Source organism: Bacillus sp. SJZ110 (genome assembly GCF_006715455.1).
Lineage (GTDB): Bacteria > Bacillota > Bacilli > Bacillales > Bacillaceae > Bacillus > Bacillus subtilis.
This window is the reverse complement of record NZ_VFNF01000002.1, coordinates 688,289-745,959: the sequence shown is the minus strand read 5'-3', so window position 1 is coordinate 745,959 and position 57,671 is coordinate 688,289. Positions and strand designations below refer to the sequence as shown.

Genomic DNA, 57,671 nt, shown 5'->3' with positions numbered 1-57,671 from the left:
TCTTTTCCCATCCAATCAACATACGTTGTAAACGGATCTTGGTTTTCAACGAATTGAGTCATTGTCGTATTCAGATTCATCATTTGCTCCAAGCTTGAAAAAGTCGCCATCTGGCTGATAAATTCTTTATCGTCAACCGGGTTAAGCGGATCTTGGTTTTGAACTTGAGTCATTAATATTTTTAAAAACTCGTCTTTCCCCAAGCTGCTGTTGTTCGTCGACACAGTGTTCGTTTTTTCAGGCAGTTTATATTCTGAACTTATAGAAGTCATTCTTCTTCCTCCATTTCAACCATCGACACTTCATCGAGCAGATCGCCAAAATCATTTGATTGCTTTTTCTGTCTTTGCTGTCTCTGCCCCTCTTGCTGCTGTTTCTGTTCATCAGCAAACTGGCCGTATACCGGCTGATCCCCGCTTTGGACCGGAAGAGTAAAACGGTCAATTTGGACGGCCATATTCGGCAATGATTGCTTCAGCTGAGGAAGATGCTGTTCAAGCAATTCTTTTGCTGATTGGCTAGATGCTATGATTTTACTCTGAAACATTCCATTTTCATTTGTCAGCTTGATTGTGACAAATCCTAAATGTTCAGGGTTCAGCCGAATAGTGAAACTTCCCGTCGATCTGCCGAAAGGCGTATATTTCATCTGCTTCCACGCATTAATCACTTGATCAGCCACCGTTTTTGTTTCGGCATTTGGTATATCAGATGACATCTGCTGCAGATCAAGTGTTTGAACTCCTCCTATGCCCCGATACCCCGAAAACAGCATTTGGAGTCCTGATTTACTATCTACAGGCTGAATACTTCCAGAAACATCCGATGCATTTTTGCTGGATGAACTCTGCGAGAGCGGTGTGAGAACACGCTTCCCAAAGTCTTGTGATGATTCGGATGATTTCGATAACAAGAAGGCTTTCAGCTGGCTTTCAGCTAAACTCCATTCTTTGGTCCCTTTTTGAGGAAGCATAGACATTTGATCCATTAAGCTTTGAAAACTTTTCAGCTCTGACGCTGTCATCGAGTAAAGTTTTGAACTTGACTCAGCTTTAGTGAATATTTGCTGTTTAAGATCCTGAATTAGTTGTTGAGATACACCCTTCTTTTCTAATGCAGAAAGGAATTGATCTCCATTTTGGTAAATGGCATGAGCTTCATTGCCATTCCCGCGATCAGTCAGCTTATTCCCTTCTACGAGCTGGCTAATGAACATCTGGATATAGATAAGCTCTTTAGCAGGCTCGGATACTTCATTTTCCTGATTTGATTGCTCTGTATCAGACTTCAGTGCTCCATTAATGTCAGAAGCAGAATCATTGGCACTCAGAGCCGTTTTAGCTTCTGAAAAGATTTTCTCCGTTTCTGTGAGCAATTGATCCGTCCCGCCTGACATTTTTGATTCAACTGCTTGCAAAAGATTTTGCAACATTTGCAGAGCATTCGCATGCAATTGCTTCCCTGTCAGTTTGCTTAATGTTTGCAAAAGATCCGCATTTTGTTTGTCTTGGTCTTCAGGATTTGCATTTAGCCATTCACCGATCTTTTTAAGCGCATCTGCTAAAAGCTGATCTTCAGAATTAGGAGTTCCCTTTCCTTGTTCTGAAAGTTCCTTCAATCCAGCCTCAGACATAAGCCAGTTTTGAAAAACTCCTTGGCTACTTTTCATGTTTTTAGCGGCAGAACCCGTTGTGGTTTGCAGCAAAGGTCCGGCTAATTCAAGCAGCTTCACCTTTCATTCCCCCTATTCTTGGCTGGCAGCAATTTTTTCTGTATAGGTTGCTGCTTGCTCAGGAGTCATTTTCGCCAATATGTCAGCAAGCTGCTTTTTGCTTAGGCCATTCAATATTTTCAGTGCTTCTTGCTCCTTTAATTGGGCAATAATTTTAGCAGCCTTTCCGCTGTCCATGCTTTTGTACACACTGATCACTTTGTCATTTTCAGAAGAAGCTTTCGAGTCTGCTGATCCTTCAGTATGATCTTCTGATGACTTTTTTTGATCCTCAGCCGTCTTTTCAAGTGAACGGATCTTTTGATTGAGCCTATCGATTTCTGATTTACTTGTTTCTAAATCTTTATTCAATATACTGATTTCACTTTTTTGATCCTTAATGGTCTTTTCCAGAGCTGCCGTATTACTGCTATCCTTACTTGATGCTGCGCCTTTTTTATTTTCGGTTTCAGGGACCAATTCTTTAAGAACCGGCGTTTTTGCCGCAGCATCCTGTATCGGCTTTATGACATTGATACCAGCAGCCCAAAGAACAATCCCCCCTGCGATTAATAGAAACATCAGCGGGAGGATAATGATAAGCAAAACCGAACGGAACTTACCTGATTCTTTCTTTTTGCCGGACATTACATTCGCTCCTAATGGCCTTGAATCATAAACTGCTTAATCGAAATATCGTCCATTTCTTTCATTTCTGCAGCTTTATCTTCAAGAGCAAACATTTTAAACTGTTTTTCACGCATTTTTTCAAACTTTTTCACTTCAATGTTTTTCTCTGTCAAAATTTCTTGTTTTTGATTCATTTGATTTCTTTTCATAATGACAAGCTTTTGATAGTGATAGATCGTATTATCAAGATTTGAGACAAATTGTTGGTAGTGCCTCATTTCTTGTACACTCATGCCGCTTTTTAATTTCTTTTCCTTATCTTGTTCTAGCAATTCTTTTTTGCTCATATTCTCATATAATTTTTCAGCAACGTTTTCAAATTCAGAAACTGATTGCTGATACTCGGATAAGGATTGGTCTTTTTCATTTTCTTTTAGTTCCAGCAGCTTTTGGAATCTAAATTGATAAGCCACGTTTATTCCTCATTTCCTGTCAAACTAGTTAATGCAGCAATGCTTTCTTCCAATAAAGCCGGTTCGTCTGTTCCCTGCTTTAAAAATTGAATAAGCTGCGGATAAAATTGTATCGCTTCATCAATTTCTCTGGATGATCCTCTTTTGTAAGCTCCGATATTAATGAGATCTTCCGAATTTTGATATGTCGATAAAAGTTCACGGAATTTATTTGCCGCATCCAGGTGCTGTCTTGTCGATATGTTTGACATCACCCTGCTGATGCTTTTTAGTACGTTAACTGCAGGAAACTGGCCTTTATTGGCAAGCGCCCTGTCCAACACAATATGTCCGTCTAAAATTCCGCGTACGGTATCGGCAATCGGCTCATTCATGTCATCCCCGTCTACCAACACTGTATAAAATGCCGTAATGGTTCCATGCTCGTTTGCACCCGTTCGTTCTAGTAAACGAGGTAAAATAGCGAACACTGAAGGTGTATAACCTTTTGTCGTCGGAGGCTCTCCTGCAGCCAGTCCAATCTCTCGCTGCGCCATTGCCACCCTTGTAACAGAATCCATCATAAACATGACATTTTGGCCTTTATCTCGGAAATACTCGGCAATGGCAGTCGCTGTATATGCCGCTTTCAATCTCATTAATGCTGGCTGGTCTGAGGTGGCAACGACTACAATCGATCGTTTCAGCCCCTCTTTCCCCAGATCTTTTTCAATAAACTCCCGAACCTCTCGTCCGCGTTCTCCGACAAGTGCAATGACGTTTAAGTCAGCCTCTGTCTGCTTGGCGATCATTCCCATTAAGGTGCTTTTTCCGACACCGCTTCCTGCAAAAATTCCAATCCGCTGGCCTTTACCGACTGTCAGCAAGCTGTCAATTGATCTGACTCCAACACCCATCTTTTCACGGATAGGCGGCCGTTTCATCGGGTTGGGCGGTGATTGCTCCGTTGATACAGGCGAAAGCCCTTTCGGCAGAAGTTTTCCGTCAAGCGGTTCTCCAAAAGCATCGATGACTTGTCCAATCAGTCCCGTTCCAACTTTAACCCGAAGTGATTCCCCAGTAGCTTCTACAATGCTGCCAGGTGCAATGCTCGCAGCCTCTAAATAAGGCATAAGCAAAATATTTTCTTCCTGGAAGCCGACTACCTCAGCTTTAATGACTTTCCCAGATTGTCCTTTTGCATAAATCAGGCACACGTCGCCAATTGAGCTTGCTGGCCCTTTTGATTCAATCATCAGGCCGATTACCCGCTTGACTTTTCCGTACCGTTTATACGAGTCTGTCATTTCTATACAATCTATCAGACTCTGTGTCTTCATTCAGCTGCACCTGCTTCCAGCGCTGTCAGAAGTTTATCTTTCAATTGCATCAATTGTGTGTCAACACTCGCATCTACCCTGCCAAAAGGAGTTTCAATATAACAGGTTCCTTTTTGAGCTTTTTCATCAGCATATATGCCAAGCCGGCATTCTTTATAAAGAAGCTGCTGGATTTCATCTTTTTGCTGAAAGATTGTCTCATAGTAATATGGATCAACATAAATTGATATATCGTCATATTCCTTCACTTCGTTTATAACCTGTTGTACAAGCAGGAGGAAAGCCTCTTTATCATCAGACTTTTGCTGCCAAACTTTTTTTGCTAGGGCAACGGCAAGCTCAACGATTTCTTCATTAGCGTCTTCAAGCTTGTCCTCAACAGCTTTTCTGGACATTTCAGTTATACTGTTTGCTTGGCCGATCAGTTCGGCATACTGTTTCATTGCCTCAGCTTTGCCCAGCGCTACTCCTTGTTCAAAGCCCTCGGCTTTTGCTTCTTCAATAAGCTTCTGTTTTTCAGCCGCCCAATTGTTTTTCTCCTGTTCAATTTGACGGCGAATATTTTCTATATGACTGTTTGCCTGCTCAGAAATCCGGTCAGCTTCCTCTTTCACTCGGACCATAAGCGCCTCCGGGTTCTCTTCAGCCTGCAAAAGGTGAGAATGATTAATACGCACCTCTTGTATAGAAAGTTTTCTTTTTTCCTTTTGTGGAGAAATAGATGATTCTTGTTTAATGATATTAGACAATAATATCATCCCCTCCGCCTCTTGCTATCACAATTTCACCGGCTTCTTCAAGCTTTCTGACGATGCTTACAATTCTCGATTGAGCTTCTTCTACATCTTTCAAGCGTACAGGGCCCATAAATTCCATTTCTTCTTTGAAGGTTTCAACCATACGCTGTGACATATTGTTGAATACAATTTCTTTGACTTCCTCGCTTGCAACCTTTAATGAAAGGAGCAAATCGTCGTTCTCAACATCGCGAATGACTCTCTGAATGGCACGGTTATCAAGTGTGACAATATCTTCGAAGACAAACATCCGCTTTTTAATTTCTTCAGCAAGATCGGGATCCTGAATTTCCAATGAATCCAAGATCGTCTTCTCTGTCCCTCTGTCTACCCCGTTTAACACTTCCACAACAGCTTCAATTCCGCCTGTTTGTGTATAATCCTGAGTAAATGCAGAAGATAATTTTTGTTCCAGAATCCGTTCTACCTCATTAATTATTTCTGGAGATGTTCTATCCATAACCGCGATTCTTCTCGCAACCTCAGCCTGTACTTCAGGATTCAGCTCGGATAAAATTTGCCCGGCCTGCACAGGATCTAAATAAGACAAGATTAACGCCATCGTCTGCGGATGCTCTTGCTGGATAAAATTCAAAATTTGTTCTGGCTCCGCTTTTCTGGCAAAATCAAATGGTTTAACCTGCAAAGAAGAAGTCAGCCTGTTTAGAATGTTCTCCGCCTTATCCTCTCCAAGCGCCTTTTCCAGAACTTGTCTTGCATAGCTTAAACCGCCTTGAGAAATATAATCTTGCGCAATGGCTATATTATGAAATTCTTCTATGATTTCATCCTTTTTTTGATGATCGACGCTTCGAACACCTGATATTTCCAGAGTAAGCCTTTCAATTTCTTCATCGGTTAAGTGCTTATAGACAGAAGCTGACACATCTAACCCCAAGGAAATCATGAGAATGGCTGCTTTTTGTTTTCCTGTAAGCTTATCTTGATCACGTCTCGCCATTTCTAATTCCTCCTAATCCTCGGCCAGCCAGCTTCTCAGCAGTTTTGCAAAATCTTCCGGCTTGTCTTTCGCCATCTTTTCAAGCTGTTTTCGTCTGACTGATTCCGCTGTTTCATTTTCCTCTTCGTTGATATCAGGCAAATTGATTGGTTCTTGAGGAACCTCATACTCATATTCCTCAAATTCATCCTCTTGCGCCCGTTTCTTTCTGATAAGCATAATGATCAGAACAATGATCGCTGCGATTAAAACACCGCCTACAATATATGCCCACAGCGGGATACCTGAGGATTTTTCCGTATTTGTATCCAAATTGACTTTTCCGTCGAATGGCTGAACGGAAACAACAATCTTATTATTGATATCAGCATCAGATAAATTCTGATTTTGCGTTTCATCTTTATCCAAAGATGTTCTGACTACAGTTGAAAGGATTTTTTGTATATCATCCTGTCTTTCAGTTGATAGCGACGCTGTGTTTTTGGCATCAGGCGGCTCTACCATTACTTGAATCCCTAAATCTCTGACCTTATAAGGACTTTCAGCGATTTCTTTATGAATTCGGTTAACCTCGTAATTGATTTTGTTGCTGTTTTTTTCGTAGTTCCCGCTTTCGGTATTTTCACCGTCAGCCTTATAATTTGTTACATCTTCCTCGCCGGTTCCGGCAGTTCCGCCGTTGGCTGCACCGTCGCCCTGATATGTTTCAGATACCTTTTCAGCGCTGACTGCAATGCCTTCCATGTTTTCTTTATCCACAGGTTCGACAATGTCTTCTGTCCGATTTTCTTTTGTGAAATCAATGTCTGCTGTAACGGAGACAACGACTTTATCTTGGCCCATCATCGTACCCAGCAGTGACTGTACATGTTTTTGAATGTCTTTTTCAACTTGAGACTTAATTCCTTGCTGAGAAGAATAACTATCCGCGTAGGACCCTGCATCGCTGTCTGATTTGTCGTAGTATGTAGAATTTTGGTCCATGATGACGATGTTATCTTCTTTTAGGTTTGGCACGCTTTTAGATACCAGATGATATAATCCGTTGATCTGGCTTTGATCAAGTGTATAACCCGGTTGAATCTGCAGAACGATTGATGCAGATGCTGCAGATTGCTCCTCACCGACAAACACAGCGTCTTTCGGGAGATTAATCATTACTTTTGAATTTTTAATACCGTCCATTTCATTGATCAAGTTTGACAGTTCTGTCTGTGTAGCTTTTACTTTCACCATATCAAACTCATTGTCTGTCAAACCAAAGCCGGCATTCTGTCCAAAAAATGAATAATCAATTGATCCGGTTTTAGGAAGTCCTTCTGCAGCCATCTGCACTTTCAAAGAATCAACCTGATCCTCCGGAACACTAATCACTGTACCGCCATTCGAAAGTTCGTTTGGCACTTTTTTTGCATCCAATTCTTCTTTGATTTGTCCTGCTTCTTCGGCAGACAAATCTTTGTACAGCGGCGCCATTTTAGAATTTGAAGCAAAAACACTAATAATAATTCCGATAATAATAATTGCCGCTAACACACTAACCATTAAAATCTTTTGTAATTTAGATCTATTTTTCCAAAACTCACTCGTTTTGTTTTTCATTTGCATTAGAGTACGATTCATGTTAACCCCCGGTCATTCCACTCTTTCTCTAAATCGTCAGACCCCCTACATTTGCATTCTCATAATCTCCTGATAAGCTTCCACAGCTTTATTGCGGAACTCTGTTGCTGCAGTTAGAGAGATGCTAGCTTTTTGAGCGGCGATCATGACCTCATCAAGATTTACATCTTTTCCTGCAGCCAAGGCATTAGTCATGTTGTCAGAAGCTACTTGGGACTCATTTAACGAACTAATAGAGTTTTTTAAAAGCTCCGAAAAGCTTGTTTGATTTGAAGAATCTGTTTTTTGGCTATTGTTTACTTGATTTGTTGCATTTTGAGTGTTTTGAGTATTTTGAACCTGAAAAGGAGAAATTGCATTAATCACATTCATTCACCTACTTTCCGATTTCTAACGCCTTCATCAGCATCCCCTTTGTGGCATTCATCGCCGTGACATTCGCCTCATATGATCTGGTGCTGCTGACAAGATCAACCATTTCCTTTAATGGATCAACATTAGGCTTTTGTACATATCCTTCAGCGTTTGCATCAGGGTCTGTCGGATCATAGACAAGATTAAAATCCGAATCATCCTCCGTAATTTTTGAAACCTTCACACCGTTTCCAGCACTACCGCTTCCGCTCATTTGAGAATTGAGAATGGAAGAGAACGATTCACCTTTTGACTGAAGGGAGACCATTTTCCTTCTGTAAGGCACCCACTCTCCATTCACCTGCTTAGCTCTTGTCGTATCCATATTTGCTAAGTTAGATGATACAACGTCCATTCTGACTCGCTGAGCAGTTAAAGCTGATGCTGAAACATTTAAGCTCTGAAAAGCTGTCATCATTTTCCTCCTGTTAATACGGTCTTCAGCGAATTAAATTTACCGTTCATTCTTTCAACCAATGCTTGATAGTTGATTTGATTTTGCGCCAATTCTGTCATCTCTTTGTCAACATCAACATTGTTTCCGTTTTGCTGATACGATGTATCTCCGCTCGCAACAATTGAATAATTCGAATCAGTATCAGAAAAATCAACATGACGATAGTCTGTTTTTATCGCATCAAGACGTGAGGATTCTTGATCTAATAAATTTTGGAAAGAGACTTTTTTCGCCTTATAGTTCGGTGTATCTATATTGGCGATATTATTAGTTATGACTTTTTGCTTAATATCCGCTCTGCTCAAGGCATTTTCAAGATTTTGTATCGTTCCAGAAAATAAGCTCAAATCCACTTACCTCCATTTCAGTTTTTTTCACCCTCAATATCCTTGTCGAGAATTGTAAAACTATATGCTTATTGTAAGAAATAACAGGCATAAAGTCTATGAAGTTCGTGTAAAAAAATGTCCTCACAATTATCTATTTTACAACTAGGTATAAAGTCCTAGATTGTTAGAACTACATTTCTCGCCTTGATATAAGCCTGAAAATAGCAGAATTTCTGTTTTTTCTCCTTTCTTTTCGGCATTTTTGAAACTTTTTGAAGAAAAATGCAAAATTTATTAAAATTATTACATAGAAAGACTTTCAACCCAGGAAATAAAGCTTATTGATTTCCTTTATTTGAAATAAAAAAAGAACCCTCAAAAAGGGTTCTTTTTGTGATTAATGAGATTTTAGATTTTCTAATTCAATTAGGAATTTGTTGTTTAGTACCTTGATATAAGTACCTTTCATTCCTAATGATCTAGACTCGATAACACCGGCGCTCTCCAGCTTTCTGAGTGCGTTCACAATAACAGAACGGGTAATGCCGACACGGTCAGCAATTTTACTTGCAACAAGAAGACCTTCGTTTCCGTCAAGCTCCTCAAAAATGTGCTCAATTGCTTCAAGTTCACTGTAAGAAAGCGAGCTGATAGCCATTTGTACGACAGCTTTGCTTCTTGCTTCCTCTTCAATTTCTTCTGCTTTTTCTCTTAGGATTTCCATTCCGACAACTGTTGCGCCGTATTCAGCTAGAATTAAGTCATCGTCATTGAATTGATCTTGTAAACGTGAAAGAATAAGTGTTCCTAATCTTTCCCCGCCTCCGATGATCGGCACAATTGTTGTTAAACCAGCTTGGAACAGATCTCTGTTCTCAACAGGGAAAGCAGTATATTCACTATTAATATCCAAGTTAGAAGATGTTTCAGGGACATTAAACAGATTTTTCGTATACTCTTCAGGGAATTGACGATCCTCAAGCATTTTTTTCATACGATCATTTTCAATTTGCTGGTTAATAGAATACCCAAGGAGTTTCCCTCTGCGGCTTACAACGAAAATATTGGAATCAATTACATCCCGCAGCGTCTCCGCCATTTCCTTGAAGTTTACCGGTTTCCCTGCCGCAGCTTGCAGCATGGAGTTAATAATTCTTGTTTTTTGTAATAAAGCCATGATAAATAATCCTCCTAAACATTCCTCATATTAAATTTTTCACAATATAAATTGACTTAAATCTTTGTTTTTGGCTATCGTTCCGAGCTTTTCTTCGACATACTGTGGTGTAATCGTTATTTTCTCCATCGTTACATCTGGAGCTTCAAACGACAAATCTTCTAATAGGCGTTCAAGTATTGTATGAAGGCGTCTCGCACCGATATTATCTGTGTCCTGGTTCACATGATAAGCAACTTCAGCAATCTTATGAATAGCTTCGTCAGAAAATTCAAGAGATATACCTTCTGTCTGCAATAATGCCTGATATTGTTTCAGCAGCGCATTATCCGGCTCAACCAAAATTCTCACGAAGTCGTCTACCGTGAGTTTGTTCAGTTCTACACGAATCGGGAAACGCCCCTGTAGCTCAGGAATCAAATCAGACGGTTTGGCCATATGAAACGCTCCTGCTGCAATAAATAATACATGGTCTGTTTTTACAGAACCATATTTTGTGACAACAGTAGAACCCTCAACAATCGGAAGGATATCCCGCTGAACGCCTTCTCTTGAAACATCGGCAGAAGAAGATGCACCGCCGTTCTTTGCGATTTTATCAATCTCATCGATAAAGATAATCCCGCTCTCTTCTGCTCTCTGAACAGCTTCCTGGCTGACTTCATCCATATCGATGAGTTTGCTTGCTTCTTCATTCGTCAGGACTTTTCTGGCTTCTCTGACTGTCATTTTGCGCCGTTTCTTTTTCTTTGGCATTAATCCGCTCAGCGCATCCTGCATGTTCATACCCATCTGCTCCATACCCGAGCCCTGCAGCATGTCAAACATGGAAGGCTGCTGCTCTTCGACTTCTACTGTTACATAGTAGTCTTCGAGCTCTCCTAAAGCCAGCTGATGCGCCATTCGTTTTCTTTTTTCTTCGATGTTTGCTTCTTCCTGGCTCTCCGCCTCATCTTCACCATTCGGCTGGCTGCCTCCAAAAAACATTTCAAACGGATTTTTAACGCCAGATTGTTTTTTCTTTCCAGGAACTAACAGACGAACAATGCGTTTGTTTGCATTTTCTTCTGCCTGTTCCTTTACTTCATTCATTTTCTCTTCTTTGATAAGCCGAACAGAAGTCTCCACAAGATCTCTGACCATTGATTCAACATCTCTGCCTACATAGCCGACTTCGGTAAATTTAGTAGCTTCAATTTTGATAAATGGCGCACCTGAAAGCTTGGCGATTCGTCTGGCAATTTCAGTTTTCCCGACGCCGGTAGGACCCATCATTAAAATGTTTTTCGGAACGACCTCGTCCTTCAGCTTTTCATCCAGAAGACTTCTTCTATAGCGGTTTCTTAATGCCACGGCGACAGCTTTTTTCGCATTTTGCTGACCGACAATATATTGGTCTAACCGATCTACAATCTGTCTAGGAGTTAACGGTTTTTTTTCCATGCGCCTCAAGTCCTTTCTATTCAAGCTCTTCCAGTATGATTTGATCGTTCGTGTAAACACAAATTTCGCCTGCTGTTTCTAACGCGGCTCTGGCAATCTCACTTGCAGACATGCTTTCACCGGCATGCTTTTTCAGTGCTCTTCCCGCTGCCAAAGCGTAATTGCCTCCTGATCCAATCGCGAGAATGCCGTCATCTGGTTCGATCACCTCGCCTGTTCCCGATACGAGAAGCAAAGTATCCTGATTCATAACAATCAGCATGGCTTCGAGCTTTCTTAGCACTTTATCACTGCGCCATTCCTTCGCAAGCTCAACAGCCGCCCGTTTTAAGTTGCCGTTATATTCTTCAAGCTTAGCTTCAAACTTTTCGAATAAAGTGAAAGCGTCTGCAACAGATCCCGCAAAACCAGCAAGAACTTTGCCGTTAAACAGTTTTCTCACTTTCCGTGCCGTGTGTTTCATGACAACAGCCTGACCAAATGTTACTTGGCCGTCTCCGGACATAGCGCTTCGTCCTTTATGCTGTACGGCAAATATTGTGGTCGCATGAAAAGATGACATAAAGGGCCTCCTTTAATTTTTCTTAAATGCTCTTGGATGGTGAGACATATATGTGTTTCTCAACATTTCCTTCGAAACATGCGTGTATATCTGTGTAGAAGACAGATTGGAATGCCCGAGCAGTTCTTGAACGCTTCTCAAATCCGCTCCTTCATTTAACAGATGCGTGGCGAACGTATGTCGAAGCATATGCGGATGGATATGTAAAGTGCTTGACGCTTTTTGAACAAGCCCGCTTAAAATATGTCTGATGCCACGGGCTGTAAGCGGTCCGCCTCTTTGATTTACGAATAATAGATCATGAGGTTCTTTTGCCTTCATCAGCAAGCACTGTCTTCCGCTATTCATGTATACCTTCAACGCTTCGCGGGCATAAGACCCAAAGGGGATATAGCGCTGCTTCTTGCCTTTGCCGTGAACAAGCACAGTGTCCATAAATAAATCAACGTCGTTAATAGTTATGGAACAGCATTCACTGACCCTCATTCCGGTGGCATAGAGCAGCTCTAACAGCGCTTGATCCCTCATTCCGGCCGGCTGGCTTATATCTGAAACTTCAAACAGCTCCTCAAGCTCTTTTTGATATAGAAACTTCGGTATCCGTTTCTCCTGTTTTGGCAGATGAACAAGCTGAAACGGATTTTCTTCAATAAGCTTTTCCCGCATCAGAAACTTATAAAAGCTTCTTAATGCAGATATCTTTTTGCTTATTGTTCTTCTCGATAAACCTTTTTCATAGGCTTTTGTCAAAAAAATCCTAGTATCTTGATATGCAGCTTCTTCAAATCCATTTATACCTTGAACGCGCAGGAAAGTCTCGAATTCTTCAATTGAATCCACATAATTCACAATAGTATATTGTGAATAATTTTTTTCAATTTGTAAATATTCAACGAATAACTTTACGAAATTCTTAACATTCTCCATGCCTAATACCTCCCCAGGAAGGGCTTTTAAATGGTATCACAAATCGCGCTCAGGTTGCAATCAATACCTATATTGTTTTCGAAATTGTTTGAATTGTTTCAATCGCACGGTTCGCGTATTGTTCATTTCGTTCTTTTTTATTTTTAATTTTAACTGGCAATTCTTTCAAAAGCCCAAAGTTTGCATTCATCGGCTGGAAGTTCTTCTGGTTTGTTGTTGTAATATAATGTGCCATACTGCCAATTGCTGTTTCCTGAGGGAAGATCACAAGCTCTTCTCCCAATACAAGCTTCGCCGCATTAATGCCTGCTACAAGTCCTGAGGCAGCTGATTCCACATATCCTTCTACTCCCGTCATTTGGCCTGCAAAGAACAGATCACTGCGGTTTTTAAATTGATAAGTCGGCTTTAACAGGCTTGGAGAGTTAATAAATGTGTTTCTATGCATCACGCCATATCTGACGATTTCTACATTTTCAAGTCCTGGAATCAACTTGAGAACTTCCTTTTGGTCTCCCCATTTTAAATGTGTCTGGAATCCTACAATATTATAAAGTGTTCCCGCAGCATCATCTTGTCTGAGCTGAACGACGGCATAAGGGCGTTTTCCTGTAACAGGATGCTCTAGACCAACCGGTTTCATCGGACCGAAAAGCATTGTTTTCTTACCCCGTTTTGCCATGACTTCAATCGGCATGCAGCCTTCAAAGAAAATCTCTTTTTCAAATTCTTTTAACGGCACTGTTTCTGCTGATGTTAATGCTTCATGAAAACGGTCAAACTCTTCTTCTGTCATCGGGCAGTTCAAATATGCTGCTTCACCTTTATCATAACGGGATTTCAGATACACTTTATCCATATCAAGGCTGTCTTTTTCTACAATCGGCGCCGCTGCGTCATAAAAATATAAATAGTCCTCTCCAGTCAGCTCCTTCAGCTGGGCAGACAGCGATTCAGATGTTAACGGACCCGTTGCGATGATAGTAGGGCCTTCAGGAATTTCAGTCACTTCTTCATTAATAACGGTTACGTTTGGATGATTTTTCACCCGATTTGTCACACTTGCGGCAAATTCATGACGGTCTACTGCAAGAGCGCCCCCGGCAGGCACCGAACATTCGTCAGCCGCAGCGATAATGGCTGAATCAAGCGCACGCATTTCTTCCTTTAATACACCGACAGCGTTAGCAAGTGTATTAGAGCGAAGAGAGTTGCTGCAGACAAGCTCTGCAAATTTATCTGTATGGTGCGCAGGCGTTTGTTTAACTGGCCGCATTTCATACAATTTGACTTGAATCCCTCGTTTGGCAAGCTGCCATGCTGCTTCACTTCCTGCAAGTCCGGCTCCGATTACATTTACTATTTGTTGGTTCATCTTTCACATCTCCTAGTTTATTATTCAAGGCCTTCTTTTAACACACAAAGAAGGTGAGCAAGACCCTGCTCACCGCTACTTCTGTGGTTCTTCCTTATAATCGCATTCCACGCATTGGACTTGTATGCCTTTTTTGAGTTTTTTCTCGACGAGCATTTTTCCGCATTTCGGGCATTTTCGTTCAATTGGTTTGTCCCATGATACGAATTCACAGTCCGGATAACGGTCACAGCCGTAAAACACCCGTTTCTTTTTCGATTTTCGCTCAACAATGTTTCCTTCTCCGCAGCTCGGGCACTTCACACCGATTTGTTTCACAATCGGTTTCGTGTTCCGGCAGTCAGGGAAGTTGGAGCAAGCTAAGAATTTACCATACCGTCCCATTTTATATACCATTGGAGAACTGCACAATTCACAATCCTCTCCAGCATACTCTGGTTCAATCTCAACTTCCTTCATTTCCGATTCGGCTTTTTTCACGCGTTTTTCAAAATCGGTGTAGAAATTATCGATAATCTTGACCCATTCGGTATTTCCTTCTTCAACATGATCAAGATCTCTCTCCATTTTAGCTGTAAACTCAACGTTAATGATCTCGGGGAAAAACTCCATGATCAAGTCAAGAACGATCTGACCTAATTCAGTCGGAACGAAACGTTTATTATCCAATGCCACGTAGCCGCGCCGCTGAATAGTATCAAGTGTCGGAGCATATGTGGATGGACGGCCGATACCGCGTTCTTCAAGGGTTTTAACAAGCCGGGCCTCAGTATATCGCGGAGGCGGCTGGGTAAAATGCTGCTCAGGTTCTATATCTTTTGATAATACCGTGTCGCCTTCTTGTAAGTCAGGCAGCATCCGGTCTTTTTCTTCCATTTGATCGTCTTTTCCTTCAACATACACCTTCATAAACCCGGAAAACTTGACTTTACTTCCATTTGCACGAAATGTCAAACCGTTGTTTGTCAGGTCGACACTCATTGTATCGAGAACAGCCGGTGCCATTTGACTGGCAACAAAACGCTCCCAAATTAGTTTATACAGTCTCATTTGGTCTCTGCCAAGGACTGCTTTTAATTCACTTGGTTTTCTAAGAACTGATGTCGGCCGAATTGCTTCGTGGGCATCCTGGGCATTTTCATTCTTTTTCGCCGGCTTCCGTTTTCCGCCTAGGAACTCTTTTCCATATGTCTGATCAATAAATGCAGCTGCTTCATCAACAGCCGTATTTGAAATACGGGTTGAATCCGTTCTCATATACGTGATCAGACCAACCGTTCCTTCTCTTCCTAAATCAATTCCTTCATATAATTGCTGTGCAATCATCATCGTTTTCTTCGCTCTGAAATTGAGCTTGCGAGCCGCTTCCTGCTGCAGGGTAGAAGTGGTAAAAGGCAAAGCGGGATTACGTTTGCGTTCCTTTTTGGTTACTTTTTCAACTGTATATTGATTCCCTTTGAGCTGAGAAAGAATCTCTTTTACATCAGCTTCACTACTTAAAGGAAGTTTTTTGCTGTTTTTCCCGAAAAAGCTCGCTTCAAAGGTTTCTTGACCTTTTAAGAACGTACCGTCAATTGTCCAATATTCCTCAGGCTTAAAGTCGTTAATCTCTTTTTCACGGTCAATAATCAAACGGAGGGCAACGGATTGCACGCGTCCTGCGCTAAGCCCTTTTTTGACTTTTTTCCATAAGATTGGACTGATTTTATATCCGACAAGCCTGTCTAAAATACGTCTCGCTTGCTGTGCATCCACTAAATCCATATTGATCATGCGGGGATGCTTAAACGATTCCTTAATAGCGTCTTTTGTAATTTCGTTAAACACCACACGGCAGTCTGAGTTGAGATCTAAATCAAGACTGTGTGCCAAATGCCATGCAATCGCTTCCCCTTCTCTGTCGGGGTCGGCTGCGAGATACACTTTTTTGGCTTTTTTCGCAGCCGTTTTCAGCTCTTTTAATACCGGGCCTTTACCTCGAATGGTAATATATTTCGGTTCAAAATTCTGTTCTATGTCAACTCCCATTTGACTTTTTGGAAGATCCCGGACATGTCCCATTGATGCTTTTACTTTATATTTTTTACCTAAGTAACGTTCAATCGTTTTCGCCTTAGCGGGCGATTCCACGATGACTAGATAATCAGACATTTTCATCCCCCTCAAGAGGTGTTCTCTCTCTTTTCAAGATATTTCAATTTTATTTTTGCAGCTGTCTTTATTTGGCTTTCAACATTTCATTCTTTATCATGAACGTCATTAATTAAATAGAAAACAATATGCAACTTTAAATCCTCACTATTATTAAATATTACAATACCGTTTGTCAAACGATAATTCAAAAGGGTTCCGTATATTGAACGTTTCTCTCAGAAAGTTCCTCGAAAATATCCTCTGCTGACCATATGGCTTTAGCCCCCTGCTGGATAAGTTTTATAGGACCTCCGGCGTAAGGGTCAAACAATGAACCGGGTACGGCAAATACCTCTCTCCCTTGTTCCAATGCTTGATAGGCAGTAATCAGTGAACCGCTTTTTTCTTTGCCCTGAACAACAATAACGCCTTCACTTAGTCCGCTGATAATACGGTTTCTCATAGGGAAATGCCATTTTTGGGGTTTAGTTTCAGGTGGGTGCTCTGACAGCAGGATATGGTGTTTAGCCATGTGATCTGCTAACTGAAGGTTTTCTCGGGGATAAATGTGCTGAAATCCGCCTGCAATGACGCCAATTGTCCGCCCCTTCGCCTTAATACTTGCAGCATGGGACATTCCGTCTATCCCAGACGCCAGTCCGCTGACAATCACCCAACCTTTACGACAGATCTCTTTTGTAAGATGATTGACAACTTGTTTCCCATAAGCTGTTGGATTTCTTGTCCCTACAATTCCAATTTTTCTCCCTTTCGAAAGAAGAGTCATATCACCTTTTGCAAACAGTACGGCGGGGGGATCATAAATGCTTTTAAGCCAGAAAGGATATTGCTTTGAAGAAATAGGGATGGTGTTAATGCCTTGCTCACGATAAGCAGCAAGTACACGCTGGAGCTTTGGATAAAGTTGTTCTATTTCGTTTTTTAATGCAGCTGCTTTTATTTGATCACGAGTAACCGTTTGTAACACAGGTGATGTCAGCGACATAGACGGATCGGCTTTCCACCATTTTAATAGAAGGGATGGGGATAATAATTGATTGATTCTGCAAATCGTTAGGCAGGCAGCGGCCTGATCCAATAGATTGACCTCCTTTTGTTAGAAAAAGCAGGAACAGCCTTGACGGCTGTCCCTTTTTTATTAATGCGTTTTGCAAGTTTCGAACAAGTTCTTCTCTTTCAGCACCTTGATTAAGGTTTCACCCATGACAGAAGGTGTCTCTGCAACTTCGATTCCGCATGCATTAAGGGTTTTGATTTTTTCATCAGCTGTCCCTTTTCCGCCGGAAATAATGGCGCCTGCATGCCCCATGCGCTTCCCAGGAGGTGCTGTTTTACCGCCGATAAAACCGACTACCGGTTTTGTCATGTTGGCTTTTACCCACTCTGCCGCTTCCTCTTCGGCAGTACCGCCGATTTCGCCAATCATGATGACTGCGTGTGTGTCAGGATCTTCGTTAAACGCTTTTAAAACGTCAATAAAGTTTGTTCCATTTACAGGGTCGCCGCCGATTCCAACAGCTGTAGATTGCCCTACACCCGCTTCTGAGAGCTGGTGCACCGCTTCGTATGTTAATGTTCCTGAACGTGATACAACGCCTACATGACCCTTTTTATGGATGTATCCGGGCATAATGCCGATTTTACATTCTTCAGGCGTAATGACACCAGGACAGTTCGGCCCTATCAGTCTCGTTTTCTTGCCTTCCATGAAGCGTTTGACCTTCACCATATCCAAAACCGGGATATGTTCTGTGATACAAATCACGAGATCCAGCTCCGCATCTACCGCTTCCATAATCGCATCAGCTGCAAACGGTGCGGGCACATATATAACAGACGCGTTAGCGCCGGTCGTTTGAACTGCTTCAGCCACTGTATTAAATACAGGAACACCTTCCGCTTCTGTTCCGCCTTTTCCAGGTGTTACACCGCCAACGATATTTGTGCCGTATTCGAGCATCTGCTTCGTATGAAATAAAGCGGTAGAACCTGTAATCCCTTGCACAATAACTCTTGTATCTTTATTAATGAAAACACTCATTATTTGGTCCCCTGCCTTTCATTCTTTCTTAAACTAAGGATACGATTTTCTGCGCGCCGTCAGCCATTGATTCCGCAGATGTAATGTTTAATCCTGATTCACTAAGGATTTTCTTCCCTAGATCCACGTTTGTGCCTTCAAGACGGACGACAAGCGGCAATGTCAAACCAACTTGTCTAGTCGCTTCAACAACCCCTTCTGCGATGACATCACATTTCATAATGCCGCCGAAAATGTTGACAAAAATCCCTTTAACGTTTTGATCAGAAAGAATGATTTTAAATGCTTCCGTGACTTTTTCCGCGGTTGCACCGCCGCCCACATCAAGGAAGTTGGCCGGTTCTCCTCCATAATGCTTGATAATATCCATCGTAGACATTGCAAGTCCCGCGCCGTTTACCATACAGCCGATATTTCCATCAAGGGAAATGTAGCTTAGATCATATTTGGACGCTTCAATTTCTTTCGGATCTTCTTCATCCAAATCTCTGTATTCCATAATGTCCTTTTGTCGGTACAACGCATTGCTGTCAAAATTCAATTTTGCATCAAGCGCCATCACATTTCCGTCGCCAGTCACAACAAGCGGATTGATTTCGGCGATTGAGCAGTCTTTCTCAACAAACGCTTTATATAGTCCAAGCATAAATTTAGCAGCTTTTCCCACGAGCTCTTTTGGAATATTAATAGCGAATGCAATTTCTCTGGCTTGATAGCCTTGAAGGCCAACAGCCGGATCAATGACAGCTTTTTTGATTTTTTCTGGTGTTTTCTCCGCAACCTCTTCAATTTCCGTTCCGCCTTCTTCAGAAGCCATTAAAACGATTCTTGAAGTGGCGCGGTCAAGCACTAGACCGATGTAATATTCTTTTTTAATATCGCAGCCTTCTTCAATAAGTAAGCGTTTTATTACTTGGCCGTCCGGACCCGTCTGATGTGTAACTAGGGTCTTCCCTAATAGTTCTTCGGCATACGCTTTTACTTCGTCTAATGATTTTGCTATTTTTACCCCACCAGCTTTGCCTCGACCGCCAGCATGAATTTGAGCCTTTACGACATAAACCGAGCTGGATAAGCTCTTTGCACTCTCAACTGCTTCTTCTGCTGTAAAAGCCACTTTACCTTCAGGAACAGATACCCCATATTTTCTGAGGACTTCTTTTCCCTGGTACTCATGGATATTCATTTCCCATCCTCCTAACTTATGTAACAAAACTAAAATAGACTGCGCTTTCATTCTATAATAATACTGGAAGAATTGTCTACAGTTCGATGCAAAATCTTTTAATCCTTCTAAACATTCAAACTTTTACTTTATTAAAAACATAAATTTCAAAGAAGGATGGGGAATATTTTAGCTATTTTTTGTTTTTTACGCTTTCGTCCAATTTGTAAATGAATGAAAAAATCTCGGCTACCGTTTCATAAAGAGCTTCAGGAATTTGATCATCTACCGTCAAATGGCGCATTAATTCGACAAGGGTCCGATCTTCTTGAATCGGGACCCCTGCTTTTTTCGCTTCTTTGATAATGTTGTCAGCTACATGGCCCTTCCCTGTGGCAATCACTCTCGGCGCCTTGTCTTTTTGTTCGTCATAATGGAGAGCAACAGCTTTTCTGATCGGTGTCTGCTCTTTCATATTTTCACATCCACTTCCTGATCACTGATACTTGTTATATATTGATCGATTGAAGCCTTTTCTTCGGTGTGAACCCTTTTTTTAGCGTTTACCCCTGAAAGGCTGTACCCCATTTCCTTTAGCCCCTGTTTAAGCGCGGGCACCATCGGATCGATCGCAGCCTGCAGCTCGAAATCAGTCTCTATTGTAATGGTCATGACTTTTTGCTGTACCAAGCAATCAACGACGGTTTCTTTTAGTGTATCAAGCTGCAGCAAAAACAAAAGGCGGCAATGGGAAGGATCAAGCTTTCCATCCGCTTCTTTCTTTCCTTTAAACAGAACAGTCATGTCCTGAACCCCTGACTTCGAAAACATCGGAAATGACATTACAATTTGGCTGTATGATGGATGGTCCTGCTGCATGAAAAGCTGGCCATTTAATTTATGAAAAAGCTGATCGGCTTCTTGTTTGACTGGTTCGGCTACCTCATGCGATGCTCTTAAGGCAGAAAGAGCCAGCTTGATGGATTGCATTTCGCCAGATGTGACTGCGCTTCCTTGTTCAAACGCTTTAATGAACGCAACCTCGTCCCTTGCGCCGATTGCCATTTTCACTTTGGATAAGAAAGAAAGAACATCTGCCTTATCCGCCAAATGGGGTGCTGTCTGCTGAACAGCCTTTAAAAAGACTTCGGCTTCCTGGTCTGTGACTTGTGCCGCCTGTAAAACTGCTGAAGCTGCAAGTGACTTACTATCACCCGATGAAGCAGCCGCTTTAATCCAATTTGCTGCTTCTTTCACAATTTGGAGACTGTTTTTTTCAGCAGATTCCGTCAGCTTCACCAGCAGCTGGCGGGCTTCTTTAATTGGAATGTCTGCTGCTGTTTTAACAGGCTCTTCTTGTATGCTTCCCTGTTCTGCTGTGTGATTTGCAATCGGCAGGCTGGCTTTTCCGGGGGAGCCAGCTGGTGTGCTAAGCTCCCTGCTTCCAGCTGTATTCGCCGGAAAAGGTGCTTTCGTATTGTCGGTTAAAGAAATAAGCTTATCAATCAGCCGTTCTGCATGGACATCGATTTCACTATTTAAAAGCACCGTAACTGCTTCCTTTAGCTTTGACATCATTTGGCTCTGCTGAGGGTTTTGGTCGATTGCCTGTAGCAGCTGGGATACGTGCTGATGCAACGGAACAGGTGATTTCACAGCGTGAACACCATTCAAAATCTCGGAGTGAATGGGAAGATCACGCTTTAAAGCGAAGAGAACCGTTTCAACTGCTTTTTTTGTGTCTTGCGAAGGCAGCGTGTCCATCCAGCGGACAGCTGTTTTGATATCATTTTCTGTTACGGGTGTTTTGCTCTTCAGCATCGCTCCTGTCATTATGAGAGCTGCGTTTGACGTCTTCACTGACATGGCATTTAAAAGCTTGCCAGCTGCATCCTGAATGGTTTTAGGATTTTGATCAAAGCTTTGAACGACCTGAAGACGGCCTGTTTGCTCTGCCGTTTTTTTTTCGTAGGAAAACCAATAGTATGCCTGAGGACGAAGCTGGGTTTCAAGTTTTCCCTGAACAGTTTGATTGCCGACTTGGATCAGGGCATGCTGATCTCCTAGTAAACGAAGCACTTTTCCTAAGAGGAGACGCTTCTCCCCGTTTAGCGCTTCGTTTACTTTTGATGTTTCCTGCGGGACGGCTGTACGCCCGAAAAGGTGCTGCAACGCCTTTTGCACATCATTTCGTATGTTCATTTTAAAAAGGTGCCTCCTTGTCCATGTGATTTATCTGAAAGATTGAACAGGAGCGAAAGTTTTGCGGTGCAATTCAGTTGGGCCGTATGCAGCGAGAGCTTCCAAATGTTCTTTTGTCCCATAGCCTTTATTTTTTTCAAAGCCGTACATGGGATACGTTTCGGCATAAGCGCTCATCATTCGGTCCCTCGTCACTTTTGCGATACACGCACCTGCCGCAATAGACACGCTTTTGGCATCGCCTTTTATAATTGACGCCTGAGCCGTGTCGAGCGGAAGTGTCATTGCGTCAACAAGCAAATAATCAGGTGTAGCCGACAAATCCTGTATCGCTTTCACCATTGCCATTTTTGAAGCTTCATATATATTGATCTCATCAATCACAGTAGCTTCTACAATTCCTATCCCGACCGCCAGTGCTTCCTTCATAATAAGCTCGTAATATTCCTCGCGTTTTTTCTCTGAAAGCTTTTTGGAGTCTGTCAGCCCAAGTATTTCACATTCCTCTGGAAGGATGACTGCGCTGGCGACAACTGGTCCTGCCAATGGCCCCCGGCCGACCTCGTCAACACCTGCAATCAAGCGAAATCCTTTGTTTCTTGCCAGCCTTTCATAGGAAGTCATATTCACCCATTGTTCTTTCAGCGCTTTTTCTTTCGCTTGCTTTTTAAGCCATTGCTCTACAAGCGTTTGAACGCTTTTTCTCGGGTCGTTTTCGCATTGGGCAATAAATGGGTCTCGTGCATCCTTCACTTCCTGCAAACGGTCTTTAATGTCCTTTACGGTTAATGTATTCACTTTCTCTTCTCCCTTACTGTATGTATCGGTTCAGCCAAGAAAAAATAAAGACCCGCATTTCTGCGCGCCTTTACATCGTCGGCTGTTCAAATGACAGCCTGCCGAACTTTTCAGTGCGAATATCGCGAATGATGACTTCAGTCGTCTTATCATAGTTAATGAGCCCACCGCTCATGAGACAGCCCCGCTTTTCACCTATTGCATCAAACAGCTCGGCAATGTCCTCTGGGATCTCCTCAAGGCCATAACGCTCCTTGAGCCGTTCTGGGTAATGTTCTTCGAGAAAACGAAGACCAAACACGGCCACGTCCTGCAAATTGATAATCGAGTCTTTAATAGCCCCGGTGACTGCCAGTCTCAAACCGACAAGCTCATCCTCAAATTTAGGCCACAAAATTCCCGGTGTATCTAATAGCTCTAATTCTTTCCCAACTTTGACCCACTGTTGAGAGGTCGTAATACCAGGTCTGTCTCCCGTTTTTGCTATGTTTTTCTTTGCAAGCCGGTTGATGAGTGTTGATTTTCCGACGTTTGGAATACCGATAATCAAAGCACGAATCGCTCTCGGCTTCACACCTTTCGCACGCATCCGGTCAAATTTTTCTTGGAGGATCTCTTTTGATGCAGGCACAATTTGATTTAACCCTTGTCCATTTACAGAATTAATAGACAGAGAGCGGATCCCCTGCTTCTCAAAGTGCTCTTTCCACTGCTGTGTAACTGCCGCATCTGCTTTGTCAGCCTTGTTTAACAGCATAATTCGCGGCTTGTTTTTTAGAATATCTTCAATCATTGGGTTTCTTGATGACATTGGAATTCTGGCATCTACCAATTCATATACGATATCGATTAATTTTAATTTTTCGGTTACTTCCCTTCTTGCTTTTGCCATATGGCCCGGGAACCATTGAATTGTCATGTGACACGAACACCGCCTTTATCTTCAGTATGCATGATTCATTGTTGTCCTTTATGTATTTTACGATGCCTGTCCGGCATTTTCAAATTCTGTATAAAAAAAGAGCTTGTTACAGGTAACAAGCTCTTTTCGTTCGTTATCATTATCGTCTGATCTCTTTAATACGAGCCGCTTTTCCGCGAAGTTCACGCAGGTAGTAAAGTTTAGCACGGCGTACTTTACCGTAACGTACAACTTCGATTTTCGCGATTTTTGGTGTGTGTACTGGGAAAGTACGTTCAACGCCAACACCGTAAGAAATCTTACGAACTGTGAACGTTTCGCTGATTCCACCACCACGACGCTTAATCACAACACCTTCAAAGATCTGGATACGCTCACGGTTACCCTCAACAACTTTAACGTGTACACGTAAAGTGTCACCAGGACGGAACGCAGGAAGATCAGTACGAAGCTGTTCTTTTGTGATATCTTCAATTAGTTTTTGCATCGTTTTCAACTCCTTCCAACAGATGCTCTTGGCCACAAAAACCGGCACAGCGGAACATCGTTTTCAAGCTTGCAGCGGATAAGCCCGCTTAAGCCACAAGTAGTATCTTATCACAATTTCATAGCCTATGCAATAAAATCTATTCTTTTTCCCATTCAGAAATCCACTTTCTTTGCTGCTCTGTAAGCGGGTAGTCTTTCAACAGATCCGGACGTCTTAGGTAGGTCCTTCTGATCGATTCTTTATTCCGCCATTCTTCAATTTTTGCATGGTTTCCTGACAAGAGTGTTTCAGGCACTTTTAAACCTTTGTAATCTGCCGGTCTTGTATAATGCGGGTGCTCTAAAAGTCCGGTGCTGAAGGAATCCTCAATATGGGAAGCCTCTTTACCCAGTACACCCGGAAGCAGTCTGACCACACTGTCTGCGATCATCATTGCAGGGAGCTCACCGCCCGTCAGAACAAAGTCGCCAATTGATATTTCATCCGTTACCAAGTGCTCGCGAATGCGTTCATCATAGCCTTCATAGTGGCCGCAAATGAACAGCAAATGCTCTTCCTTTGCTAATTGCTCGGCTTTTTTTTGGGTAAAACGCTCACCTTGCGGGCATACGAGGATAATACGCGGAGCAGCGGCGGCCTTTGATGTCAGGTCCTCGACCGCGTCAAAAACAGGCTGGGGCTTGAGAACCATGCCTGCCCCGCCGCCATAAGGATAATCATCAACAGTATTGTGCTTGTTATCAGAGTACTCCCGGAAATTTACGACTTGAAACTGCACCGCATCTTTTTCCTGGGCTTTTTGAAGAATTGATGAGCCGAGCACGCCTTCAAACATTTCGGGAAACAGCGTCAAAAAGTCGATTTTCATTCGTCTATTAACCCTTCCATGAGTTCAATCTCAATTTTCTTTTCCCTGACATCGATATGTTTAACCACTGATTCAATGTAAGGAATGAGTGCGTCTTTTTTTCCTTTTCGTCCGATGACCCAAACGTCATTGGCTCCAGGCGTCAAAATTTCTTTGACCTTTCCGATGAGTTCGCCTTCTTCAGTAAATACTTCACACCCAATAATTTCGTGGAAATAAAATTCACCCTCATTCAGCTCTCCTAATTCTTCTTCAGGAACTTTAATGATTGCGTTTTTCAGCTCTTCTACTTCATTTAGGTTTTGTCTTTCTTTAAACTGCAGGAGATGAAATTGCTTATGCAGTCTATGTGTGTTTACCGTTACCTCCACTGGTTCGTTACGGCCGTCCATAAACAAATACAGCGTGTTTCCCGGCTTGTATCGTTCTTCGGCAAAATCTGTTTTTGAAATCACCCGCACTTCGCCTTTGATTCCGTGGGTATTTACGATTTTGCCTACGTTAAACCATCGCTTTGTCATATGATCACCTCTGGCGAATTTCAATTACTTTTCCGTCTTTTATGACGATGGTGTTCGCTGCTGTTTTCTCATGCCAGTCATCCCCGGCTTCAATCGTCAGCAGCGCATCGACTTCCTTTTCTTTCAACTCACTGCCAAGCGGCAATGTATGTACTTGGGCAATTTGAAAATCGATGATTTTTATATCATCTTTTCGCTTTTCTATTGCCTTTTTAAATTGTTCAATCATATCAGGGTTTTGCTGTTCTTTCTCATGTTTTCTAAGCTGAAAATAGAGCTGGCTGCATTCTCGTTCAAGCATTTGTTTCTTTTCGGCAAAAGAAGCTAAAAGCTTTTCTTTGCTGCGCTCGGTTAAGACTTGCATAACGGCTACACGGTGAATAATTTGCATCGCACCAAGCTCCCCGCTTTTAAAACTTTTACTCGCCCAGGCTTTTCTATTTTGCCTAAGCTTCTATCAGTTTACCCTTTTTTTGCGTGTAAAAAAAGGGGAGGTGCCGGCCCTCTCCCTTTTAGTCAAATATTTCAAATTGAACTTTCTTAGAAGACTGTGCGCCAGCTGCAAATACAGCTGTTCGAATCGCTTTTGCAGTCCGGCCTTGCTTTCCGATAACTTTACCGGTATCTGACTTATGGACAGATAAGCGCAGCGCAATCTTTTGATCGGTTTCTTCTCTTATGACGCGAATGTCATCTGGATGATCAACAAGCGGCGTCACAATGTGGACAATCAAATCTTCCAAGTGTTGATCAGTCATTACTTGCCTTGTTTAGCGTTGTGGAATTTTTCCATGATTCCTTGGCTAGAGAACAAGTTGCGAACTGTATCAGATGGTTTCGCTCCAGTTTGAAGCCATTTAAGAGCAAGCTCTTCGTCAATTTTTACTTCCGCTGGTTTTGCAACCGGGTTGTAAGTTCCGACTGTTTCGATGAAACGGCCGTCACGTGGTGAACGAGAATCTGCTACAACAATACGATAGAAAGGAGATTTTTTTGCTCCCATACGTTTTAAACGAATTTTTACTGCCATTTTACTAGCACCTCCGAAAATATTTCAACAAGATAGTATATTAACAATGATAAAAGTGTTTGTAAAGTGTTTTTTCTTAACAACGGTTTTATCATGTATAACCGATTACATAAAAGGTAGCTTAAACCCTTTTTTCTTGCCTTTTGACATGTTTGTCATCTGCTTCATCATTTTTTTCATTTCATCAAACTGCTTAAGCAGACGGTTGACTTCCTGTACGGATGTCCCGCTTCCTTTTGCAATCCGTTTCCGCCGGCTGGCATTGATGATATCCGGCTGTTCTTTTTCAAGAACAGTCATTGATTTAATGATTGCTTCCACATGATTCAGCTGTTTTTCATCAACTTGGATGTTTTTCAGGCCTTTCATTTTACCTGCACCCGGCATCATTTGCAGAAGCTCATCAAGCGGCCCCATGTTTCTGACTTGCCCGAGCTGCTCCAGAAAATCGTCCAATGTGAAGCTCATCGTTCTCATTTTTTGTTCCAGCTCTTTGGCTTTGTCTTCATCAACGCTGGCCTGTGCTTTTTCAATCAATGTCAGCACGTCGCCCATGCCGAGAATCCTTGATGCCATGCGTTCAGGGTGGAACGGCTCTAACGCATCAAGCTTTTCGCCCAAACCTGCGAACTTAATTGGCGTGTTTGTGACAGCGCGAATAGAAAGCGCAGCCCCGCCGCGTGTGTCTCCATCCAGCTTAGTTAACACAACACCGGTTAAACCGAGCTGTTCATTAAAGCTTTTGGCAACATTCACAGCGTCCTGACCGGTCATTGAATCGACAACCAGGAAAATTTCTTCCGGATTCGCGATTTCTTTGACGTTGGTCAGTTCATCCATCAGTTCATGGTCGATATGCAAGCGGCCTGCCGTATCCAAAATGACATAGTCATAATGTTCTTCCTTGGCTTTCTCAATAGCCTGTTTAGCTATTTCTACAGGACTGACCTGATCGCCAAGAGAGAAAACAGGCATATCAAGCTGTTTGCCGAGTGTTTCCAGCTGTTTAATTGCGGCTGGGCGGTAAATATCGGCAGCAACCAGCATCGGTTTGCGATTATGCTTTTTGCGCAGCAGATTCGCAAGCTTACCGCTTGTTGTCGTTTTACCGGCACCTTGGAGACCGACCATCATAATAACAGTCGGCGGCCTTTTTGCGACGGCGATTTTGCTCTCTTCGCCGCCCATCAGCTCAGTCAGTTCCTCTTTAACAACTTTAATGACCTGCTGGCCGGGCGTCAGACTTTTCATGACGTCTTGGCCTACAGCGCGTTCACTTACTTTTTTGACAAAATCTTTGACTACTTTAAAGTTAACGTCAGCCTCAAGCAGCGCAAGACGAACCTCACGCATCATATCTTTTACATCTTGTTCGCTGACTTTCCCTTTTCCGCGGATTTTAGAAATCGTCTGCTGCAGTCGGTCGGCTAATCCTTCAAATGCCATAGTTTGCCGCCTCCTAATCTAATTTCTCAAGCGCTTCAATCAGAGCTGTAATTTCTTCCTCTTCTTTTGAACCGGAAGCAAGCTCCTTCAGCTTATTAAACATCTCTTTACGCTCCTGAAACTTTTTCAAAAGGAGCAGCTTATCTTCATATTGTTCAAGCATCGCTTCTGTTCGTTTGATGTTATCATAAACAGCTTGTCTTGAAACCTCATATTCTTCGGCTATTTCGCCTAGGGAGAAATCGTCCAAATAATAAAGCGACATATAGCTCTTCTGTTTTGACGTCAACAACGACTGATAAAAATCAAACAGATAATTCATTCTCGTTGTCTTTTCGAGTGACATTTGAGCTCTCCCCTTTGTTAAGTCAAATCCCTTTACGATAACTTAGTTTACACGGTTTTGTTGAGACTGTCAAGTTTTTATCTTGTCAAAGCGGCGATTAACTTTTTCCAAAAAACGCTAAATGTCATCCAATTTATTCCGATATTGTATATGAACCCTATTTAAAGGAGGATTTTTATGAAAAAAATCGGTTTATTGTTTATGTTGTGTCTGGCAGCCCTGTTTACAATAGGTTTCCCGGCACAGCAAGCAGACGCTGCTGAGGCACCTTATAAGGCCTCAATCACAAATATCAGCACAGATGGAGGGGTATACGGTAAAATCAATTACGGACAAGGTCAATATTGGCGAGTCAAGTACAATATTACAGTAAGCGGCAAATTACTCGACCAAAACGGACAGCCAGTGCCAAACGCGCCCGTAAGATTTGAAGCGGACACGAAGGTCGGAAACACAACACAAACTGCTTCAGGAACGACTGATGTAAACGGAACATTTGAGGTTCCAATGTATTTGGGGCCAGCTGCTGGGTATTACACGTATTACACATCTGTTTCCGTTCATTACTATGACATCATCCCATTCAGAGTTTTTTCTGGTGAGTCAAGACTGGTATCCACTGATAACAGCCTTTATCATTTCGCCTATCAAGTAAGAAGATAAAAAAGAAAAGGCCCCAAGATGTTGGGGCCTTTTTCTTAATCGTCGGCTTTTTCCACTAAATCTGAAAAGAGTCCGTACACATAGGATTCTGGATCAAATTCCTGAAGATCATCAACTTTTTCTCCTAAACCGACTAGTTTAACCGGGATGTGAAGCTCGTTGCGAATCGCAAGGACGATACCGCCCTTTGCCGTACCGTCAAGCTTCGTTAAAGCAATGCCGGTAACATTTGTTGCTTTCGAGAACTCTTTTGCCTGAGCCATTGCATTTTGGCCGGTCGTGGCATCAAGGGCAAGCAGCACCTCATGCGGAGCTTCAGGAACTTCTCTTTCGATAACACGTTTTACTTTTTCAAGCTCTTTCATGAGATTTACTTTGTTTTGGAGACGACCTGCCGTATCACAAATTAATACATCGGCATTTCTTGCTTTCGCAGCATGAACAGCATCGTAGATGACAGCTGCCGGATCGCTTCCGGCCGTCTGCTTAATGACAGGCACTCCTGTACGCTCTCCCCATACTTCCAGCTGTTCAATGGCTCCCGCTCTAAAAGTGTCTCCGGCGGCAAGTACGACAGATTTTCCTTCTTGTTTCATTTTATGGGCAAGCTTTCCGATCGTTGTTGTTTTCCCGACGCCGTTTACACCTACCAGAAGGATTACGTTTAAACGCCCATCCTGGATGTTCAGTTCTGAAATTTGCTCATCTCCGCTGTTATAAATCTCGACCAGTTTCTCAGAAATCACTGACTGGACTTCCTTTGGATCTTGAATATTTCTGCGTTTGACTTCTTTTTTCAGCTCATCTATTAATTCCATAACGGTCGTAAAACCGACATCCGCGCTGATAAGAACCTCTTCAAGCTCTTCGAAGAAATCCTCATCCACTTTACGGTAACGGGATACAAGATCATTCACTTTGTTTTGAAAGGAGTTTCTTGTTTTTTCAAGGCCATCCTTAAACTTTTCAGATACGGAATCTGTCTGTTTTGTGATTTTCTCTTTTAATTTTTTAAAAAAGCTCATCATTTAACCTCTTTCCTCGTTACTGAACGAATTCTTTTGTTTCTTCCAGCTTAACGGAGATTACCTTGGAAACACCGGATTCCTGCATGGTTACGCCATAAAGCACATCCGCTTCCTCCATCGTTCCTTTTCTGTGGGTAATCACAATAAACTGGGTATCACTGCTGTATTTTTTTAAATACTGCGCAAATCGGAACACATTCGCTTCGTCGAGCGCAGCCTCTACTTCGTCAAGGACGCAAAACGGCACTGGACGAACCTTTAGGATTGAGAATAAGAGCGCTATAGCAGTAAGCGCACGCTCTCCGCCTGACAGGAGGTTTAAGTTTTGCAGCTTTTTCCCCGGCGGCTGAGCGATAATCTCGACTCCTGAATGAAGCAGATCGTTAGGATCGGTGAGCCTCAGTTCAGCTCGCCCTCCTCCGAATAAGGAGCGGAAAACTTGATCAAAGTGTGAGCGGATTTGGACAAATGTGTCGTTAAAGCGCTTCGTCATTTCTTCATCCATTTCTTCAATCACTTGGAACAAGGTATTTTTCGCTTCTGTTAAATCTTCTTTTTGTTCCGACAGAAACTTGTACCGTTCGTTGACCCTCTCAAACTCATCTATGCTTCCGAGGTTCACGGTACCCAGCTCTTCAATTGCGAGTTTAATCAGCTTCACGCGCTTTCTGGCTTCCTCTGGATCAGTTTCAAGCTGATATTTCTCTTTTGCCCCCTCAAAGGACAAGCTGTATTCCTCCCGTAAGTATTGGAGTAAATTATCAAGCTCGACTTCCATCCGTCCGAGTTTGACTTCTTCGTCTTTTAAGAGCGTTGTTTTTTGTTTATACAGACGTTTCATTTCTTTCAGCTCACGCTCATACGTATCAAGCCCATGCTGAAGCTTGATGCGCTGATCGCGCCTTAATGCAATCAGTTCGATCGTTTTCGTTTTGTCATTCAATTTATGTTTTGCTGCCTCTTCCAGCTTTTCTTCGCCGCTGGTGCTAGATGACATCTCTGACGTTAAGAAGCTTAAGTCTTCTTTTGCTTCTTTTAACGCAAGCTCTGTTTCAGTGAGCTCTTTCTTTAATCTGGCAAGGTTGTCCTCTTCCCCCTTGCAAGCCTGCTCTTTTTTGGCCGCAGCGATCTTCAGCTCAGTCAGCTCGTTGGAGAGAGACTCTTTCGTTGAGGATTGCGTTTGTTTTTGTTTTGTCAGTCTGTCTATGTCCTCTTCAAGCTGTTTCATCTTTTCAGATACGGCAGAGAGCTCTTCTTCAAGCTTGCGTTTGCGCGCTTTTTTCTCTTCATCGCTTTCAGACAGAGCAGATTTTTCTTGGTCATAGAGCTCTAAATGGGTATTGATATTTTTCTCGGCAACTTGAAGTTCGTACAGCTGGCCTTTCACATCCTGCTGCTTTAACCTTAAGCCTTCCCCGGTTTCTCTTAAGTCAGCCAGTTTTTTCTCCATATCCTGAATGGATTGCTTAAGGGTTTTGACCTCTTGTTCAAGCAGTGCTGTTTTCTCTTCCATTTCAGCGAGCCGTTTCGTCACATCTTCTAGCTCCCGGCTTCTTCCAAGGAGGGAGTTATTTTTCTTTTTAACCGCGCCGCCCGTCATTGAACCACCGGGGTTCACAACATCTCCCTCAAGGGTTACGATGCGGTACCGGTGCCCGAGAAGCTTCGCAAGCTCGTTTGCACCCTTTAAGTCCTCTGTGATCAGAACGGTTCCAAGAAGATTCTGGATGACGCTTCGATACGCAGAATCAAATGTGACAAGTTCACTGGCAACCCCGAGAAATGATGAATGTCGGGCGGCTGTTTCCGCGTCACGGCTTTGAAGCTGGCGGTCTCTAATAACAGAAAGAGGCAGAAACGTCGCCCGGCCGAAGGAATTCTGCTTTAAATATTGAATCGCTTTTCGGGCAGATTGTTCATCGTCGGTCACGACATGCTGAGCAGAAGCGCCGAGCGCTATTTCAATGGCCGTTTCATACTTCTGTTCTGTAGAAATCAGCTCAAGAACCGCTCCGCGAATTCCACCAAGGCGCTCTTTCGCTTTTAGCACTTCTTTAACACCTTGATAAAAGCCAGAAAAATCTCCCTGCATCGTCTCAAGCATGTCCTTTTTTGATCTCGCTTGCTGAACGTATTGGTATGCCTGATACAGAGCGGATTCATTTTTTTCGTATTGACGCTTTTTCTGCTCATATTTTGTCTGCATATCACGATATGCACCGACTTGACTGTGAATCTCCTGCTCAATTCGGGCAAATTCCGTTTCACATGCGGCTTTACGCGCAGAAATATCACGCCGTTCCTGCAGGTGCTTTTCATTGTTGTCCGCGAGTCTCTGCAATGTGACAGCGGATTGGGACATCTGGTCATCAAGAAGCTGGAGTTCGTTGCGTATCGAAGCCTGGCTGTTTAACAGCTCAAAATAATCACTTTTCAGCTGCTCGATTTTCTCTTCGACATTTTCATTGTGAAGACTGAGAGCCTGCTGTTTTTCTTTTACTTGCGCCCTTAACTGCTTCACCTCAGCCTGAAGCGTTTCGAAGACAGCTTCCTGCTTCGAAAGCTCTTCTTTCAGAACCGTTTCTTTTTGCTGAAACTGAACGATGGCTTCTTCAAGCTGTTCTTGGTTTTGCACAGCGTTTTTCTTTCGTTCTTTCAGGACTTCTTTACGGCCTTCAAGCTTTTCCAGCTCCTCACTAGTTACCAGTAAAACTTGCTGGAGCTCATCTACTGACTCATCAAGCGCTTGTATTTTGTCCCTTGTATCCTCAATCTTTGCTTCTTTCGCAGAAATAGCAGACGATTCAGCAAGCTCTTCTTCTTTTGCCATCTGCACTTTCTCTTTAAGAGTCGACCATTTACCATGCAGCTCTTCGATATCATAGGCAGTCAGCGCAATTTCAACATGCTCCAGCTCTTTCTTTTTCTCAAGGTAGTCTTTCGCTATTGAAGCTTGAATTTTTAGAGGTTCAACCTGTCCTTCAAGCTCATGTAATATATCTTCTACCCGATTTAGATTGTCCTGTGTCTCAAACAGTTTATTTTCTGCTTTTTTCTTTCTCGTTTTATATTTAAGCACCCCGGCCGCTTCTTCAAAGATACTGCGGCGATCCTCCGCTTTGCTGCTCAGGATCTCTTCCACTTTCCCTTGGCTGATAATAGAAAATGCTTCTTTACCAAGGCCAGAATCCATAAATAAATCAATAATATCCTTCAAGCGGCACGGCTGATTGTTAATCAGAAACTCACTCTCACCTGATCTGTACACACGTCTTGTGACACTCACCTCGTGGAAGTCAATTGGCAAGAAATGATCATCATTATCAAGAGTAAGCGTAACTTCAGCTAGATTTAATCGCTTTCTTGAATCACTCCCGGCAAAAATAATGTCCTCCATTTTTCCGCCGCGAAGAGAGCGTGCCGATTGTTCGCCGAGAACCCAGCGAATGGCATCCGTGATGTTGCTTTTTCCGCTTCCGTTCGGCCCGACAACCGCTGTCACGCCTTTAACGAAGTCTACGGAAATCCGTTCTGCAAATGATTTAAATCCTATAACGTCTAAACGTTTGAGGAACATAGCGATCCTCCTTATGTAATAAGTATTTCAATTCTATCATAAACATTGGTGAAATAAGACGGCATACATACTGAAATCCCCCTGAGTCATAAGGGGGATTTTATTGTTTCGTATGGTGTTTTTGCAATTTAGCTAAAGCTTCCTGAGCAGCGTGCTGTTCGGCTTCTTTCTTTGAACGGCCGTTTCCGACTCCGAGTGGTTCACCTTTTAGAGATACGATGGCTTCAAATTCACGGTTGTGCGCAGGTCCTTTTTCGTTAGAGATTTTATACTCCAGAGAGCCTTTGCCGTCCCGCTGCACGTATTCCTGCAGCTGGCTTTTGAAATCCATCACATGAGAAAAAGCACCATCGTTAATTTTAGGGAACACATAAACTTTTAAGAAACTTTCGACCGGCTCTAATCCTTGGTCAAGGTACAAGGCTCCGATAAATGCCTCAAAAACATCCGCCAATAGAGCAGGACGCTTTCTTCCGCCTGTCATTTCCTCGCCTTTACCCAACAGGACAAGATCGCCGAATGACAGCTCGTGAGCCAATGAAACGAGAGACGGTTCGCAAACAATTGCGGCTCTCAATTTCGTCAAATCTCCTTCACTCATAGCCGGGTATTTGGCAAATAAGAATCTGGAGATCGTCAGTTCCAAAACAGCGTCACCTAAAAATTCAAGCCTTTCATTATCTTCATACGGCTTTTTCCGATGCTCATTCACATAAGATGAATGTGTAAATGCTTGATACAAAAGCTTTTCATTTTGAAAGTGAACCGAAATCCGTTCTTGAAACTCTTTAAATTGTTCTACTTTTTTATAGAACTTTTTTTTATCTTTATAATGTGAGTGTTTTGACATAGTAACCTCCATAGGCACATCAGGTTCACCGCGCTTCTCTGACTAAACCGGATACAGCGCGCGTAAAAGCGGCATGCTGTAATAACTGCACGAATAAAGGGCTAAAGCCCCGCGTTTCGGCGGGACTTTTAGCATCAGCTTATTGCTGGTTTTGTATGTAGTTCACAGCGTCGCCGACTGTTGCAATCTTTTCAGCATCTTCGTCAGAAATCTCCATATCAAACTCGTCTTCAAGTTCCATAACAAGCTCAACTACATCTAGGGAATCAGCACCTAAGTCTTCCTTGAAAGAAGCTTCAAGTTTGACGTCTGCTTCATCAACGCCAAGGCGATCTACGATGATTTTCGTTACACGCTCTAATGTGTCTGCCATAGCAATTCACCTCCCCTCAAGTATTATAGTGGATTCGTTTTTAAAAAACTAGAGAAACTATGATGAAATTTTCGAGAAAAAACTTACATCACCATTCCGCCGTCAATATGAAGCGTTTGGCCTGTCATATAACGGGCTCCCTCTGAAGCTAGGAACGTGACAACACTGCTGACATCGCTAGGTTCACCAAAGCGCGCGAGCGGAATTTGTTTCAGCATTTCGTCTTGAACGTCTTTTGCAAGTTTATCTGTCATATCAGTTGAGATAAATCCTGGCGCTATTGCGTTTACCGTAATATTTCGGCTGGCGAGCTCTTTAGCAGAAGACTTGGTTAAACCGATGACGCCGGCTTTTGCAGCCACGTAGTTGGCCTGTCCAGGATTTCCGCTGACGCCGACGATAGACGATACGTTAATAATGCGGCCTGAACGCTGTTTCATCATTTGTCTTGTAACAGCTTTTGTGCAGTTGAAAACACCCTTCAGGTTAATGTTAATAACGTCATCCCATTCGTCTTCTTTCATTCTCATGATGAGATTGTCTCTTGTAATCCCGGCATTATTAACCAGAATGTCAATCGTAGAAAAAACTGATAGCGTTTCTTTTATCATGTTTTGTACATCTTCGGGATTTGATACATCCGCTTTGACAGCAATTGCGTTTCTGCCCATTGATTTGATTTCATCTACCACTTCATTTGCTTTCGCTTCATTGCCGGAGTAGTTCACGACAACATTGGCGCCGCTTTTTGCCAGATCAAGGGCGATTGAGCGGCCGATTCCGCGGGATGCGCCCGTGACAATAGCCGTTTTATCATTAAGCATTATCATTCTCCTCCTTAAGCGTTTGAATTGCCAGCTCGATCGTTTCCGGATCTGATACAGCAATTGTTTTTAACCGTCTATTTACTTTTTTCACAAGGCCTGAAAGCACTTTTCCGGGACCGATTTCAATAAAAGTCGTAACACCCTCTGCGATCAGCTTGTTAATGCTTTCCTCAAAACGAACCGGAGAGTAAAGCTGCTCAATAAGTTTTTCTTTGATATCTGCTTTTTCAGTCATCACGTCAGCAGAAACATTTGAGATGACCGGAACGTCAGCGTCTTTTATGTCACAGGCGTCCAATACCTCTTTCAGCTTTTCAGCAGCCGGTTTCATCAGTTCGGAATGGAACGGACCGCTTACTTCAAGCGGAATTGCGCGTTTTGCTCCGTTCTCTTTTGCCAGTTCAGATGCAAGCTCAACCCCTTTAGCTGTTCCGGAAATGACGATTTGGCCAGGACAGTTGAGATTCGCAAGCTGTACAAGGTTGCCTTCCTCTGTGACTTTATCGGTTACTTGCTTTAATGCTTCAGCATCCATGCCGAGAATCGCAGCCATTGCTCCTTCGCCAGCCGGCACCGCTTCATTCATAAACTCTCCGCGTTTTCTGACGGTATAAACAGCATCTTTGAAAGACAGAGCGCCAGCCGCAACCAGTGCAGAATATTCACCAAGGCTGTGTCCTGCTGTGAAATCAGGTGTAATGCCAGATTCTTTAAATTTCTCAAGAACAGCGATGCTTGTCGTAAGCAAAGCAGGCTGCGCATTGTATGTAAGTGTTAATTCTTCAGCAGCCCCCTCAAAAATAAGCGAGCTGAGTTTTGTTTCCAACGTTTCATCAGCTTTATCAAACAGACGCTTTGCAGCAGGCACCTGCTCATAAAGCTCTTTTCCCATGCCGATAAATTGTGATCCCTGACCCGGGAATAAAAATGCAATCTTACTCATGATGTAAAAACCTCCAGACTACTCATCTGTTTTTTCTTCTTTCACTTCTTCCTGAATGAGCGCAGCCACATTTTGGCTGACCATCTCTCTTGCTTGCCGAATCGCATGGAATACAGCATTTGAATCTGAAGAGCCGTGCGCCTTGATCACAGGCGCTTTTAAGCCAAAAAGACTTGCTCCGCCATAATTCGAATACTCCATTTTCATTTTCATTTCTTTCAATTTTGGCTTCAGCACAGCTGCTGCAAGCTTGGATGTCAAAGTAGACGTCATTACGTCTCTCATCATTTTAAAAATAGACAACGCAGAGCCTTCCAGCGTTTTGAGTGTAACATTCCCGGTAAAGCCGTCTGTTACTACAACGTCCGCCACATCATCTAAAAGGTCTCGCGCTTCCACGTTTCCGATAAAATTGATGTTTGCTGTTTCTTTTAAAATTTGAAACGTCTGCTTCGTCAGTTCGTTTCCTTTTTTATCTTCTGTTCCGACATTTAAAAGTCCGACTCTCGGTGAAGTGACACCGCGCACTTGCTGAGAATAAACAGAACCCATGATGGCATATTGAACGAGGTGCTCCGGTTTTGCATCGACATTGGCGCCGACATCAAGGAGAAGAAATCCGTCTCCCGAAACAGTCGGAAGTGTCGGGGCAAGCGCCGGACGGTCAATTCCTTTAATTCTTCCGACAATAAAGAGACCGGCTGTCATTAATGCACCGGTATTTCCTGCTGAAATGCAGGCGTCAGCTCTGTTTTCCGAAACCTCCTGCGCCATAAGAACCATAGATGAGTTCTTTTTTCTTCGCACGGCACGGACCGGTTCATCCGTAGGCTCAATCACTTCATCTGCGTGCAGCACCGTGATGCGATCTGATGTAGTTGTTAAATGTGATTCTATCGTTGTTTTGTCACCGACAAGTGTGATATGGAGATCATCATATGCCTCTATACCTTTTATAACTCCGTCAATAACAGCTTTGGGAGCGTGGTCTCCTCCCATTGCATCTACAGCTATTCTCATGCATGCTCCACCTTTATGAATGTTTTGAACGATACATGTCAAAGCGTCCAGAAAAAACAATTTCTTCGCCAACGTAGCTGTTCACTTCGACAACCGTTCTTCCTTTTTCTTTTTCGACAGCCGTCACTTTCGCTTTTGCTACGACACGTTCACCCTGCTTTACCTGTCTTGTAAAGCGGATGTCTGCACTTGCAGTCAGCGCCAGCTCGTCATCAATGACTGCAACGGCCAAAGAATTCGCCTGTGCAAATAAATGGTGTCCTCTCGCAATCTGATTCCGGCTGAACACGTGCTCCTGTTTTATTTCTAAAATGGATATCGCCTGATCATCCAGCTCAAGGTCAATAATTTCTCCGATAACTTCATCAAGTGACAGGGACTTCACTTCGTCCTCAAGTGTTTTCTCTGCCACGTTCTTAATTCTTTCTCTCAGTTCAGGTATGGAAAGCTCTAAGCGGTCCAAACGTATCGTCTGGATGCTCACCCCGAATTTACCCGCTAGTTCTTCATCTGTAATAAAGGGGGTTGCTTGAATCGTCTGCTGAAGTAATTCCTGGCGTTCTCTCTTATTTCTTCTCATATCTAAACACCATCCGGACAATTAAGACTAGGTACTAATAGTAGTATATAATTTCATAGATTGGAATGCAACGATTGTTTCTGGCTGAACACCAAAAACTTCTGATACTCAGCTTAATTTTTCCCCGTCCATTACTCCGCTCTTCAGCAATTCATCTCTTAACACAGCGTATTCCGGCTCCTTCCAGAACGCGTCAGAAGCCACAAGATTCGCAGCATCCTGCCTTGCCGTTTCAAGCGCTCTGTAATCATGAACCATGTCCGCCACTTTAAATTCCGGCATTCCGCTTTGTTTTTTTCCGAAGAAATCACCGGGACCTCTCAGTTCCAGATCCTTTTCAGACAGCTCGAAACCGTCATTGGTCTCCGACATGATCCTCATCCGTTCTTTCCCTGTTTCTGATTTTGGATCAGCCATCAGAATACAGAAAGATTGATGCTCACCCCGTCCAACACGGCCGCGCAGCTGGTGAAGCTGTGATAGTCCGAAACGGTCGGCGTCATAAATCACCATAATCGTTGCATTCGGAACATTCACGCCAACCTCCACAACAGTGGTTGATACGAGAATTTGACAGTGATTTGCGCTGAATTCTCTCATGACCTGGTCTTTTTCATCGGAATGCAGCTTCCCATGCATAAGGCCGACCTTCCATTTCCCCCGAAAAATATCAGAAAGCATATTGTACACGTCAATGGCGTTTTGCACATCAAGCTTGTCTGATTCTTCAATCAGCGGACAGATGATATAAGCCTGCCTGCCTTGCTTTAATTCTTTTTCGACAAATGCCAAAATACGATCCAGCATGTCATGTTTTACCCAATAGGTTTCGATTCGCTTTCGTCCAGCCGGCATCTCATCAATGACAGATACATCCATTTCACCGAACACTGTGATCGCTAACGTTCTTGGGATTGGAGTGGCTGTCATAAAGAGAACATCGGGATCCTGCCCTTTGTTCCGAAGCTTTTTGCGCTGCTCAACTCCAAATCTGTGCTGTTCATCTGTAATAACGAGACTCAGCGCCTTAAACTCCACCTCGTCTTGGATTAAAGCGTGGGTTCCTACAAGAATATCAATCTCACCCGCCGCAAGACGCTCAAGCAGTTCTTTTCGCCGCTTTCCTTTAACAGAGCTTGTCAAAAGAGCAACGCTGACGTCCCATTTTTCAAATAGCGAAACGAGCGAATCAGCATGCTGCTCGGCCAGAATTTCTGTCGGCACCATGAGCGCTCCTTGGTATCCGGATAGGATCGCGGCATACAGTGCAATGGCGGCGACTGCTGTTTTTCCTGATCCAACGTCCCCTTGAAGAAGACGGTTCATTCTGTATGGAGAAGACATGTCTGCTGTTATTTCGCGAAGAACGCGTGACTGGGCGTTTGTGAGGGGAAACGGGAGGCTTTTGATAAATCTCATGAGTTCTTCGTTTGAAAAACGCTGCCGTATCCCTTGTGTCTGCTCTCTTTCCGCCTTTCGGAACGCCTGCATTTTCAACTGAAACAACAAAAATTCTTCATAAACAAACCGCCGTCTGGCAAGCTTTAATGCTTCCCTTGTTTCAGGCTGGTGCATTGCTTTTAACGCCTGATAATAGTCAGGCAGTTTATAGCTTTTTCTTAGCTTTTCCGGAAGAGGATCAGGAAGTGAGTCTGCATATTGGGTCAGCGCCTGCTGAATAAAGCGCCTCATCATTTTGACGGTAACATTTTCTTTCACAGAATACACTGGTTCAATGCTTTTGTCTTCTTGATGCGGCCCGTTTTTCAACTCCTGAACAGAGATGGTTTGGCGGTGCTTGTCCCATTTACCTGAGACCGTCACAACAGCACCGAGCGAAAGCTTCTTCTTCAAGTAAGGCCTGTTAAAACATACGGCTGTGATTAAATAGTGGCCGACCAGAAGCCTGAATGTCAGCCTGTTTCGTTTTTTTCCGTAATAGGTAAGAGAAGGCTCTGAATGAACCTTCCCTTCGACTGTGACTCTTTCATCATGCTTTACTTCTTCTAAATCCCTCAGCTCGTAGTCATCATAACGATAAGGGAAATAATTCAGAAGATCAGAAATGTCATAAATACCGAGTTCGTGTAATGTTTTTTCTGTTTCCGGCCCAATACCCTTAATGTTAGCTATACTAGTTTGCTGATGTTGTTTCACGTGAACCTAGCGCTCCTCCGAAAATTTTTTTCTCTAATTCTCTTCCTGTCGGTGTTGCCGCTAAACCGCCCTGGCCTGTTTCTCTAAGTGCAGTTGGCATCGTTTGGCCTATTTTATACATGGCATCGATAACCTCATCACATGGAATACGGCTTGTAATGCCCGCCAATGCCATATCAGCGGCAATCATCGCATTTGACGCGCCCATCGCATTCCGTTTCACGCAAGGCACCTCAACAAGCCCTGCAACAGGGTCGCACACGAGGCCTAGCATATTTTTTAATGTAATGGCCATGGCTTCCGCGCTTTGTTCGGGTGTTCCTCCTGCCATTTCAACAATGGCCGCAGCCGCCATGCCTGAAGCTGATCCAACCTCTGCCTGACATCCTCCGGCGGCGCCGGAAATGCTTGCGTTATTAGCCACGACAAATCCGAAAGCCCCGGCTGTAAACAAAAAGCGGATCATTTGTTCTCTTGTTGGATTCAGCTTTTCTTTTACAGCAAATAACGTACCGGGCACCACACCGGCAGAACCTGCAGTCGGTGTCGCACAGATGGTTCCCATGGCTGCATTTACTTCATTTGTTGCAACGGCTTTCGATACAGCATCTAAAATCAGCGGGCCAGACAGGCTTTTTCCTGATCGAATATAGGCCTGCAATTTAACGGCATCTCCGCCTGTTAAGCCCGTTTGGCTCGTAACTCCCTCGAGTCCTTTCTGAACCGCCGCTTCCATAACAGACAGGTTATGATCCATCTGCTGAAAAATGTCCTCTTTTGTTTTTTCTGTTACTTCCATCTCTTGAGCTATCATCACATCAGAGATCAATATTTGTTTTTCTTTAGTAATCTCAATTAATTCTTTTACATTACGAAACATAACTGGCTCCTCCTGACCCTTTTCGCTAGTCAGCAATCTTTGTCACTTGAATAATATTCGGCAGCTTCGACAGCTCGTCGAGAATGTGGTCGTCAATATTTTGATCGACCTCTATTGTCATCAGCGCAAGCTGGCCGATATCTTTCCGGGCTACTTCCATATGTCCTACGTTAATTGAAAATTTCGCCAGAACATTGGCAACACCGGCAATTGTGCCAAACTTGTCATTATGAACAACTAATATGGCCGGATGATTTCCTGACAGCCGGAGCTCAAAACCATTCAATTCTGTGATTTCAATCTTTCCTCCGCCAATCGAAATACCCGTCAGTTCCAGCTCACCCTTTTCATCAGAAATGGTGATTTTTGCTGTGTTCGGATGGACCGGGACTGCATCTTCTACCCGAAACTCTATATCAATTCCTTTAGCTTCTGCAATTTGTATAGCGGTTTTAATCCGTTCATCGAATGTATCAAAATCAAGCAATCCGCCGATAATCGCGACATCTGTGCCGTGGCCCTTATACGTTTCCGCAAACGAGCCGTAAAAAGATACAATGATGCGCTCAGGCTCTCTGCCAAATAAACTTCTGGCCACTCTCCCGATTCTAGCAGCTCCCGCAGTATGAGAGCTGGACGGACCGATCATAACCGGGCCGATAATATCAAAAACGCTTCTGTATTTCATGCTATTCCTCCTTATGAACCAGAGCTTATTAGCGCTTTGCTTCTAGACTAATTGATCAGATATAAAATGGCAAGCGGGCGCGTTACAGCGCTGCCGCACTTAAAAGCAGACATAAGAATAGAAGGGCAAATTGCCCTTCTATTCTGCTGAAACTATATACGAATACAGAGGCTGTTTCCCATTGTGGATCTCAACCTCAATCTCCTCGTACTTTTCACTGAGAAACGCTTCAAGCTGCTCAGCTTCTTCCTGAGACGCATCCTCACCATATAGAATGGTCACGATTTCATCATCTTCTCCGATCATTTCTGACAGCAGCATTTTCGCGGCTGACAGCTGATTTTCAGAAGTGCCGATAATCGTTCCATTCAGAATGCCCATAAAGTCGCCTTTTTTAATGTCTTTACCGTCAATATGAGTATCTCTGACTGAGAACGTCACCTGTCCGCTTTTTACTTGCTGAATGGCGCTTAGCATATTGGCCTCGTTCGCTTCAGCTTCTTGATCCGGGTTAAAAGCCAGCAGAGCTGACATCCCTTGCGGAACCGTTTTAGCAGGAATGACAAAAACCTGTTCATCCACTACGCTGGCCGCTTGGTTAGCAGCCATGATAATGTTGGAGTTGTTCGGCAGGATAAATACCGTATCTGCATTTACAGACTTCACGGCATCAACAATATCCTCAGTGCTTGGGTTCATGGTCTGGCCGCCTTCAATCACAACAGAAGCGCCAATGCTTTTAAATAGGTCTGCAATTCCTTCTCCCATCGCTACAGTCACAATGCCATACGGCTGTTTTGCCGGCGGTGTTTCGTTGTCTGCAGGTTTGCTTTCTTGACTGATGATAGAGGTATGCTGTTCTCTCATATTTTCTATTTTTATTTTGATCAATTCACCGTAATGCTGGGCGTAGTTTAACACGTTTCCCGGCTCTTCAGCATGAATATGAACCTTCGCCAGCGATTCATCCGCAATCACAAGCAGAGAATCTCCGAACTGGCTGAGGTCTTGCCTGAACGTGCCTTCGTCGAACTCTCTTTTTGTCTGATCAAGCCTAACCATCACTTCGGTACAGAATCCAAATTCAATATCTTCGGTATTCATCATGCTTTGCGCGCTCTTGTGATGCTCTGCGCTGACCATGTCGTCAAGTGACGGAAGAACTGCTTTCTGAGGTACAGTTTCACCTTTTAATGAAGCAAGAAAACCTTCATACACACAGAGCAGGCCTTTGCCCCCGCTATCGACAACTCCTACTTCCTTTAGGACAGGTAGCAATTCAGGGGTGCGGTTTAAAGACGCCTCTGCTTCTTCTGTCACTGCAGTCATCAGCGCAGTGATATCGGTTTCTTTTTCTGCTAAGATCATTGCTTTTTTTGCAGCGTCTTTTGCAACTGTTAAAATGGTGCCCTCTACAGGTTTCATGACAGCTTTATACGCCATGTCTACACCTGCTTGCAGCGCAGCGGCAAACTCAAGTGCATTAATTTCTTTTTTCGTTTCAATGTTTTTGCTAAATCCGCGGAACAATTGGGATAGGATAACTCCTGAATTTCCGCGTGCTCCCATGAGCAGCCCTTTAGATAACGCGGAGCCCACCTTCCCGATATCATCCGTATCCATTTGTTCAACTTCTCTTGCTCCGGAAGTCATCGACAGGTTCATATTTGTTCCCGTATCACCGTCCGGCACCGGAAACACGTTCAGTGCATCAACTGCACTGGCGTTTTGAGACAGATTCTGCGCTCCCGCAAGAATCATCTCGGCAAAGGTTCTGCCGTCTAATGTTCTGATAGACAATCCTACTCCTCCTAACTACGGGTTCGTCACTCGTACGCCTTGGACATAAATATTGACAGAATCCACTGCCAGTCCGATGGTTTGATTTACTGTGTACTTTACTTTTGTTTGGACATTATGTGCCACTTCAGAAATTTTCGTGCCGTAGCTGACAATGATATACATGTCGATATGTATCTGTTCTCCTTCTTGGCGAACTTGGACACCCCTGCTGAAATTCTCTTTCCGAAGGATTTCAGTCAGTCCGTCTTTAATCTGGTTTTTAGAGGCCATGCCGACAATGCCGTAACAGTCAACCGCCGCGCCTCCTGCAACCATCGCGATGACTTCATTAGATATATCAATCTGTCCGTACTTCGTTCTTAATTCAATGGACACACTAGTTCCTCCTTCGAATGCATAGAGTTACAGCTATTCTACTATATGGTTTCCATTATGAAAAGACCAGGCAATAATCGCTGGCCGTACCTCTACATATACTATAGCGCTGCTGTTTCCGCAAGATGTCAAGTGAATTTTCTTGAAAGATGATGAAACAATAGTTGCAAACGTTTTTTAGCTGTGGTAAATTATTTAAAGTATCCATATCGAAAGCATCTAAGATTATATGAATGTTAAAAAGTAGATGTTTTGTGCAAGTGAGGAGGGAAACAAATGGCACGTAAATGCGTTATCACAGGTAAAAAAACAACAGCTGGGAATAACCGTTCTCACGCAATGAACGCTTCTAAGCGCACTTGGGGCGCGAATCTTCAAAAGGTTCGTATCCTTGTGAACGGAAAACCTAAAAAAGTATATGTATCTGCTCGAGCTTTGAAATCCGGTAAAGTTGAGCGTGTATAACAAAATGAACGCCTGCCCCGATATGTGGCAGGCGTTTTTATGTGGTGAAAGAGGGCTTTGAACCCCTGGGCCTTAATCTTTTCTAAATGAGCCCAGCATCGCCCGGACAATTCCTCCTAAAAACTTCGGCAATTTAATGGTGTAAAATTTCATTTTTGTCCCCTCCTATAACGTCCCGTAACCGCCTTGTTCATTGTTTTCAGCAATTGAATGAAAGCACATGCTTAATCCGTGCTTCTTATCATTATTAATATGCCTTTTGCAAACGAAAAAGTACCTCGTGAATGAATGAGTTCGTTACTAATACATAGTGTTGAACCGAGCGTAATATGACAATTATTTAGAGGATATTTAAAACCGGTCAGGGTCAGCTCATGTATGTCTTCGGAAAACGGTATGAAGGAGATATATCGCTTATTTTCATCCTTCTCAATATCATATTCACCAGGAGGGAACATTTGAATATGATTTTGTTTGTCTATCAGCCTAATTTTTATGTTCGTTTTTACACCTCTATACAGAAGCTGAATGTTTCCTAAAAAATGATCAGCTCTGCCGCCTGTAATGCCGAAAATCTGAATAATATCCGGCTGCTTTTCCAGCGCCCAATCAAGGGCGAGGTCTAAATCTGTTTGATCTTTTTCTGCTTGATACACATGAAGGGCGGGAGCGGCTTTTTCTATTCGCCGGCGTTCTTGCTCGGTTATGCTGTCAAAATCTCCGAAGGCTTCAACAGGTATGATCCCTGCATCTAAGAGAGTGACGGTGCCTTTGTCAACACCGATCCAAAGCGTGTGTGCATCCGTATAGCCGGTTAGATCGGGAATGAGATTTTTCGGGCCTCCCGCAACGATATTAATTGTTTTCATCTCTGATTCCTTTCTCTGCATACAGGAAAAAGAGCTTAGGCTATTGTATGCCCAGCTCTTTTCTAAAGCTGCTTATTTGCTTCCTCTGATTTCAGAAATTGCTTTTTTGCGGTCAGACTGCCCATAAACAGCTGAACCGGCAACGAGTAAATTTGCGCCCGCTTCAATGACGAGCGGAGCGGTTTCTTTGTTGACGCCGCCGTCTACTTCAATTAACAGATCTTTTTTTCCTTTTTCATCCGCCATTCGCTTAACCTCTTTTATCTTAGGAAGGACTGAATGAATAAATTTCTGCCCGCCGAAGCCCGGGTTCACCGTCATTAAAAGAACAAGATCGAGATCGTCGAAAACATGCTCGATGACTTGTACAGGGGTATGCGGGTTTAGAACTACTCCGGCCTTCACTCCTTGCTCTTTAATGAGCTGGATGGTACGGTGCAGGTGCGGACATGCCTCAGCATGCACAGACAGGATATCTGCGCCTGCTTTCGCAAAAGCCGGGATATAACGATCCGGCTCTTCTATCATTAAATGGACATCGAGCGGCAGATCCGTTACCGGCCGGACGGCTTCTACAATCAGCGGACCGATTGTGATATTCGGGACAAAATGGCCGTCCATAACATCAATATGAATACAATCGGCTCCGCCTCTTTCTACATCTTTAATCTCATTGCCTAAAGCGGCAAAATCAGCGGAAAGAATAGATGGTGCAACCTTTATCATTATGCTAATACCTCGGCTTTCTGTCTTTAATCTCCGTCATAAATTCAACATAATGGTCATAGCGATACTGCTTTAATTCCCCGTCTTCAACAGCTTGTTTCACCGCGCATTTCGGCTCTTTCAGATGTAAACAGCCTCTAAATTTGCATGAAGCGCTTTTTTCTCTGATATCAGGGAAGGTATAGCCCAGCTCTTCTTCCTCAATGTCTGTAAATTCAAGCGAGCTGAATCCCGGCGTATCTGCAACCAAACCTCCGGACGTGTGAATCAGCTCCACGTGGCGGGTTGTGTGTTTCCCGCGGCCCAAATGTTCGGAAATCTCGTTTGTTCTCAATCCGAGCTCCGGACTGATCGCGTTGAGAAGCGAGGATTTCCCAACACCGGACTGACCGGCAAATACCGTTGTTTTATCCTGAAAATGCGGGATGATGTCCGTTAAACTGTCTTGGTCCTTAGAGGAGGTAAGGTATACGTCATAACCAATATTCCGATAGTCTTCTGCATAGGCTTGTATCGTATCTTCTGTATCTTGATCTTCAATCAGATCCATTTTAGTAATGCATATAATCGGCTGAATATCATTGGCCTCAACGAGAACCAGGAAGCGGTCGAGCAATGCCGTGCTGAAAGAAGGCTGAACCGCTGAGAAAACCAGGACCGCTTGATCAACGTTGCAAATTGGCGGCCTGATAAGCTCGTTGGTTCTTTCTTTAATTTCCATTAAATATCCTTCTTTGTCATTTTCAGCTTGATACACAACATAATCACCGACAAGAGGGGTAATTTTGTTTTTTCTGAAAATGCCTCTTCCTCTGCATTGTATTACTTTATCTGAATCCTCTGATTCATCCAGTACATAGTAAAAGCCGCTTAGCGCCTTAATAATTTTGCCCTCAGGCATATTTTCCCTCCTTGTTATTCATCTTTCGGATACTCAATGGTTTTGTAGCTGACAACTTTATTGTTTACCATTACTTGATAGTACCCTTTTTGGCCGGGTTCAATCTTTAGTTCGATCGTTCGTTCAGTCGGCTCTTTTATCTTAAATTCTTCGTAAGTGTCAGAGATGCTGTGATCCGCATCGTCAACCGCGATTTGCACTTGAAGCTCGTCCCCTTCATTTTCTGGTTCGTAGGGGATCTTGACCTTTTCTTTCACTGTTTTCGCAGGTTTTTTCTCTGGTCCGAGAGAGAATGTCACTTCAACTTCGTTTCCCGGCTTTACTGCCGTACCTGCTGCTGGTTTTTGTTTGACAACCTGTCCTTCTGGAACATCATCTGAGTATGCTTCTTTTTCTACAAGCTTCAATCCGTTGTCTTCCAGATATCCAGACGCTGCTTCTTTACTGTAGGTTTTCAAGTCTCTAAGCGTAATGTCTTCGGGTCCGATACTGACTGTAAGTTTGACTTGATCTTCACTCGGGACAAGCTCAGTCCCTGCTGAAGGATTTTGGTCAATGACAGTGCCCGCATTTTTCTCGTCATTCACTTCATTTACCGTTACATGTTTAAACCCTTGGTCCTTCAACGCTTTTTTTGCCTGGTCGACCGTTTGGCCTGTCACATCACCGATCTCCGTTTTTGCTTTTCCGGTGCTCTTATAAAGGGTGACCGTGGCGCCTTCTTTGACTGTGGTATCCGCTTTAGGATCCGTTTTTACCATCAGGCCCTCTTCAATTTTTTCATCTGAGATTTCCAACACCTCGGAATCAACCTGTAAACCTTCTTTTTCCAAGAGCCCTGCGGCTTTTTCGTATTCCATTCCGGAGACATCAGGTATTTTGACATCCTTAGGCATGAAAAGCGACGGAAAAACAGTGACAGCAAGAATTCCAGCTGTGATAAAAACGAGGCATATCGTGAGCAAAACCCACGGCCACTTTTTTCTTTTGCCGTTCTTCTTTGTCTTGTTTTCTTGTGCGGTTGTCACTTCAGCTTCTTTTTCGCCAGCAGCTTTAGCAAGTTCTTCATCTTTAATGATAGGTATCGCTTTTGTCATTTCTTCATCTTCTTGAATCGTAAATCTCTTTTCATTGAGTCTGTCGGCATCAAAAGCTGTTTTTATGTCTGCTTCCATGTCTTCAGCCGTTTCGTAGCGATGAAAAGGATCTTTGGCAGTTGCCTTGAGTATGATGTTTTCAACGCTTTGGGGGACCGATGGATTCCACCTTTTTGCCGAAGGAGTTTCCGCTTGAAGATGCTTCAAGGCGATGCTGACTGCTGACTCTCCATCAAACGGAATACGGCCGGTTAAAAGCTCAAATAGAACGATTCCAAGCGCATAAATATCCGATTTCTTTGTGGCTAAGCCGCCCCGGGCCTGTTCAGGTGATAAGTAATGGACCGAGCCCAGAACTGAATTGGTATGGGTGATTGTGGTCGAACTTAGTGCCGTCGCAATTCCAAAATCCGTTACTTTGATATTTCCCATATGATCAATCAAAATGTTATGCGGCTTGATGTCTCTGTGAACAATCTGGTTTTGATGGGCATGAGCGATGGCTGAGACAATTTGCTCCATGATGTTCAGCGCTTCTTTAGGGTGAAGCGGCCCATTTGCTGTTATGTATTCTTTAAGCGTCATGCCTTCAACGTATTCCATGACAATATAATAAATATCATCTTCCTCGCCCAAATCGTAAATGCTGACAATATTCGGGTGATCGAGGCTTGATGCGGATTGGGCTTCTCTGCGGAAACGTCTGATAAATTCATTGTCATTTGCATAGTCAAACCGCAGGATTTTAATTGCGACTTCACGGTCTAGAATGATATCCTCAGCTAAATAAACGTTGGCCATTCCCCCGCCGCCTATAACGCGGAGAATTTGGTAACGCCCGCTGATCCGCTTGCCGATTAGCACTGATCTTCACCCTCTTCAACTTGTAAAGCAAGCTCAAGCAAAACTGCTGTTATGTTGTCTTCTCCGCCATTCTGATTGGCTTTGTCCACAAGCAGGTTTACTTTTTCCTGAGGAGCTGAATCGCTTTGCAGGATGTCTTTTAATTCAGTGCCTTCCACTTTATTCGTCAGTCCGTCAGAACATAGAAGCAGTTTGTCTCCGGGTTCTATATCAAAAGAACGGGTGTCAATGCTGACTGACTGGTCTGTTCCAAGCGCCTTCGTCAACACATTTTTTCGCGGATGATGTTCAGCGTCTTCTCTGGAGATCTCTCCAGTGCGAACCAGTTCATTTACAAGCGAATGGTCTTCTGTCACTTGAACGAAATCATCGTCCTGAAGCAAATAGCATCTGCTGTCTCCGATATGGGCAACAGAAACCGTTTTCCCCGTAAAAAGTGCACATACAATCGTCGTCCCCATGCCTTGGCATTCTTCGTGGGCTTGAGCGTGATCGTATATTTTGCTGTTTACCGAAAGAATCTGTTCAATGAGCCATTTTTCACATTCCGAGGGCGCAGTTGGAATCGTCTCTGCTTCATTCCATTTCTCCCCCATGGCTTTCACAGCCATCTTGCTCGCAACATCTCCAGCAAGATGGCCGCCCATGCCATCAGCGACAACCGCTAATATAAATTCATCTTTCCCCTTGAATATCCCCGCATCATCTTCATTATGCTGGCGGATTTTTCCTGTATCTGTTTTTAAGGCTGTTAACAACCCTCATCACCTCGTCTCGTCTTGACGCTCCTTCGCGCGAAGCTGACCGCAGGCTGCGTCAATGTCATGTCCTTGCTCTCTTCGGATTGTGACATTTACTCCGCGGGATTTCAGCGTTTTTTCAAAAGCAAAAATCTGATCACGCGGTGTGCGCACATAGTCCCGTTCAGGCACGTAGTTTACCGGAATCAAGTTCACGTGGCATTTGACTCCTTCCAGCAAGTCGGCAAGCTCTTCGGCGTGTTCCACCTGGTCGTTTACGCCTCCGAACAGTCCGTATTCAAAGCTGATGCGGCGTCCTGTTTTATTAATATAATATTTAACGGCTTCCATTAGATCAGGCAGTTTATATGCTCTGTTAATCGGCATCAAACGGCTTCTGATTTCTGTGTTCGGCGCGTGCAGAGAAATTGCAAAGTTAATCTGCATTTGCTGATCAGCAAATTCGTAAATTTTCGGGATGATTCCACTCGTAGAGACCGTAATATGGCGAGCACCGATATTCAGGCCCTTGTCATGGTTAATGATTTTCAAGAAAGCGAGCATTTCGTTAAAGTTATCAAAAGGTTCGCCGATTCCCATGATCACGACAGAGCTGACGCGTTCATCCGTTTCATCAAGAGCTTTTTGCACTTTAACTACTTGAGCGACAATTTCCCCCGCTTCAAGGTTTCGTTTTAAGCCTCCAAGCGTTGACGCGCAAAATGTGCAGCCAATACGGCAGCCGACTTGTGTCGTTACACATACAGAATTGCCATACTCGTGTCTCATTAAAACGGTTTCGATGGTATAACCGTCATGAAGCTCAAACAAAAACTTCATCGTACCGTCTTGAGAGGTTTGTTTAACAGCCGTTTTCAGCGTTGTTAACACAAAGTGAGTGTTTAATTTCTCACGCAGATCCTTTGAGAGGTTTGTCATTTCTTCAAAAGAAGATACGCGTTTTTCATATAGCCATTCAAAAATCTGAGCCGCACGGAACGGTTTCTCTCCGTTGTCTGTCAGCCATTGTTTAATTTCGTCTAATTCAAAAGAATAAATCGACGGACGATCTGTCCGCAATTCTTTTCTTACTTTTGTTTTATTAAGTTCTGCCATTGCTTATCCCTTCTTTCTCATGCTGCAAATAAAGAAACCATCTGTTCCGAAATAATGAGGAAGGATTTGAAGCCTTCCATCCCGAACAAAGGGTCTCACCTTTTCAGGCAGCCGCTTTTCAAGAGACAAATCGGGTTCAAAATCAGGATGTTCTTGTATAAACGCATGTATTACTTCATCATTTTCTGTCCGGTCCATTGTACACGTACTGTAGACAAGAGTGCCACCTTTTTTTACTAATGGTGCGATTTCCCTCAGGATCGACAGCTGGATTTCAGCTAGACGCGCGCTGTCGTCAGGCTTTTTCGTGTATTTCATGTCCGGCTTTCTTCTGATAACACCGAAACCTGAGCACGGAGCATCAACCAATATCCGGTCAAACTGTTCGTTTTCAAACGTTTCCCCCGCTTTTCTCGCATCCATTGTCTCCGCATGAATGATTGTCAGGCCAAGACGGTTTGCCGCTTCTTTGATCAGCTTCACTTTATGTTTGTGAAGATCAAGCGACGTAACGCTCCCCTTGTTCTTCATTAATTCTGCGATATGAGCTGACTTGCCGCCAGGCGCCGCACACGCGTCAAGCACTGTTTCATCAGGCTTAGGATCAAGGGCGCGGGCGACGAGCATGGAGCTCTCATCCTGGATGGATACTTCGCCGTTTTGGAAGAAATGAGTTCCGGCAATTGATCCCTTTAAGAGCTTCACAGCATCTTCAGCGAGATCGCCTTTTTCAACTTCGATTCCCTCAGCAGCCATTTGGTCAAGCAGCTCAGCTCTGTCTGCTTTCATTTGATTGACACGCAGCGTCTGCTTCGGCGGAATGAGGTGGATACGGCAAATCTTTTCGGCCGCGTCAAACCCATACGCATCCGCCCACTCTTTCACAAGCCATTCCGGATGGCTTGTTTCTGTCGCCAGCCTGCGTACAGGATCTTCGATGGCGTCAAAGGATGGAACACCTTCGCGCTGGATAGAACGAAGCACGCCATTGACAAAAGAAGCAATGCCTTTGTGTCCGCGGATTTTAGCAATCTCAACCGCTTCATGGATGGCTGCCCTGTCTGGAATCTTCTCTAAATACTCCATTTGATATAAGGATAGGCGAAGAAGCTGAATCACCCACGGCTTTACCTTTTGAGGCTTATTGATAAACGGTTTAAGCATATAATCAAGCGCGATCTTATTTTGTAATGTACCATAGACAAGTTCAGTCAAAAGCCCTCTGTCCTGATCACTCAGTTCATTTGATTTAATGACCGATTTCAGCAGCAGGTTGCTGTATGCCTGGTTTTGTTCTAATTTGATCAGCGCCTCAAGGGCGATGTCACGAACACTAGTTTTTTTCATTGTTTACTCCTAACACATCACCGGCTTCAACATGAGCTCCTCGCACAAAGTCTTCGCCTTTCATTCGTTTCTTGCCTGCCGGCTGGAGTTCGGTTAATAACAGAGCCGTATCGTTACCTGTGGCAACGATAATCCCTTCCTTTTCAACCGCAACGACTGTGCCGGGCTCAGCTGTTGTTGGTGCCGGTATTTTTTTCGACGCCCATACTTTCAAGTTTTGTCCGTTTAGAGTCGTATAGGCAACAGGCCATGGATTTAAGCCGCGGATCTGGTTGTAAAGCTCTTCGCCCGTTCTGGACCAGTCGAGCAGCTCTTGCTCTCTTTTGATATTAGGCGCGTACGTCGCTTTCTCTTCATCCTGCTTTTCAGGTGAAATGCTGCCGGCAATAACGTTTGGAACCGTTTCAGACAACAGCTTCGCGCCAGCAACGCTTAATTTATCGTGCAGTGTTCCGACATTGTCGGTTTCTTCAATGTCCACTTCCACTTTTGAGATCATGTCCCCGGCATCCAATTTTTCTACCATATACATAATGGTAACCCCGGTTTTTTTCTTTCCCTGCAGAATGGAATAATGGATCGGTGCCCCGCCGCGCAGTTCCGGCAAAAGAGAGGCGTGAACGTTAATGCAGCCGTATTTTGGACTGTCGAGAAGCTCTTTAGGCAAAATTTGTCCGAATGCCGCCGTTACAATCAGGTCAGGCTTTAATGCCAGCACTTTCTCAATTTCTTCTGTCAATCTGACTTTTTCCGGCTGAAGAACCGGGATGCCGTGGCGCAATGCCTCTTCCTTTACCGGAGGAGGTGTCATGACTTTTTTTCTGCCCTTCGGACGGTCCGGCTGTGTGACGACCCCCACTACTTCATATCCGTCCTCAATCAGGGTTCTTAAAACAGGAACTGAAAAATCTGGCGTTCCCATAAATACGATTCTCGTCATCAAATCATCCTTCCATATCCGCTAGTTCATCTTCTGTATAGTATTTACTTATTTTAGATGTAAACAGCACACCGTCTAAGTGGTCCATTTCATGCTGCACGGCTCTTGCTAAAAAGCCTCGCGCTTCCAGAATGAACGGTTTTCCCTGACGGTTAAACGCACGCACTTTGACATAATCGGCACGTGTGACATCACCATAGACGCCAGGAAAGCTCAAGCATCCTTCAATTCCGGTTTGCTCGCCGCTTTTTTCTAAAATTTCAGGATTAACGAGATCAATTCTCCCTCTGTCATCCCCGATGTCTACAACTGCTGCTCTTTTTAAAATGCCGATTTGCGGCGCTGCCAGTCCGACACCATCCATTTCAAGCATGGTGTCGTACATATCATCAAGCAGTTTTTTTAGCTTTTTATCAAAAACAGTCACGGTTTCCGCAGGTGTTTCCAAAACCTCCGCAGGATGTGTGACGACCTTTTTTACTGCCAATTTGTTACCCTCCAAGACGTGAGATCTTACATCATCATATAAGGATTCATATCAATTGAAATCATTACATGTTTTTGTTCAATTTCGCGTTTATAATGTTCCAGTATCTTCTTCAATAAAGCGGATAACTGGGTTTCCTGTTTGTATTTTATCACGCATTGATAGCGATATCTATCTTTGATCCTGGCTATCGGCGACGCGCTTGGTCCGAGAATTTTCGTGTCAGCTCCGCAGTTTGCTTTCAAAAAATGAGCGATCTTTTCAGCTGTAACCGCTGCTTTCGCCACTTCCTCATGAGAAACAGTCACAAGAGCCAAATAGTAGTATGGCGGATAGGATTGCTCTCTCCTGTGCGCCATTTCATGCTGATAGAATGTTTCATAATCGTGTGTCTTCGTCAGCTGGATACTGTAATGAGACGGTGTATACGTTTGAATGATGACATGGCCGGGCTTTTCATGCCTGCCTGCCCGGCCGCTGACTTGCGTTAACAGCTGAAATGTTTTTTCAGCCGATCTGAAATCAGGAATATGAAGTGTTGTATCAGCACTTAACACTCCGACAAGCGTGACATTCGGAAAATCAAGCCCTTTCGCGATCATTTGCGTTCCGAGAAGAATATCCGCTTTTCCTTCTCCGAAAGCTGACAGTAATTTTTCATGGGCGCCTTTCCGTGATGTCGTGTCAACATCCATCCGAATCACTCTCGCACTTGGCAGCACTTTTGTCAGCTCTTCCTCCACTCGCTGTGTTCCCGTTCCGAAAAAGCGGATATGCTCGCTTGCGCATTCAGGACAAGTGTGCGGAACAGGCTCTTCATGTCCGCAATAATGGCATTTCAGCCTTTGGCCGTAACGATGATACGTCATGGAAATGTCGCAGTGCGGGCATTGCGGGACATAGCCGCAATCCCTGCACATCACAAAGGAAGAATAGCCCCTCTTATTTAAAAACAGCACCGCCTGCTCACCCTTGGCAATCGTTTCTTCAAGCTTTTCCATCAATTCAACTGAAAACATCGAGCGATTGCCGTTTCTAAGCTCCTCTCTCATATCGACAAGCGAAACCTCAGGCATCACCCGGTGGTTAACACGGTGCTTCAGTGAAAGAAGCTCGTATACGCCCTTTTGCGCTCTTGCATATGACTCTAATGTCGGCGTAGCACTCCCTAATACAACCGGGCAGCTGTGATGCTCAGCCCGCTTGATTGCCACCTCTTTCGCATGATAGCGCGGCATTTCTTCCTGTTTATAGGAAGACTCGTGCTCTTCATCGATGATTATCATTCCGAGATTTTCAAACGGAGCAAAAATCGCGGATCTGGCACCGACGACAAGCCGTACTTCCTTCCGGTGGATTTTACGCCACTCGTCATATTTTTCTCCTGTGGATAAACCGCTGTGCATGACTGCCACCTGGGAGCCGAAGCGGCCCTTGAAGCGGTTGACCATTTGCGGCGTCAGCGATATTTCGGGTACGAGGACGATGGCTTCTTTTCCTTTCGCCAGTACTTTTTCAATTGATTGCAGATAAATTTCCGTTTTTCCGCTTCCTGTCACGCCGTGAAGGAGGAACACTTTATGCTCATCGCTGTCCAATGTCTCGCGTATGGGCTCAAAGGCAGCCCTCTGTTCGTCTGTCAGCGGCAGGGGCTCTGTTTTTTTGAACATTTTGTCCTGATAGGGATCTCTGTAAACCTCTTCATAGCTTTCCTTCAAAAGCCCTTTTTGGATAAGGGTTTTGATGGTTGCAGAGCTCGTGTCCGTTTTTTTGCACAATTCCGCTGCAGGAATTTTCACACCTTCCGGCTCAGAGATGAGAAAGTGAAGAATCGCCTGCTGTTTTGCTGCTTGGCGGGACAATCCCTCAGCCTGCTTAGCAAGCTCTTCTTTACTCGCATTTGCCTGAATATGCCTGACCATTTTTTTATTGGTTTTTTGCGCGACTTTATACGTCACGTCAATGGCCCCTTTTTGAACATGCCTTTGAATCAGTTTCAGCGTATCATGATCGGGTATATCTGAATACAGCAGCGTCTTTGTTTCAGAAAACAGCCGTTCCACTTGCGGCGGAAGATCGGCGCCGTGTGCAATTTTTAATTCTTTTTCATATTTCGCCTTTAAGGCGGCAGGCAGCATTGCTTGAAGCGCCGTTATTTTAAAAGACAGCGTTTTGTCCGACAGCCATGATGACAGATCCATAAGCTCCTCTGTCAGAACAGGTGTAAGATCTAATAAATCCTCTACTTCCTTGACAGATTTTCCCGATAGGTCAGATGCTTCTTTGACTGCTGTCACAAACCCTTGAATCTTACGGGGGCCAAACGGAACAATGACCCGCATCCCCGTTTTGATCATGCCCTTCAGATGGTCTGGGATTTTATAATCAAAAGGCCTGTCTATATTTTTGGTGCTGACATCAACGATGACTTCTGCAAAATTCATGAGCGCTCTCCGGTTTGTTTTGAGAGGGCTACGATCTCCTGAAGGATTTCAAAAGAAACATCGAGCTTAGACATAATCGGGAGTTCGCGTTTATGCCCGTCTTTGAAAAAGATTGTCACGATATTCGTATCAGCACCAAAACCGGCCCCATTTGCTTTCACATCATTTGCAACAATCAAATCAAGGTTTTTAGCGGCGAGCTTTTTACGTGCATAGTGTTCAATGTCTTGTGTTTCGGCGGCAAATCCGACCAAAATCTGCTCTTTCTTTTTCTCGCCCAATTCTTTCAAAATATCGACTGTTCTTTTCAGTTCTAAGGTCATGCCGCCGTCTTGTTTTTTCATTTTATGGTCAAATACTGTTTTCGGCGTAAAATCGGCTACCGCAGCTGTTTTAATGACTATATCGCTTGCGTCATACACAGAGAGCACAGCTTCGCGCATATCCGCAGCCGATTGAACCGGGATAAACTCAGCAAGGCCTTTAGGCTGATCAAGTGAAACAGGCCCAGAAATTAAGGTTACCCGTGCGCCGAGCTGAACAGCAGCCTCCGCTAGTGCGTAGCCCATTTTGCCCGTCGATTTATTGGTAAAAAACCGGACAGGATCAACCGCTTCCCGCGTTGGACCGGCTGTAATGACCACATGCTTGCCTTCTAAAGGAGCGGATGTTTCTTCAGCAAAATGTTTTTCGGCCAGCTTTACGATGTTTTCCGGCTCTTCCAATCTGCCTTTTCCTACGTAACCGCATGCTAAATAGCCCTCACTTGGCTCAATAAAACGATAACCGTCCTGATAAAGAACAGAAATGTTTCGTTTGACTGCCGGGTGGTCATACATATGAACGTTCATTGCCGGCGCGATCCAAACGGGAGCCGTTGCTGCCAACAATGTTGTCGTCAGCATATCATCAGCGATGCCGTTTGCCAGTTTTCCAATCACATTTGCAGTAGCCGGTGCTACGATAATCAAGTCAGCCCAGTCTGCAGCATCAATATGAGAAATAACGCTTGGATTTTGTTCTTTAAATGTATCTGTATAGACTTCGTGGCGGCTCAATGCCTGAAATGTCAGCGGTGAAACGAATCGGCAAGCGGATTCAGTCATAATCACTTTGACATTTGCTCCTGCCTGAACCAGCTTGCTCGTTAACGCACAGGCTTTATAAACAGCGATGCCTCCGCTCACGCAAAGTAACACATTTCGATTGTTAAGCAATAAATTCTCCCCCTCTGCACTTTACAAAACCGCACGGAAAAAAATAACAACCTACATGATATAGGTTGCTACTTGTGCTACTATTCGCGGTCTTCCTTTTCAAACGAAAGCAGGCCTGCATCAATTTCTTCTAAAGCTTTGCCTACATATTTGTGTGAAATCGTATGTTCAATCATTTGGTCTTTTTTGATTTGCATTTCACGTGCGCGTCTCGCAGAAACAGTCACCAGCGTATATTTTGAATCTAATTTATTCATTAAAGAATCAATTGACGGATCTAACATTGATTATTCAACCTCCAGCATTTTCTTATATCTTGGTGCAACGCGTTCACGCTTCAAATGTTCAGCAAGAACGATTGCTTTGATTTTATCGCAAGCCGTTTCGACATTATCGTTTTCAACGACATAGTCATAAGCATCCATCATTTCGATCTCAGCTTTTGCGGCTTTCATTCGATTTTCAATCAGAGCGTCTGTTTCTGTGCCTCGTGTCACGATTCTGTTTTTCAGT

At 43.7% G+C, this 57,671-nt stretch carries 61 protein-coding genes (2 of these 61 running past the window's edge); 2 read left to right on the top strand and 59 right to left on the bottom strand.

Features of this window, described 5'->3' with window-relative positions; genetic code table 11:
- The 32 genes from flgD to FB592_RS09300 form a co-directional block, all read right to left on the bottom strand.
- A protein-coding gene (gene flgD, locus FB592_RS09455; protein WP_014479786.1) for a flagellar hook assembly protein FlgD crosses the window boundary here: on the bottom strand, window positions 1–272 show its 5' portion. The gene continues 151 nt to the left of window position 1, outside the view; only the first 272 of its 423 coding nucleotides appear in the window; the start codon lies at window positions 270–272; its stop codon lies beyond the left edge, outside the window.
- Window positions 269–1,732: a flagellar hook-length control protein FliK gene (locus FB592_RS09450; RefSeq protein ID WP_141949455.1), complete on the bottom strand. Its 1,464-nt coding sequence runs from the start codon at window positions 1,730–1,732 to the stop codon at window positions 269–271. The genes flgD and FB592_RS09450 overlap by 4 nt, the downstream gene beginning before the upstream one ends.
- 12 nt (window positions 1,733–1,744) lie before the next feature.
- On the bottom strand, window positions 1,745–2,359 hold the full coding sequence (locus FB592_RS09445; RefSeq protein ID WP_014479784.1) for a MotE family protein: 615 nt from the start codon (window positions 2,357–2,359) through the stop codon (window positions 1,745–1,747).
- Window positions 2,360–2,370: 11 nt separating this feature from the next.
- Entirely contained in the window at window positions 2,371–2,814 is a 444-nt protein-coding gene (fliJ, locus tag FB592_RS09440) for a flagellar export protein FliJ (RefSeq protein ID WP_017694871.1), read from the bottom strand.
- 2 nt (window positions 2,815–2,816) lie between these two features.
- Entirely contained in the window at window positions 2,817–4,133 is a 1,317-nt protein-coding gene (gene fliI / locus FB592_RS09435) for a flagellar protein export ATPase FliI (RefSeq protein ID WP_141949454.1), read from the bottom strand.
- Complete coding sequence (gene fliH / locus FB592_RS09430; RefSeq protein WP_185739356.1) at window positions 4,130–4,882, bottom strand: flagellar assembly protein FliH; 753 nt, start codon at window positions 4,880–4,882, stop codon at window positions 4,130–4,132. Before fliH ends, fliI begins: the two co-directional genes overlap by 4 nt.
- Window positions 4,875–5,891 (bottom strand): flagellar motor switch protein FliG, encoded by a 1,017-nt coding sequence (gene fliG, locus FB592_RS09425; RefSeq protein ID WP_003231981.1) that lies wholly within the window; start codon window positions 5,889–5,891, stop codon window positions 4,875–4,877. Before fliG ends, fliH begins: the two co-directional genes overlap by 8 nt.
- 12 nt (window positions 5,892–5,903) lie before the next feature.
- Complete coding sequence (gene fliF, locus FB592_RS09420; RefSeq protein WP_141949452.1) at window positions 5,904–7,514, bottom strand: flagellar basal-body MS-ring/collar protein FliF; 1,611 nt, start codon at window positions 7,512–7,514, stop codon at window positions 5,904–5,906.
- A gap of 45 nt (window positions 7,515–7,559) precedes the next feature.
- Window positions 7,560–7,880 (bottom strand): flagellar hook-basal body complex protein FliE, encoded by a 321-nt coding sequence (gene fliE / locus FB592_RS09415; protein ID WP_003238544.1) that lies wholly within the window; start codon window positions 7,878–7,880, stop codon window positions 7,560–7,562.
- 10 nt (window positions 7,881–7,890) lie between these two features.
- On the bottom strand, window positions 7,891–8,343 hold the full coding sequence (flgC, locus tag FB592_RS09410) for a flagellar basal body rod protein FlgC (protein ID WP_141949451.1): 453 nt from the start codon (window positions 8,341–8,343) through the stop codon (window positions 7,891–7,893).
- Complete coding sequence (gene flgB, locus FB592_RS09405) at window positions 8,343–8,732, bottom strand: flagellar basal body rod protein FlgB (protein ID WP_014663964.1); 390 nt, start codon at window positions 8,730–8,732, stop codon at window positions 8,343–8,345. The genes flgC and flgB overlap by 1 nt, the downstream gene beginning before the upstream one ends.
- A 379-nt stretch (window positions 8,733–9,111) precedes the next feature.
- The gene (gene codY / locus FB592_RS09400; RefSeq protein ID WP_003220850.1) at window positions 9,112–9,891 is read right to left on the bottom strand and encodes a GTP-sensing pleiotropic transcriptional regulator CodY; all 780 of its coding nucleotides are present in this window, start codon (window positions 9,889–9,891) and stop codon (window positions 9,112–9,114) included.
- 39 nt (window positions 9,892–9,930) lie between these two features.
- Window positions 9,931–11,334 carry an ATP-dependent protease ATPase subunit HslU gene (gene hslU / locus FB592_RS09395; RefSeq protein WP_014476801.1) on the bottom strand — a complete coding sequence of 468 codons (1,404 nt, stop codon included), beginning with the start codon at window positions 11,332–11,334 and terminating at the stop codon, window positions 9,931–9,933.
- Window positions 11,335–11,350: 16 nt separating this feature from the next.
- Window positions 11,351–11,896, bottom strand: coding sequence for an ATP-dependent protease subunit ClpQ (gene clpQ, locus FB592_RS09390; protein WP_003238555.1), 546 nt, complete (start codon window positions 11,894–11,896; stop codon window positions 11,351–11,353).
- Between the two features lie 12 nt (window positions 11,897–11,908).
- A complete protein-coding gene (xerC, locus tag FB592_RS09385; RefSeq protein ID WP_141949450.1) occupies window positions 11,909–12,823 on the bottom strand; it encodes a tyrosine recombinase XerC in 915 nt (304 codons plus the stop codon).
- Window positions 12,824–12,890: 67 nt separating this feature from the next.
- Complete coding sequence (gene trmFO / locus FB592_RS09380; protein WP_141949449.1) at window positions 12,891–14,198, bottom strand: FADH(2)-oxidizing methylenetetrahydrofolate--tRNA-(uracil(54)-C(5))-methyltransferase TrmFO; 1,308 nt, start codon at window positions 14,196–14,198, stop codon at window positions 12,891–12,893.
- A 75-nt stretch (window positions 14,199–14,273) separates the two neighbouring features.
- Window positions 14,274–16,349: a type I DNA topoisomerase gene (gene topA, locus FB592_RS09375; RefSeq protein ID WP_141949448.1), complete on the bottom strand. Its 2,076-nt coding sequence runs from the start codon at window positions 16,347–16,349 to the stop codon at window positions 14,274–14,276.
- 187 nt (window positions 16,350–16,536) lie between these two features.
- Window positions 16,537–17,430 carry a DNA-processing protein DprA gene (gene dprA, locus FB592_RS09370; protein ID WP_141949447.1) on the bottom strand — a complete coding sequence of 298 codons (894 nt, stop codon included), beginning with the start codon at window positions 17,428–17,430 and terminating at the stop codon, window positions 16,537–16,539.
- A gap of 60 nt (window positions 17,431–17,490) precedes the next feature.
- Entirely contained in the window at window positions 17,491–18,393 is a 903-nt protein-coding gene (gene sucD, locus FB592_RS09365; protein ID WP_003238566.1) for a succinate--CoA ligase subunit alpha, read from the bottom strand.
- 28 nt (window positions 18,394–18,421) lie between these two features.
- Entirely contained in the window at window positions 18,422–19,579 is a 1,158-nt protein-coding gene (sucC, locus tag FB592_RS09360; RefSeq protein ID WP_003244732.1) for an ADP-forming succinate--CoA ligase subunit beta, read from the bottom strand.
- 172 nt (window positions 19,580–19,751) lie between these two features.
- A complete protein-coding gene (locus FB592_RS09355) occupies window positions 19,752–20,033 on the bottom strand; it encodes a FlhB-like flagellar biosynthesis protein (protein ID WP_003232001.1) in 282 nt (93 codons plus the stop codon).
- Window positions 20,030–21,760, bottom strand: coding sequence for a hypothetical protein (locus FB592_RS09350; protein WP_021479298.1), 1,731 nt, complete (start codon window positions 21,758–21,760; stop codon window positions 20,030–20,032). Before FB592_RS09350 ends, FB592_RS09355 begins: the two co-directional genes overlap by 4 nt.
- Window positions 21,761–21,790: 30 nt before the next feature.
- Window positions 21,791–22,558 carry a ribonuclease HII gene (gene rnhB, locus FB592_RS09345; protein ID WP_021479299.1) on the bottom strand — a complete coding sequence of 256 codons (768 nt, stop codon included), beginning with the start codon at window positions 22,556–22,558 and terminating at the stop codon, window positions 21,791–21,793.
- Between the two features lie 70 nt (window positions 22,559–22,628).
- Window positions 22,629–23,477 (bottom strand): ribosome biogenesis GTPase YlqF, encoded by an 849-nt coding sequence (gene ylqF / locus FB592_RS09340; protein WP_021479300.1) that lies wholly within the window; start codon window positions 23,475–23,477, stop codon window positions 22,629–22,631.
- Window positions 23,478–23,619: 142 nt separating this feature from the next.
- A complete protein-coding gene (gene rplS, locus FB592_RS09335) occupies window positions 23,620–23,967 on the bottom strand; it encodes a 50S ribosomal protein L19 (protein ID WP_003220825.1) in 348 nt (115 codons plus the stop codon).
- Between the two features lie 139 nt (window positions 23,968–24,106).
- Entirely contained in the window at window positions 24,107–24,838 is a 732-nt protein-coding gene (gene trmD / locus FB592_RS09330) for a tRNA (guanosine(37)-N1)-methyltransferase TrmD (RefSeq protein WP_003232011.1), read from the bottom strand.
- Window positions 24,835–25,359, bottom strand: coding sequence for a ribosome maturation factor RimM (gene rimM, locus FB592_RS09325; RefSeq protein ID WP_003232013.1), 525 nt, complete (start codon window positions 25,357–25,359; stop codon window positions 24,835–24,837). The genes trmD and rimM overlap by 4 nt, the downstream gene beginning before the upstream one ends.
- Before the next feature lie 4 nt (window positions 25,360–25,363).
- Window positions 25,364–25,750, bottom strand: a complete 387-nt coding sequence (locus FB592_RS09320) for a YlqD family protein (RefSeq protein ID WP_014476793.1) — start codon at window positions 25,748–25,750, stop codon at window positions 25,364–25,366.
- Window positions 25,751–25,871: 121 nt separating this feature from the next.
- Window positions 25,872–26,117, bottom strand: a complete 246-nt coding sequence (locus FB592_RS09315) for a KH domain-containing protein (protein ID WP_014476792.1) — start codon at window positions 26,115–26,117, stop codon at window positions 25,872–25,874.
- Window positions 26,117–26,389, bottom strand: coding sequence for a 30S ribosomal protein S16 (gene rpsP, locus FB592_RS09310; protein ID WP_003220815.1), 273 nt, complete (start codon window positions 26,387–26,389; stop codon window positions 26,117–26,119). The genes FB592_RS09315 and rpsP overlap by 1 nt, the downstream gene beginning before the upstream one ends.
- 105 nt (window positions 26,390–26,494) lie before the next feature.
- Window positions 26,495–27,835, bottom strand: coding sequence for a signal recognition particle protein (ffh, locus tag FB592_RS09305; protein ID WP_014113771.1), 1,341 nt, complete (start codon window positions 27,833–27,835; stop codon window positions 26,495–26,497).
- A gap of 13 nt (window positions 27,836–27,848) precedes the next feature.
- Window positions 27,849–28,181, bottom strand: coding sequence for a putative DNA-binding protein (locus FB592_RS09300; protein WP_021479302.1), 333 nt, complete (start codon window positions 28,179–28,181; stop codon window positions 27,849–27,851).
- 177 nt (window positions 28,182–28,358) lie between these two features.
- On the opposite strand from FB592_RS09300, the gene FB592_RS09295 reads away from it, so the two are divergent.
- On the top strand, window positions 28,359–28,844 hold the full coding sequence (locus FB592_RS09295) for an Ig-like domain-containing protein (RefSeq protein ID WP_141949446.1): 486 nt from the start codon (window positions 28,359–28,361) through the stop codon (window positions 28,842–28,844).
- Window positions 28,845–28,879: 35 nt separating this feature from the next.
- On the opposite strand, the gene ftsY is transcribed toward FB592_RS09295, so the two are convergent.
- The 13 genes from ftsY to FB592_RS09230 form a co-directional block, all read right to left on the bottom strand.
- Complete coding sequence (gene ftsY / locus FB592_RS09290; RefSeq protein WP_003232026.1) at window positions 28,880–29,869, bottom strand: signal recognition particle-docking protein FtsY; 990 nt, start codon at window positions 29,867–29,869, stop codon at window positions 28,880–28,882.
- A 19-nt stretch (window positions 29,870–29,888) separates the two neighbouring features.
- A complete protein-coding gene (gene smc / locus FB592_RS09285) occupies window positions 29,889–33,449 on the bottom strand; it encodes a chromosome segregation protein SMC (protein WP_014479770.1) in 3,561 nt (1,186 codons plus the stop codon).
- Between the two features lie 100 nt (window positions 33,450–33,549).
- Window positions 33,550–34,299 carry a ribonuclease III gene (gene rncS, locus FB592_RS09280; protein ID WP_003232030.1) on the bottom strand — a complete coding sequence of 250 codons (750 nt, stop codon included), beginning with the start codon at window positions 34,297–34,299 and terminating at the stop codon, window positions 33,550–33,552.
- 139 nt (window positions 34,300–34,438) lie between these two features.
- Entirely contained in the window at window positions 34,439–34,672 is a 234-nt protein-coding gene (acpP, locus tag FB592_RS09275) for an acyl carrier protein (RefSeq protein WP_003154310.1), read from the bottom strand.
- A gap of 83 nt (window positions 34,673–34,755) precedes the next feature.
- Window positions 34,756–35,496, bottom strand: coding sequence for a 3-oxoacyl-[acyl-carrier-protein] reductase (gene fabG / locus FB592_RS09270; protein ID WP_014476789.1), 741 nt, complete (start codon window positions 35,494–35,496; stop codon window positions 34,756–34,758).
- Window positions 35,489–36,442, bottom strand: coding sequence for an ACP S-malonyltransferase (gene fabD / locus FB592_RS09265; protein WP_049139986.1), 954 nt, complete (start codon window positions 36,440–36,442; stop codon window positions 35,489–35,491). The genes fabG and fabD overlap by 8 nt, the downstream gene beginning before the upstream one ends.
- Before the next feature lie 18 nt (window positions 36,443–36,460).
- On the bottom strand, window positions 36,461–37,462 hold the full coding sequence (plsX, locus tag FB592_RS09260; protein ID WP_038828221.1) for a phosphate acyltransferase PlsX: 1,002 nt from the start codon (window positions 37,460–37,462) through the stop codon (window positions 36,461–36,463).
- Window positions 37,463–37,475: 13 nt separating this feature from the next.
- Window positions 37,476–38,042, bottom strand: a complete 567-nt coding sequence (gene fapR, locus FB592_RS09255) for a transcription factor FapR (RefSeq protein ID WP_003232044.1) — start codon at window positions 38,040–38,042, stop codon at window positions 37,476–37,478.
- Window positions 38,043–38,150: 108 nt separating this feature from the next.
- Window positions 38,151–40,199, bottom strand: a complete 2,049-nt coding sequence (recG, locus tag FB592_RS09250) for an ATP-dependent DNA helicase RecG (protein WP_021479307.1) — start codon at window positions 40,197–40,199, stop codon at window positions 38,151–38,153.
- Window positions 40,177–41,079, bottom strand: coding sequence for an L-serine ammonia-lyase, iron-sulfur-dependent, subunit alpha (sdaAA, locus tag FB592_RS09245; protein ID WP_003232049.1), 903 nt, complete (start codon window positions 41,077–41,079; stop codon window positions 40,177–40,179). The genes recG and sdaAA overlap by 23 nt, the downstream gene beginning before the upstream one ends.
- A gap of 25 nt (window positions 41,080–41,104) precedes the next feature.
- A complete protein-coding gene (gene sdaAB, locus FB592_RS09240) occupies window positions 41,105–41,767 on the bottom strand; it encodes an L-serine ammonia-lyase, iron-sulfur-dependent subunit beta (protein ID WP_003232050.1) in 663 nt (220 codons plus the stop codon).
- A 138-nt stretch (window positions 41,768–41,905) separates the two neighbouring features.
- On the bottom strand, window positions 41,906–43,567 hold the full coding sequence (locus FB592_RS09235) for a DAK2 domain-containing protein (RefSeq protein WP_003245033.1): 1,662 nt from the start codon (window positions 43,565–43,567) through the stop codon (window positions 41,906–41,908).
- A 15-nt stretch (window positions 43,568–43,582) separates the two neighbouring features.
- Window positions 43,583–43,945 carry an Asp23/Gls24 family envelope stress response protein gene (locus FB592_RS09230; protein WP_003232054.1) on the bottom strand — a complete coding sequence of 121 codons (363 nt, stop codon included), beginning with the start codon at window positions 43,943–43,945 and terminating at the stop codon, window positions 43,583–43,585.
- Window positions 43,946–44,221: 276 nt separating this feature from the next.
- Between FB592_RS09230 and rpmB the strand changes: the two genes are divergently transcribed.
- Window positions 44,222–44,410, top strand: coding sequence for a 50S ribosomal protein L28 (rpmB, locus tag FB592_RS09225; RefSeq protein WP_003221548.1), 189 nt, complete (start codon window positions 44,222–44,224; stop codon window positions 44,408–44,410).
- A gap of 72 nt (window positions 44,411–44,482) precedes the next feature.
- Here the strand turns inward: rpmB and spoVM are convergent, their stop codons facing one another.
- From spoVM to gmk, 14 genes are all read right to left on the bottom strand, one after another.
- The gene (gene spoVM / locus FB592_RS09220) at window positions 44,483–44,563 is read right to left on the bottom strand and encodes a stage V sporulation protein SpoVM (RefSeq protein ID WP_003221545.1); all 81 of its coding nucleotides are present in this window, start codon (window positions 44,561–44,563) and stop codon (window positions 44,483–44,485) included.
- Window positions 44,564–44,634: 71 nt separating this feature from the next.
- Window positions 44,635–45,279 carry a thiamine diphosphokinase gene (locus FB592_RS09215; protein ID WP_038828214.1) on the bottom strand — a complete coding sequence of 215 codons (645 nt, stop codon included), beginning with the start codon at window positions 45,277–45,279 and terminating at the stop codon, window positions 44,635–44,637.
- 72 nt (window positions 45,280–45,351) lie between these two features.
- Window positions 45,352–46,005, bottom strand: a complete 654-nt coding sequence (gene rpe / locus FB592_RS09210; RefSeq protein ID WP_014476784.1) for a ribulose-phosphate 3-epimerase — start codon at window positions 46,003–46,005, stop codon at window positions 45,352–45,354.
- A 4-nt stretch (window positions 46,006–46,009) separates the two neighbouring features.
- The gene (gene rsgA / locus FB592_RS09205) at window positions 46,010–46,906 is read right to left on the bottom strand and encodes a ribosome small subunit-dependent GTPase A (protein ID WP_038828213.1); all 897 of its coding nucleotides are present in this window, start codon (window positions 46,904–46,906) and stop codon (window positions 46,010–46,012) included.
- 14 nt (window positions 46,907–46,920) lie between these two features.
- Entirely contained in the window at window positions 46,921–48,867 is a 1,947-nt protein-coding gene (gene prkC / locus FB592_RS09200; protein WP_015252109.1) for a serine/threonine protein kinase PrkC, read from the bottom strand.
- Window positions 48,861–49,625, bottom strand: a complete 765-nt coding sequence (prpC, locus tag FB592_RS09195) for a protein-serine/threonine phosphatase PrpC (protein WP_014479762.1) — start codon at window positions 49,623–49,625, stop codon at window positions 48,861–48,863. The genes prkC and prpC overlap by 7 nt, the downstream gene beginning before the upstream one ends.
- A gap of 6 nt (window positions 49,626–49,631) precedes the next feature.
- Window positions 49,632–50,723 carry a dual-specificity RNA methyltransferase RlmN gene (gene rlmN, locus FB592_RS09190; protein ID WP_021479310.1) on the bottom strand — a complete coding sequence of 364 codons (1,092 nt, stop codon included), beginning with the start codon at window positions 50,721–50,723 and terminating at the stop codon, window positions 49,632–49,634.
- 3 nt (window positions 50,724–50,726) lie between these two features.
- Entirely contained in the window at window positions 50,727–52,070 is a 1,344-nt protein-coding gene (rsmB, locus tag FB592_RS09185) for a 16S rRNA (cytosine(967)-C(5))-methyltransferase RsmB (protein ID WP_021479311.1), read from the bottom strand.
- Entirely contained in the window at window positions 52,057–53,010 is a 954-nt protein-coding gene (gene fmt, locus FB592_RS09180; RefSeq protein ID WP_021479312.1) for a methionyl-tRNA formyltransferase, read from the bottom strand. Before fmt ends, rsmB begins: the two co-directional genes overlap by 14 nt.
- 4 nt (window positions 53,011–53,014) lie before the next feature.
- On the bottom strand, window positions 53,015–53,497 hold the full coding sequence (gene def / locus FB592_RS09175) for a peptide deformylase (RefSeq protein ID WP_015383630.1): 483 nt from the start codon (window positions 53,495–53,497) through the stop codon (window positions 53,015–53,017).
- 26 nt (window positions 53,498–53,523) lie between these two features.
- Entirely contained in the window at window positions 53,524–55,941 is a 2,418-nt protein-coding gene (gene priA / locus FB592_RS09170) for a primosomal protein N' (protein ID WP_041351111.1), read from the bottom strand.
- Window positions 55,938–57,158 carry a bifunctional phosphopantothenoylcysteine decarboxylase/phosphopantothenate--cysteine ligase CoaBC gene (gene coaBC, locus FB592_RS09165; RefSeq protein ID WP_049139976.1) on the bottom strand — a complete coding sequence of 407 codons (1,221 nt, stop codon included), beginning with the start codon at window positions 57,156–57,158 and terminating at the stop codon, window positions 55,938–55,940. The genes priA and coaBC overlap by 4 nt, the downstream gene beginning before the upstream one ends.
- A gap of 80 nt (window positions 57,159–57,238) precedes the next feature.
- Window positions 57,239–57,442: a DNA-directed RNA polymerase subunit omega gene (gene rpoZ / locus FB592_RS09160; protein ID WP_003221520.1), complete on the bottom strand. Its 204-nt coding sequence runs from the start codon at window positions 57,440–57,442 to the stop codon at window positions 57,239–57,241.
- A 3-nt stretch (window positions 57,443–57,445) separates the two neighbouring features.
- On the bottom strand, window positions 57,446–57,671 hold the 3' portion of the coding sequence (gmk, locus tag FB592_RS09155; protein ID WP_003232083.1) for a guanylate kinase. Its footprint extends 389 nt past the window's final position; only the last 226 of its 615 coding nucleotides appear in the window; the start codon falls outside the window, past its right edge; its stop codon occupies window positions 57,446–57,448.

Bases quoted from the DNA above. Each gene is read 5' to 3' on its own strand.
- fapR (WP_003232044.1), bottom strand. From the start codon at position 38,042: ATGAGAAGAAATAAGAGAGAACGCCAGGAATTACTTCAGCAGACGATT.
- plsX (WP_038828221.1), bottom strand. From the start codon at position 37,462: ATGAGAATAGCTGTAGATGCAATGGGAGGAGACCACGCTCCCAAAGCT.
- fabD (WP_049139986.1), bottom strand. From the start codon at position 36,442: ATGAGTAAGATTGCATTTTTATTCCCGGGTCAGGGATCACAATTTATC.
- smc (WP_014479770.1), bottom strand. From the start codon at position 33,449: ATGTTCCTCAAACGTTTAGACGTTATAGGATTTAAATCATTTGCAGAA.
- FB592_RS09320 (WP_014476793.1), bottom strand. From the start codon at position 25,750: ATGCAAATTATTCACCGTGTAGCCGTTATGCAAGTCTTAACCGAGCGC.
- fliG (WP_003231981.1), bottom strand. From the start codon at position 5,891: ATGGCGAGACGTGATCAAGATAAGCTTACAGGAAAACAAAAAGCAGCC.
- hslU (WP_014476801.1), bottom strand. From the start codon at position 11,334: ATGGAAAAAAAACCGTTAACTCCTAGACAGATTGTAGATCGGTTAGAC.
- flgC (WP_141949451.1), bottom strand. From the start codon at position 8,343: ATGACAGCTTTTCAGAGCTTAAATGTTTCAGCATCAGCTTTAACTGCT.
- rplS (WP_003220825.1), bottom strand. From the start codon at position 23,967: ATGCAAAAACTAATTGAAGATATCACAAAAGAACAGCTTCGTACTGAT.
- sdaAA (WP_003232049.1), bottom strand. From the start codon at position 41,079: ATGTTTCGTAATGTAAAAGAATTAATTGAGATTACTAAAGAAAAACAA.
- rsgA (WP_038828213.1), bottom strand. From the start codon at position 46,906: ATGCCTGAGGGCAAAATTATTAAGGCGCTAAGCGGCTTTTACTATGTA.
- trmD (WP_003232011.1), bottom strand. From the start codon at position 24,838: ATGAAAATCGACTTTTTGACGCTGTTTCCCGAAATGTTTGAAGGCGTG.
- FB592_RS09215 (WP_038828214.1), bottom strand. From the start codon at position 45,279: ATGAAAACAATTAATATCGTTGCGGGAGGCCCGAAAAATCTCATTCCC.
- ffh (WP_014113771.1), bottom strand. From the start codon at position 27,835: ATGGCATTTGAAGGATTAGCCGACCGACTGCAGCAGACGATTTCTAAA.
- FB592_RS09300 (WP_021479302.1), bottom strand. From the start codon at position 28,181: ATGTCACTCGAAAAGACAACGAGAATGAATTATCTGTTTGATTTTTAT.
- sucD (WP_003238566.1), bottom strand. From the start codon at position 18,393: ATGAGTGTTTTCATTAATAAAGATACAAGAGTTATTGTGCAAGGGATT.
- ftsY (WP_003232026.1), bottom strand. From the start codon at position 29,869: ATGAGCTTTTTTAAAAAATTAAAAGAGAAAATCACAAAACAGACAGAT.
- fmt (WP_021479312.1), bottom strand. From the start codon at position 53,010: ATGACGAGAATCGTATTTATGGGAACGCCAGATTTTTCAGTTCCTGTT.
- sucC (WP_003244732.1), bottom strand. From the start codon at position 19,579: ATGAATATCCATGAGTACCAGGGAAAAGAAGTCCTCAGAAAATATGGG.
- codY (WP_003220850.1), bottom strand. From the start codon at position 9,891: ATGGCTTTATTACAAAAAACAAGAATTATTAACTCCATGCTGCAAGCT.
- rpmB (WP_003221548.1), top strand. From the start codon at position 44,222: ATGGCACGTAAATGCGTTATCACAGGTAAAAAAACAACAGCTGGGAAT.
- fliF (WP_141949452.1), bottom strand. From the start codon at position 7,514: ATGAATCGTACTCTAATGCAAATGAAAAACAAAACGAGTGAGTTTTGG.
- rlmN (WP_021479310.1), bottom strand. From the start codon at position 50,723: ATGGCAGAACTTAATAAAACAAAAGTAAGAAAAGAATTGCGGACAGAT.
- FB592_RS09355 (WP_003232001.1), bottom strand. From the start codon at position 20,033: ATGAAAGAGCAGACACCGATCAGAAAAGCTGTTGCTCTCCATTATGAC.
- FB592_RS09315 (WP_014476792.1), bottom strand. From the start codon at position 26,117: ATGACTGATCAACACTTGGAAGATTTGATTGTCCACATTGTGACGCCG.
- rsmB (WP_021479311.1), bottom strand. From the start codon at position 52,070: ATGAAAAAAACTAGTGTTCGTGACATCGCCCTTGAGGCGCTGATCAAA.
- fliI (WP_141949454.1), bottom strand. From the start codon at position 4,133: ATGAAGACACAGAGTCTGATAGATTGTATAGAAATGACAGACTCGTAT.
- FB592_RS09350 (WP_021479298.1), bottom strand. From the start codon at position 21,760: ATGAACATACGAAATGATGTGCAAAAGGCGTTGCAGCACCTTTTCGGG.
- acpP (WP_003154310.1), bottom strand. From the start codon at position 34,672: ATGGCAGACACATTAGAGCGTGTAACGAAAATCATCGTAGATCGCCTT.
- rpe (WP_014476784.1), bottom strand. From the start codon at position 46,005: ATGATAAAGGTTGCACCATCTATTCTTTCCGCTGATTTTGCCGCTTTA.
- rimM (WP_003232013.1), bottom strand. From the start codon at position 25,359: ATGACAAAGCGATGGTTTAACGTAGGCAAAATCGTAAATACCCACGGA.
- rpsP (WP_003220815.1), bottom strand. From the start codon at position 26,389: ATGGCAGTAAAAATTCGTTTAAAACGTATGGGAGCAAAAAAATCTCCT.
- spoVM (WP_003221545.1), bottom strand. From the start codon at position 44,563: ATGAAATTTTACACCATTAAATTGCCGAAGTTTTTAGGAGGAATTGTC.
- ylqF (WP_021479300.1), bottom strand. From the start codon at position 23,477: ATGACAATTCAATGGTTCCCGGGCCATATGGCAAAAGCAAGAAGGGAA.
- trmFO (WP_141949449.1), bottom strand. From the start codon at position 14,198: ATGAACCAACAAATAGTAAATGTAATCGGAGCCGGACTTGCAGGAAGT.
- FB592_RS09445 (WP_014479784.1), bottom strand. From the start codon at position 2,359: ATGTCCGGCAAAAAGAAAGAATCAGGTAAGTTCCGTTCGGTTTTGCTT.
- priA (WP_041351111.1), bottom strand. From the start codon at position 55,941: ATGAATTTTGCAGAAGTCATCGTTGATGTCAGCACCAAAAATATAGAC.
- rpoZ (WP_003221520.1), bottom strand. From the start codon at position 57,442: ATGTTAGATCCGTCAATTGATTCTTTAATGAATAAATTAGATTCAAAA.
- sdaAB (WP_003232050.1), bottom strand. From the start codon at position 41,767: ATGAAATACAGAAGCGTTTTTGATATTATCGGCCCGGTTATGATCGGT.
- clpQ (WP_003238555.1), bottom strand. From the start codon at position 11,896: ATGTCATCTTTTCATGCGACCACAATATTTGCCGTACAGCATAAAGGA.
- topA (WP_141949448.1), bottom strand. From the start codon at position 16,349: ATGTCTGATTATCTAGTCATCGTGGAATCGCCCGCTAAGGCGAAAACG.
- fabG (WP_014476789.1), bottom strand. From the start codon at position 35,496: ATGCTTAATGATAAAACGGCTATTGTCACGGGCGCATCCCGCGGAATC.
- FB592_RS09295 (WP_141949446.1), top strand. From the start codon at position 28,359: ATGAAAAAAATCGGTTTATTGTTTATGTTGTGTCTGGCAGCCCTGTTT.
- xerC (WP_141949450.1), bottom strand. From the start codon at position 12,823: ATGGAGAATGTTAAGAATTTCGTAAAGTTATTCGTTGAATATTTACAA.
- rncS (WP_003232030.1), bottom strand. From the start codon at position 34,299: ATGTCAAAACACTCACATTATAAAGATAAAAAAAAGTTCTATAAAAAA.